Raw genomic sequence first — 56,934 nt, 5'->3', positions numbered from 1 at the left:
ATCCTGTTTGGGGAATCCATGGCGCTGTTTCGGTTGGCCAGCGTGGCGTTGATCATTTGCGGGCTTATTGGCCTCAAGATCTCCACCTAGGCCACTACCGCCATCGGGGGCAAGCCCCCTCCCACATTTGAAATGCGTTCCAATGTGGGAGGGGGCTTGCTCCCGATGGCGGCCTGACAGCCGACCAGGATGCTGGATCAGGGCGAGTACATATCCGTTGCTGCGGTAACGGCTGCTATGGGTTCCGCCCTTACGGCGTCTCACTTTTGAAAAGCGCAAAAGTAAGCAAAACGCTCTTGCCCCACCACTCGGCATCTCGCTTAGGCTCGGTGTGCCCGTAATCCGACAGTGATTTGGGGGGCCGCCGCCACGCGCCATCCATGGCGCGGGGCGGCTAAACCGGCATCCCTGCCGGTTTACCCCCCAAATCACTGTCGAATTCCGGCCAGCGTGGTTTAACGGGGCGCTTAAGATCAAGAGCAAGATCAAGAGCGGCTCGCTTCGCATCGTGGTTACTTATGCTGCTACAAAGTTGTGTAGATACCTATGCCCCGATGAGGCCGCCACATCCAGCGCAAACCTACCTGACACCCCCACGCAGAGCACCGACCGCCGCCTGTAATTGCACAGGCGTGGCTGCCTCAGTCGATATCGGCGCCCCTGCCACCAACACCACCCGCGACCAGATCCGATGGAACAACCCCTTGTTCGAATCGCGGCTGAAAAAACTCCCCCACAACCCCTGCAATGCCATCGGAATCACCGGCACCGGCGTCTCTTCCAGAATCCGCGTCACGCCGCCGCGAAACTCATTCATCTCGCCATCGCCGGTCAACTTGCCTTCCGGGAAGATGCACACCAGCTCACCGTCCTTCAAGTATTCGGCGATCCTCGTAAAGGCCTTTTCGTAGATCTGGATGTCTTCGTGACGCCCCGCAATCGGAATCGCCCCGGCGGTGCGGAAGATGAAGTTGAGCACTGGCAAGCGGTAGATCTTGTAGTACATGACAAACCGAATCGGCCGACGCACTGCGCCGCCAATCAGCAGCGCATCGACAAACGACACATGGTTGCAAACGAGCAAGGCCGCACCTTCATCCGGAATCTGCTCCAGGTTGCGGTGCTCGACGCGGTACATGGAATGGCTGAGCAGCCAGATCATGAAGCGCATGGTGAACTCGGGCACGATCCTGAAGATGTAGGTATTGACCGCGATGTTGAGCAGCGACACCACCAGGAACAACTCGGGGATCGACAGCTTGGCCACGCTCAGCAGCAGGATCGACACAATCGCCGAGACCACCATGAACAGCGCATTGAGGATGTTGTTGGCCGCGATCACGCGCGCACGCTGGTTCTCGGCGGTGCGCGACTGGATCAGCGCGTACAGCGGCACGATGTAAAAGCCACCAAACACGCCCAGGCCGAGGATATCGAACAACACCCACCAGGCTTGCCCGTAGCCAAGCACCGCAAGCCAGTCGTTGGGCTGGATATTCTGCGCGAAGCCGCCGGAATGCCACCACAGCAGCAGGCCGAACACCGTCAGGCCGAACGAGCCGAACGGTACCAGGCCGATTTCCACCTTACGCCCGGAAAGCTTTTCACAGAGCATCGAGCCAAGGGCGATCCCCACCGAGAACACGGTGAGGATCAAGGTGACCACGGTTTCGTCGCCATACAGCCATTCCTTGGCGTAGGCCGGAATCTGCGTCAGGTAGATCGCGCCGACGAACCAGAACCATGAATTGCCGACGATCGAGCGCGACACCGCCGGGGTCTGCCCCAGGCCCATGCGCAGCGTGGCCCAGGACTGGGTGAAGATGTTCCAGTCCAGGCGCAATTGCGGCGTAGAAGCCGCCGCCCGTGGAATGCTGCGGCTGGCGAGGTACCCCAGCAGCGCCACGCCGACAATCGCCACGGCCACCACCGGCGCGTAATGGGTGGACGACATCATGATGCCCGCGCCGATGGTGCCGGCGAGGATTGCCAGGAACGTGCCCATTTCCACCAGGCCGTTGCCGCCGACCAGCTCATCGTCGTGCAGCGCCTGGGGCATGATCGAATATTTCACCGGGCCGAACAGCGCCGAGTGGGTGCCCATGGCGAACAGCGCCAGCAGCATCAATTCCAGGTGATCGAACAGAAAGCCGGTGGCCCCCACCGCCATGATCACGATCTCACCAAGCTTGATCGCGCGGATCAACGCGTCCTTGTTGAATTTCTCGCCAAATTGCCCGGCCAGCGCCGAGAACAGGAAGAACGGCAGGATGAACAGCAAGGCGCACAGGTTGACCCAGATGGAACGGTCACCGTCGAGGGTGAGCTTGTAGAGAATCGCCAGGATCAGCGATTGCTTGAAGATGTTGTCGTTGAAGGCACCCAGGAGCTGGGTGATGAAAAACGGCAGGAAACGCCGCGTGCGCAGCAAGGTGAATTGTGAGGGGTGGCTCATCGTCCGTGTTCCTGCGTGGCCTGTTATTGATCAGGCCACGACTTTACCTAATCCCGCTTACTTATTCGCTAGCCCTGCAATGCAAGGTGAAACAAAAAGCTCGCCTTTATAGGCACCCTGCACCGTACGTGTGGCCACGATCAGCCACATCAGCGCCAGGGCCACCACCAGCCCACTGCCCAATACGCTGAAGAATCCCAGGTGCAGCAGGCTTGCAAGCTTGAGCGTGGCCAGCGCGTAAACCCCCAGCGGGAAGGTAAAGCCCCACCAGCCGAGGTTGAACGGGATACCGGCGCGCAGGTAACGCAGGGTGATCAACACCGCCAGCAACATCCACCACAAGCCGAAACCCCACAGGGTGATGCCCGCCACCAGGCCGAGCCCGTTGGCCATCTCGCCGACACCCGGCAGGCCATTGGCGGCAAAGATCGCGGGCGCATCGCCGCCGAGCAGCAACATGCCCAGGGCTCCGGTGCCGATGGGCCCCAGCGCCAGCCAGCTCGAGGCCGCCATGTTGGCGTGGGGCAGTTTGTGCAGGGCCATGCGCAGCATCAGGATGGTCAGGATGCTGAAGGCCACTGGCAGGGAGAACGCCCAGAGTACGTAGCTGGTCACCAGCATCACCAGTTGCCCATGGACATCCGCCAGGTGCGGTGCCAGCAGGCCACCGCTGGCGGCGGCGACCTCGGCGGCCACCACCGGGAGCAGCCACACTGCGGTCATCTGGTCGATGCTGTGCTCCTGGCGGGTGAACATCATGAATGGAATCAACACGCCGCAGGCCACCGCCATCGCCACATCCAGCCACCACAGGGCTTCGGCCAAGGGGATCACAGCGTTGCCCCAGCGTGGCAGGCCAAACAGCAGCAAACCATTGAGCAGGGTCGCCAGCCCCATGGGGATGGTGCCGAAAAACATCGAGACCGTGGAGTGCGCGAAAATCCGCCGCGCCTCGTGGAAAAACATCACCCAGCGTGCGGCATACAGCGCGCTGAACAGGATGAACAGGCCGATGGTAAACATCCACAGCCCTTCGGCGACGGCATGTACGCCGGGCAGTGCCACCGGCAGTTGCGCCAGGGCCAGCGCCAGCACGCCGGTGCCCATGGTCGCGGCAAACCAGTTCGGGGTGAACTGGCGGATCACTTCCCGCGGGCGGGCCAGGTGACTGAAGGGTTTATAGCTGATGGGGGTCAAGCAGGTCATGATGGCAATCCTCTTCCTCGCATGAGGTTGAGGCCATCATAGAAGCGGAGCGAATATCTATATAACGGGTAATATCTCTATATATTATCTGTTATGCAGATATGGCGGGCGCTGCCAGAGCATTCCGGCCAAAGCCCCCAAGGCCAGCAGGATCAGGAGCGCGCCGTACGCATCAGTAGTGGCGATCAAACCAAACTCCCGGCTCAAGTTACCGGCCAGCAGCGCCGGCAAGCAGAACGCCAGGTAACTCAATACGTAGAACGCCGACATCAACCCCGCGCGCTCATGGGGCAATGCCAACCCCACGATACTGCGCACACTGCCCATGAACCCGCCGCCAAAACCCAGGCCGGCCACCACACTGGCGACAAAGAACAACCACAGGCTGGTGCTTTGCACAGCCGTCAGCAACAGTGCCACGCCCGCCGCCAGCAACATCGCAGACAGGCGCATAACCTTATCTGCCGGGTGCTCGCGCAGGCTGTAGATCATCACCGCGCCACTCAAGGTAATCACGGCCACAAGCCCGCCACCGATCAGGTGCGAAGTCGAACCCGTTGCTGCTCGCACCAGCGACGGCGCCAGGGATGAATAGAACCCACCCAGCGCCCATACCGCCACATTCAACGGCATCGCCAAGCCCAGGGCCCGGCGCGCCTGCTTCGGCACATGCAGGGTCGGCGCCAGGGATTTCAAGGCTCCCGGTATGCGGCTGACGGTTTCCGACAAGCGCCAGACATACAGCGCCTGAAGCACCATCAATCCGAGCAGGGTGAAGTAGATCAACTGGGTCGGCCAGGGCGCATATTCCACCAGCAAACCGCTGCCCAAACCGCCACTGGCCATCCCCAGCATCGGCGCGAGGCTATTGAGCATCGGCCCGCGCAGGCGATCGGTGTCGAGCAGCGTCGCACTCAATACTGCCGTCGCCGTCCCCGTGGCAAAGCCTTGCAGCCCCCGCGCGGCAATCAGGCAGGCGGTACTGTCGGCGTTGATAAACAACAGCATCGCCACGATATTCAGGAGCAGCGCGACGAAAATCACCGGCTTGCGCCCGATGTAATCCGACAGCGAACCCACCGTCAGCAGCGCCGCCAGCAGACACACGGCATACACGCCGAAGATCAGCGTCAGCATCGCTGCCGAGAAATGCAGATTGTCCTGATACACCTGGTACAACGGCGTCGGCGCGCTGGAGGCGGCGAGAAAGGTCAGTACCGTGATCACCAGAAATGTCAGGCTGGACCGTTGAGACAGGTTGCTGGGCATAGGCACGCTCCGCTAAAGCTAATATTTTGCTTTTGTGGAGTGTGCTACCCGTGGGCGCTTAAAGCAAATTCTTTGTGTTAAGGTTTTAATCATGGCGATCAAAGAAGGCCTTCGCCCGGGGGGCCGTAGTGCCCGGGTACAAGAATCCGTGCATTCGGCCGTCCGCGAACTGCTGGAAACCAACGAGCGCGCCAGCGTCACCGTGCCGATGATTGCGACACGCGCGGGCGTCACGCCCTCTACCATCTACCGGCGCTGGGGTGACCTCTCTGCGCTGCTGGCCGACGTGGCCCTGGCGCGCATGCGCCCGGACAGCGAGCCGGCCATTACCGGCAGCCTGCGCGGCGACCTGCAAGCCTGGGCTGAGCAGTATCTGGATGAAATGAGTTCGGAGCCTGGGCGCCACATGATGCGCGACGTGCAATGCAGCGTGACGCCGGGGTATTGCGTGAGCATTCTGAGCGGGCAGTTGCAGGTGATTGTTGACCGTTATCCCGCCCAGCCAGCCCCCAGCGTGGATCGTTTGATCAATCTGCTCGCGGCACCCACGGTGTTTCGAATTCTGTTTTCGACCCAGCCGCTGGCGGTTGAAGAGCTGCATACGCTGATCGACTTGGCTTTGAAAAACTAAGGCCTCATGCAAAACCAAATGTGGGAGGGGGCTTGCCCCCGATAGCGTTGGGTCAGTCAGTACAAGGCTGGCTGACAGACCGCTATCGGGAGCAAGCCCCCTCCCACATTTTCTTACTGCGTATCGTCAGTGGTTACGTACGCATCCCACGCCCGCTTACCAGCAACCGCGCACAACCGATATACAAGACGATGGTGGCGACAACCATGAACGTGATCGCCACGCTGATCTTGATATCCGACACGCCCAGGATGCCGTAGCGGAAAGCGTTGACCATGTGCAGCACCGGGTTGGCCAGGGACACGGTCTGCCAGAACGGCGGCAGCAGCGTGATGGAGTAGAACACCCCGCCCAGGTAGGTCAGCGGCGTCAGCACGAACGTCGGAATGATCGAGATATCATCGAAATTGCGCGCGAACACTGCGTTGATAAACCCCAGCAGCGAGAAAATCGTCGCCGTGAGTACCACGACCAGAATGGTGACCCCCAGGTGATGCACTTGCAGGTGGGTGAAGAACAACGACAGCAGGGTCACGATCACCCCCACCATCAAGCCGCGCAGCACGCCGCCCAAGGTGTAGCCGATCAGGATGGTGTGCGGCGACACCGGTGACACCATCAGCTCTTCGATGGAGCGCTGAAACTTGCTGCCAAAGAAACTCGACACCACGTTGCCGTAGGAGTTGGTGATCACAGACATCATGATCAGGCCCGGCACGATGTACTCCATATAGGTGAAGCCACCCATGTCACCGATCTGCCGGCCGATCAGGTTACCGAAGATCACGAAGTACAGGACCATGGTGATCGCCGGCGGCAGCAGAGTCTGCGGCCAGATCCGGGTAAAGCGCTTCACTTCGCGGTAGACGATGGTCTGCAGCGCGACGAGGTTGGGTTGCAGTTCGGAACTCATACCGCCACCTTCGCCAGATTTTTCTCCACCAGGGACACGAACAACTCCTCAAGGCGATTGGTTTTGTTACGCAGGCTCAACACTTCGATGTTCTGGGCCGCCAGTTGGCTGAACAGCGCCGTAATGCCCATGGCTTTGTCCACCTGCACTTCCAGCGTGTGGCTGTCCACCAGGCGGCTCGGGTAGCCCAACAATTGCGGCGCCGCCGACAGGTTGTTTTTCAGGTCGAGCAGGAAGGTTTCCACATGGAGCTGGCCCAGCAGGTTACGCATGCTGGTGTTCTCGACAATGGTGCCGTGGTCGATGATGCCGATGTTGCGGCACAGCTGCTCGGCCTCTTCCAGATAGTGGGTCGTGAGGATGATGGTGATGCCCTTCTCGTTCAGCTCGGTGAGAAAGGTCCACATTGAACGACGCAACTCGATGTCCACGCCAGCGGTGGGTTCGTCGAGGATCAGCAGGCGCGGTTCATGCACCAGTGCACGGGCGATCATCAGGCGCCGCTTCATGCCGCCGGACAACGAGCGCGAAGGCACATCGCGCTTGTCCCACAGGCCCAGTTGGGTCAGGTACTGCTCGGCGCGTTCCTTGGCGATTTTCGGCGGGATGCCGTAGTAACCGGCCTGGGTCACGACAATGTCGAAGGTCTTTTCGAACTGGTTGAAGTTGAATTCCTGAGGCACCACGCCGATGGAACGCTTGAGCGCCGCCGGGGATTTGTCCAGGTCATGGCCGAAGATATTCACCGTACCGCTGGATTTGTTGACCAGGGTGGAGAGGATACCGATGGTGGTGGATTTGCCGGCACCGTTGGGGCCGAGCAAGGCGAAGAAATCACCTTCGGCGACGTCCAGATCGATACCACTCAGGGCCTGGAAACCGTTGCCGTAGGTTTTGGTTAGCTGCCGGATGGACAGAGCGGAACTCATATCGGATTACGCACCAAGGAAAAGAATAGAAACAATAGATGAGGGCACAGCGCAGGTAGTTCAACCTGCGATGTGTTCCAGCATGGTGCGTGCCCGCGCCGCACAAGTACAGTCACCCTTGTTAATAGTGTGTATCAGGTCAACGCGGTCATCACTGCCTTGCGGTAGGCCGGACGTAGCTTCAGGCGCTGGTACCACGCCTCCAGGTTGGGCATTGCCGGGCGTTCGATGGGCATCTCGAACCAGGCATAAATAAAGCAGCCCAGGGGAATATCACCGATGCCGAAGGCTTTGCCGGAAAGGTAGGGTTGCTCGGCAAGAGCCTGGTCGACCGTTTTGAGTGCATCGATGCAGGCTTGGCGCCCGGCATTGATGCTGTCCCAGTTCTGTTTTTCCGGCGGTGTGCGCACGATGCCCCAGAACACGGCCTTGAAGGGATCGGCGAGCGTGGACGTGGTCCAGTCCATCCACTTTTCGGCGCTGGCCCGGATTTGCAGGTCACTTGGGTAAAAGTCCGACGCGTGCTTGGCGCACAAGTAACGCACGATGGTGTTGGATTCCCACAATACGAAGTCGCCGTCTTCGATCATCGGCACCCGGCCATTGGGGTTCAAGGCCCGGTATTGCGGCGTGTCGACCACACCAAAAGCGCCGCCCGCGTCAATCGCCTCATAGTCCAGGCCGAGTTCCTCGGCGCACCACAGTGCCTTCCTGACGTTTGATGAGTTTTTACGACCCCAGATCTTCAGCATGACCGCGCCTTATCGTTGGTGAACATGGCTTGATGAGCGTCGCAGCATACGCCGGTTCACACGCGGCTTGAATCACTCTGCCCGTCGCCCGGCAAGCCTGGGTGTTCAAGGTGCAGGGGTTGCCGCGCACCGCCTCATGCACGGCGCCGTCGCGATTGACTGCCTGGTCATATAAATCCGCGCGGGTTCCGCGATGTTTCCCGGCGAACTCCACCCCTGCAGGGTGGTCACTATCGATGAAGCGGCTGGGACTCAGGTATCCCCAGTACAACTTGTAACACCCTGATCACCCCGCTTGGCCGGACGCCGTCTAAGCTCCCTGGTGGTTTCGCCCCTGGTTTCACGGAGGATTGAATATGCTGTTGTTGTGGATACTGGTTCTGGTGGTCGGCATTGCCTACCTGGCACACCGCCGCACCGCGCCCCTGCCCGCTTTGGGTGTGGTCGCCGTTTACCTGTTGGCGATGGGCGCCTGGAGCCACGCACCGGGTTGGCTGCTGCTGATTTTCTGGGTGCTGATCGCCATTGTGGCCGTGCCCCTGCTGCTGCCTGACCTGCGCCGCCAATACTTTACCAAGCCGTTGTTCAGCTGGTTCCAGAAAGTCCTGCCGCCGATGTCCGAAACCGAGCGCGATGCCATCGACGCGGGCACCGTGTGGTGGGACGGCGAACTGTTCAGCGGGCGCCCTGACTGGGACAAATTGCTGGCCTACCCCAAGGTGCAATTGACCGAGGAAGAACAGGCCTTCATCGACGGCCCCACCGAAGAACTCTGCGCCATGGTCAGTGATTGGGAAATCGGCCAGGCCATGGACCTGCCCCCCGCTGCCTGGGAGCACATCAAGACCCATGGTTTCTTCGCCCTGATCATCCCCAAGGAATATGGCGGCAAGGGCTTCTCAGCCTATGCCCACTCCCAGGTCGCGATGAAACTGGCCACCCGCAGCGGCGACCTGGCTTCCACCGTCATGGTGCCCAATTCCTTGGGCCCTGCGGAATTGCTGTTGCACTACGGCACCGACGAGCAACGCAACCACTATCTGCCGCGCCTGGCGCGTGGCGACGATATTCCGTGTTTCGCCCTGACCGGCCCGCTGGCCGGCTCCGATGCCGGCGCCATGCCCGACACCGGCGTCATCTGCAAAGGCGAGTGGCAAGGCAAGGAAACTCTCGGCCTGCGCCTGAACTGGGAAAAGCGCTACATCACCCTCGGCCCGGTCGCGACCTTGCTCGGCCTGGCGTTCAAGGCCCATGACCCGGACCATCTGCTGGGCGAGGAGGAAGACCTGGGCATCAGCCTCGCGTTGATTCCCACCGAGACCCCCGGCGTTGAAATCGGCCGCCGCCACCTGCCCCTGGGCGCCGCGTTCATGAACGGGCCCAACTCGGGCAAGGACGTCTTCATTCCGCTCGAATTCCTCATCGGCGGCCAGGAGATGCTCGGCAAGGGCTGGATGATGCTGATGAACTGCCTGTCCGTAGGCCGTTCGATTTCCCTGCCTGCGGTAGGCACCGGCGCCGCCAAGTTCACCAGCCTGGTGACCGGCCAATACGCGCAGGTACGTGAACAGTTCAACGTGCCGCTGTCGGCCTTCGAAGGTATCCAGGAAGCCCTGGCGCGCATCGGTGGCAACGCCTGGCTGATGGACAGCGCCCGCATGCTCACCGCCAATGCCGTGGACATGGGCGAGAAGCCCTCGGTGCTGTCGGCGATCCTCAAGTACCACCTCACCGAACGCGGCCGCGAGTGCATCAGCCACGCCATGGACGTGCATGGCGGCAAGGGCATCATCATGGGCCCGAACAACTACCTGGGCCGTAGCTGGCAAGGGGCGCCGATCTTCATCACCGTGGAAGGCGCGAATATCCTTTCGCGTAACCTGATGATCTTCGGCCAGGGTGCGATTCGCTGCCATCCGTTCGTGCTCAAGGAAATGGCCCTGGCCGGTCGTGAAGACCATGACCAGGCATTGAAGGAGTTCGATGGGCTGTTGATGCAACACATCGGATTCGCCGTGAGCAACGCCGCCAGTACCTTGGTATTGAACCTGGGCATCGGTCACTTCGAAAAAGCCCCAGGCAACCGTTTGAGCCAGGGTTATTTCCGCGCACTCAACCGTCAGGCCGCGGCGTTTGCCCTGCTTGCAGACCTGAGCATGATGCTGCTGGGCGGCGAATTGAAACGCCGTGAACGGCTGTCGGCGCGCCTGGGTGATGTGCTGAGCCACATGTACCTGGCGTCGGCGGCGCTCAAGCGTTACCACGACCTGGACTCGCCGGATCACCTGGAATCGCTGTTCGCCTGGGCCATGGAAGAAAGCCTTGGCCAGTCTGAGCGAGCACTGGATGAATTGCTGAGCAACTTCCCGAATAAGATCCTCGGTTGCCTGTTGCGGGTGATCGTGTTCCCGTTCGGACGTCGGCATACCGGGCCGTCCGATGCCCTGGATGCCGAGGTTGCCGCCGTGATCGGCCGTGCCAAGGGTGACCCGACCCTGGAAGAGCTGCTGGCTGGCTGCTATCGCCCACAATCGGCGCAAGACCCGGTGGGCGCACTGCAACATGCCTATGACCTGCTCGGTGCCAGCCATCCGCTGCAGAAAAAACTGCACGCCGCGCTCAAGAGCGGGCAAGTCAAACCGACTGCCGGCGAGCATGCCATCGACGCCGCGCTGCACGCTGGCGTGCTGCAACCCGCCGAAGCGCAAACCCTGCGTGACGCCGAAGCGGCTCGCCGCAAGGTGATCGATGTGGATGATTTCAGCAAGGAAGAGCTGCTGCAGGCTGAGGGTAAAGTCCGCTGATACCAGCGGTCATATAAAAACGGGCGCGAGAGGCCTATACTCTCGCGCCCGTTTTTGCTTTAGAGGACTTATCTCGTGTCCAACGTCGTTGCCGATCATCTCGTCTTGCTCGACCACCTGCGTAGCATCCTGGTTGCCGTCGGCGAAGCCGAACAGGTACCCGAGGAAAGCCATTTGTTGTTTCTGGAACGTTTCGACGAACTGCGCGCCCTGCTGCCGATCGATCCGATCGAAAGCCAATATCTTGGCCAGGACATGATGAGCCAGGTCATCCTGCGTTATCCACAAATCGCCCACCTGGTACCGCGCGACCTGCTGTGGTTCTTTGGCGGCGATTGCCTGCACTTCATGCCCGACGAAGAACTGGACCTGTACCAGGCCCTGGAAGAACGTCGCCATGAGGCCGAGCTGAACGACGAACCGTTCGACTGGAACCAGGAAAAGCAACTGCTGGCCATGCCGGACGACCAGAGCAAGCACTGATCCTCAGAGCACCGAAATCCAAATGTGAGAGGGGCTTGCCCCCGATAGCAGTGTGTCAGTCAGCTTACCTGTCACTGATCCACCGCCATCGGGGGCAAGTCGAATCGTCGCACCGCCCCTCCCACATTTTTAACGGCGGCGCAGTGTCGGCTCCTTCGCCATGCACTCCACCAGATAATCAATGAACACCCGCAACTTCGGCGGCAAGTATCGCGTCGGTGAGTGCAGCAACCACGCTTCACCATGATACGACGCAATAAAATCCCACCCCGGCAATACCTGCACCAACTGCCCCGCCTCCAAGGCATGTCGCGCCGTGAAATACGGCAAGCTGCCAATCCCCACATGCTGCAACACCGCATCCAGCCGCACGCCCGTGTGGTTCGCCGCATATCGCCCGCGTACACCGACCGTCACCGCCTTGCCGGCCTGGCGGAACTTCCAGCGTGAGTCCCCGGGGGCTTCACCCAGGTAGATGCAGCTGTGCTCCAGCAGATCATGGGGATGACTCGGCGTGCCATGCTGGGCCAGATACTGCGGCGTTGCACACAGCAAATGTTCAATCGGCAATAGCTGCCGCCCGATCAGACCGGGTGGCGGGCTGTCGGTGATGCGGATGCTCAAGTCGACATTGTCGTCGATCAAATCCACATGCCGATCCTCAAGGATCAGTTGCACATCCACCTTGGGATAGCGCCGCAGAAATTCCGGCATATGCGGATGCACCACAAACCGCCCCACCGCCTTGGGCACGCTGACTCGCACCAGGCCTTCGGCTTCATGGGTAAATTGCCCGCTGATTTCCATCACCGAGCGCGCCGCGTTGACCATCTCCTGGCACCGCTTGAACACCTCTTCGCCGCCCTCGCTAAGGCGCAGCTTGCGCGTGGTGCGCTGCAACAACCGGGTTGCCAAGGCCTGTTCCAGGCGCGAAATGCTACGGCTCACCGCCGAAGGTGAAACGCTCAACTGCCGCGCCGCCTCGGAGAAGCTGCCGGTTTCCACCACTTTGACGAAAATCGCCATTTCACCCAGCAGCGGCAAAGGAAGATTGATGCTCATGACGCACAGGTCCATTGATGTTTGCATGGATTATCACCTATCAGCGCAGTATTTATACTGCCCGCAGAACCTGAATGCGGATGTAGACGACCATGACCCAGCGCCTGTTTTTCACCCACGATCACCTGACTGCCGAATTGGAAGTGCTCAGTTGCACCCCGCACGCTGAGCAATTCGCCGTTGTTGTGCAGTCGACGATTTTCCATCCTCAGGGCGGCGGCCAACCATTCGACACCGGGTGGCTCGGCGACAGCCAGGTGCTGCGCGTCATGCAGGAAGCCGAGCATGTGGTGCACTACGTCAATCAACCTGTGGAACCCGGCCCGATCGCTGCGAGGGTCGATGCACAACGCCGCGCGCTGCACAGCCGCCTTCATTCAGCGGGGCATTTGATTGGCAATGCCGGCGAACGCCTGGGCTGGATGCCGATCAAGGCTCACCATTGGCCGGGGGAAGGCAAGATCACCTTTATCCGTGGCGAAACCGCACAAACCATGGACGCCGAGGCGCTCCAACAGCAAGTCAATCAGTGGATCGCCGCTGACTACTCACGGCAGATGTGGTTGGATGAAGGCACACGCGAAGTCGGCTTCGGCGAACTGCCGGCCTACGCCTGTGGCGGCACCCATGTCCAGGCGTTGGGGGAAGTGGGCCAAGTGACGATCCTGGCCGTTTCGGAGAAGAAAGGCGCATTGTCGGTGCGCTACGAAATCAACTGACATGTCGAGCTCAAAATGTGGAGGAGGCATGCCCCCGATGGCCATAAGTATCTACACAACTCTGTAGCAGCCTACGTTAACCACGAAGCGAAGCGAGCCGCTTCAACCTGCCAAAAGCCGGTGCACGAGCTCAGGCTGTGGAAAGCAAAGCGTCAATAGGATATTATCTGGAAACCGTCGAATCTAGGAAAGGCAGGACATGGCTATTTCAGGTCTGGATGGGCTGCGTGATTTCCGCTCACCAGAACAGCATCCTCAATGCCAACATAACCACGACTATATTGAAAACTGACTCCATCCACTGGTCGCCCTTCTTTATCGCAAACTTCGCGCCGGCATTTGCACCCAATAACGTGCCAATAACCAGACAACATCCGTACTGCCAGTTAATGATGCCGCTGACGCCGAAAATGATTAGTGAACCCACGGAGAGTACTAACCCGCCGACTTTGCGGGTCCCCACCGATTCGCTGATGGTTTTCCTAAAAAAGATAATGAATAAATACGTCGAAAGTTTAGCTTGTCCACCGAATAACCCGCCGATCATGCCTACTGGGATAAAGAGGATATAACCAAACAGACGCCTGATTGCTGAGGGAGGTGTTTCGCCGCTACGAGGTTTTTTTATAAGGGACAACGCGACGAGCAGCAATGTCAGCCCGCCAATTACTTTGTGCAACAGCGCAGGATCTATTTGAAGAAGAACGCTCGCTCCTCCCAGAGCTCCAACCAACCCCAGTGCCGCAGCTGGAAAGGCCAGTGCATAATCGACCTTTCCCTGATTATGAAAGTGCCGCAGTCCTGCAACCATAGTGCCTACCGAGGCCAAGCGCGCTGTGGCGATCGACGACTGAGGCGGAATCCCCAGCCAGATCATCACCGGAACGGTTAAAAACGCACTCCCACCGGTATTGGTCCCGACGAATCCCGTTATTATTCCGAGGAAAACCAGACCGACGCCTGTCAACCACTCATGACTCATCATGTTGAGGTGCTCGCATAAGATTCAAGGCGCGGTTTACTCGCTCAAGTAAGCAGGGTCTATCCAGTGATAGCAATTTCTGCTTCGGGAATTGGCGGTCACATGAAGCTTTGCGGTATGTACGAAGCTGTACTCGCCAATGATCGAGCGCCGTCGATCAAAGGCGTCGCCCAGCTCTTTCGAAACGATGTTGCTGAGCTTAAGAATATTTGAGGCTTTGCCGCTGCAAGCTATCGAGTTGAAGTGCAAATTAGTAGGCACAGTTGGGATCCACTTCCAATTCAAAATTATCTCCTAAAACCTGCCTGACAGATTTAAGACAGGCATAATCATCTTTCAATATTCCGGACCCCTTGAGTGTCAGTCGCTCATAGCCAAGCCCCTGTAACTTCGGCTTACCTTGTAGCTAAGTGCATACGCTCCTCCTAATAAGTTACAAATCGGAACGCCATATACTTTTCCCGCAAGATCGAGAAGCGCATGAGCTATCGCACACTTGGCAAACTGATGTCCCTTAATTAACAGATCCAGATCACTCATTATCACTTCAAACAGACATGGATTTTTACCAATTATTGCAGGGCACAAATAGGCTTCCAATACTGCAAGCACTGTTTCGGGAGTATCCCCTTGGGCAGGATACCCTCTCGATATAATCCCCGATTCTCCCCACCCAATGAGTCCTGTGTCTGTCGTAAGCTTTAACACTACATGCCGGCCTTTGGCGGTTATATTGGTTGCGATTTGATAAGGATTTTTATATGGCACTTCCGTCAAGAACACTTCAGCTTTAGCAATGAGCATAGAGTAACTTCCTGTTGGCGACCATTGATGCTGGAACTTAAGTGAAATGTACTTGGTTGATCGGAGCAATATCAAGCATCGCGGCTCGGGTATCGCCGGCCACCAACATGAATAAAATTTCATGTTTTCGCGCATTGATTTTTTTCAAACCACTGATTGGTTTTTTTTCCCCTATTGAATTCAAAGCAATTTTATTTATGACACTTTTTCACACCAGGCGGTTTGCTATCCGTCCTTCCCGCTCTTTATAATCACTACCGCCTCCGCACCCGCTAAATTATAGATATTCAATCTAAAAATCCGAGATAGGTTGGCGCTGATTAAAGGCTGCCCCCCCCACTCCACTTTAATTTTACTGGATCAATCTTCGGCAGCAGCAAAAGTTTGGACGGAGTTCGGTGGTCGCTATCTGGATGCAAAGAGCGAGAGCAATTGTCTGGTCAACCGGCTTTTTTACTCTTGCGGATGCATGTGACTGAGCCTGAAGGATGGGTAAAAATCGTATGCTGCGTTTTTTGAGCCGCAATAACAGTCTGCTATCCGGTCTACCTGCTGGCCAGCCCGCAACGCTACAACCCGCCCGGCGTGGGTAGGCACCAGCGGGACGGCCCCTACGCTAGAGCCTTGAACGTGACAGATGAGTACCCCGCGCCTCATCCTGGCCAGCATTGACCTGGGGCATCTGGGTAATGGTAGTGTGTGAAAATGTTTCTGCCTTATCGGTCAGAAACACCCTACTCACTCCCTGCAAAGGAATGCCTCTAACCATGCACTTTCCACTGAAAAAACTCGCGGCCGCCACCCTGTTCGCCGCCAGCCTTGCAGCCGCCACCCCAGCTGCGCTTGCCAACATCACGCCTGAACAGAACACCGCGATTCTGAAGAGTTTCAGCGACACATCGGTCAGCGATTTCCGCAGTTTCCTCGGTGCCCTGGCCAAAGGCGACCTGGGCAAGACCGGTGACATCGCCCCGGCCATCAGCGCATTTCTCGATAACAAAACCCTGAGTGCCGACCAGCAGAACGAGATCAACCGCCTGCTGGGCATTTACACCCGCGTGAAGTACGGCAAAGCCGCGCTCGAAACCCTGCGCGAGCTGGTGGAAATCCCGACGTTCAACGTCGACGGGCTACCGCAGTATAAAAACCCGGAATTTCTCAAGATCGCCGACAAAATCCAGGCCTTGGCCAAGTCTTTCAACCTGAACTTCCGTAACGTCGATAACCGCGTGTATGAAATTTCCCTGGAAGGCAGCAGTCAAGAAGTGGTCGGCGTGCATGCCCACGCCGATGTGGTACCGGTGACGCCGGAAAACTGGGTGCTGCCGGATGGCACCAAGCTCGACCCGTTCAAGGTCACGCTGATCGGCGACCGCATGTATGGCCGTGGCACCGAGGATGACAAGAACGCCATCGTCGTGGCGATGTATGCCATGAAGGTAATCAAGGAGGAAAAACTGCCGCTGGCACGCACGTTCAAGCTGCTGGTGGACACCACTGAAGAAACCTCCGGTGACGCCATTCCTTACTACTTTGAACGCAACCCCGTGCCGCAATACAACCTGGCGCTGGATGGCGGTTACCCGGTGGTGATTGCCGAGAAAGGCTCGGGCACCGTCATGGCCACCTTCCCGGTGCGCAAGGGTGAAGGCACGGGCGCGGAGATCATCGCAATGACCGGCGGCAAGGCCACTAACCAGATTCCATCGGTATCGGTCGCCACATTGGTCAGCGATAACCCCGCTGAATTAGCGGCCAACTTGCAACAGGCCGGGGATGACTATGCCAAGCGCAATGGCGGCAATTTCCAGGTGACCGCCAAGGTCGACGGCAAGAACGTCAAACTCACCGTCACCGGCGTGTCGGCCCACTCTTCCGAGCCCGAATCCGGGGTCAACCCGGTGGCACGTATGCTGGAGTTGATCCACAGCCTCGATGGAAAGATTGCCCTCAAGCACAACCACATCACCGATGCTGCGAAGTATGCGGCGGACAACTGGGGCCTGGATTACCTGGGCGGCAAATTGGGCGTGGGCTTTGCCGATGACTTCATGGGGCCGCTGACCACCTCGCCGACCTTTGTCGGCCTGGATGACAACGCCTTCAAGCTGGCGGTGAACCTGCGTGCGCCGCAGGGTAAAGCCCCGGAGGCACTCAAGGCACAGCTCGAGCAGAAACTGAACGCCTGGAACGCGCACGCCAAGGTCAACGTGAACTTCACCTATTCGCTGGATAAACCGATGTACCGCAACCCCGAGGGGGAATGGGTAAAAGCGTTGCTGGCAGTGGCCACTGAAAACCTGGGCATGCAACACAAGTTCGGCACATCCGCCGGCGCCACCTCCGTGCACGACCTGCCCAACGGCGTGCAATTCGGCCTGGCCCGCCCGAAAGAGAAATACACCGGGCACACTGACGGTGAGTTCAAGACCGTCGAGCAGTTCCTGCTGGACCTGCAGATCGTTACGGAAATGATGGGGCGTGTCGGTCAGTTGCCTAAACTCTGATTCTCCACTGTGGGAGGGGGCTTGCCCAAGGCTAGCACCATCAGCATATCTTCAAAGACCCTACCGACCGCTGAGTGGATGGCACAGCTGGATCTCCAGCACCCAGGCCATTTCACTCAGTGCAATCTCCAGGTCGGCCAGTTGCTTGCTCTCGGGACCACGGACTAGTGGTGCGCAGCGGCCAGCAGTTCTCGCCGCTGGGCCAGCCGGAAAATGCGTTGCGGTTGGCTCAGCCGGCCAACAGCCTTCAGCGTCAATGACTTCAAAGGGGTGAGCGCTGTTTTTCGCAGACAAAAAAAAGCCACTCGTTTGAGTGGCTTTTTCTTTGAATTGGAGCGGGAAACGAGACTCGAACTCGCGACCCCGACCTTGGCAAGGTCGTGCTCTACCAACTGAGCTATTCCCGCAAATGGCGTCCCCTAGGGGACTCGAACCCCTGTTACCGCCGTGAAAGGGCGGTGTCCTAGGCCACTAGACGAAGGGGACACGCTACTGAAACACATGGTGTGTATTTCAGTGCCCAGAGGCCTCGTCCGAAGACGTGGTCCTGGTTTCACTCAATGCCGCCCGAGGGCCACACTGCTTGTAAATTGGAGCGGGAAACGAGACTCGAACTCGCGACCCCGACCTTGGCAAGGTCGTGCTCTACCAACTGAGCTATTCCCGCATATGGCGTCCCCTAGGGGACTCGAACCCCTGTTACCGCCGTGAAAGGGCGGTGTCCTAGGCCACTAGACGAAGGGGACACACGTACAACATTCACTCCCTACCGCGTTTCGCTGTGTGCTTTACGCTGTAAGTGGCGCGCATTCTATGGATGGATTGAAAGGTCGTCAACCCCCAAGGATAAATTTATTTAAATCAATGACTTCGCCCCGTTGAGCGGCCTGCGCGGGCATTCTGCTGCGCCCAAGCCCTGGCGCCTATATTCTGACGCGCCACAAGGCGCTATAGTTGCCACAGGCAAATGATGGCAATGTGCATCCATGCAGGATCACTTTACCTATATAGAAGAAACTACCTGGGCAACTGGTCGAACAGTCCTATCCGCCGGTTAGCGCAGTCACTACACTCCACAGCAAACCCTATAAAGAGGTCACACCGGTGACACCACTCATGATCACCCTGCTGGTAATAGCCGGGATCGTAATACTGATCGCCATTGGCTACATGAACCATGTGGTGGAAAACAATAAGCTGGAAAAGAAGCGTACCGAGATCGAGCTCAATGATCGGCTGCGTCGCTGTGGTGAAATCACCGAGACCTTTCCCGGCCAGTTGATGACGCCGGCGCTCAAGCTGTTGCTGACCCGCCTGGAACTCAACGTCAACCAACGCCTGCTGAACCTCAACAAGTCCAGCGCCGCGCTCAAGGCGCGGATCGCCGAGCTGAATGCAATGATCGCCCAGGGCGAATCGATTCCGGTGGTCAACCCGCCCGCGCCGATCCAGACCGAAGCCAAGGCCAAGGATGTGCGCTTCCTGCTCGAAGCACTGCATGGCCAGGTCACCCGTGCAGCCCAGGACGGCTTTCTGCCGACCAACGAGGCCAAGCACTGGATCAAGGAAATCCGCCATATCCTGGTGCTGCTGCACATCGAGTTCTTCAACAACCTGGGCCAGCATGCCCTGCAGCAAGGTCAGCCGGGCCAGGCGCGCCTGGCGTTCGAACGTGGCGTGCAGTACCTGCGCAAACAACCCGAGCCCGTGCTGTACAGCGCACAGCTGCAATTGCTGGAATCACAGTTGGCCCGCGCCAACTCCACGGTGTTGACCAACAGCGCGCCGGCCGAAGACGAAGTCAACGAACTGACCGAAGGCCTGAAAGTCGTCGACGCCGATGCCGAGTGGAAAAAGAAAGCCATTTACGATTGAGTGCCGCTGGCCCCGTCACGGGCCGGCCTTCCGAGTGCGGGGGCGAGCTTGCTCGCTCCTGCCTGCGCCGCACATGACGGTGCCATCAGTTTGCATCTATCCCCCCGCCCCCGACTAGCGTAAAAAAGTGCCCCTCACTCCGTGAAGTTAGAGGCCTGCTATGCCTGTCGCCGTGATTGATGGACAACCGCTGCACTATATCGACCAGGGCACCGGCCCGGTCGTCCTGTTGGGTTCGAGCTACCTGTGGGACCGCGACATGTGGGCACCGCAGATCGAAGCGCTGTCGCAGCAATACCGTGTGATCGTCCCTGAACTGTGGGGCCATGGCGAGTCGGGCACGCTGCCTGCGCAAACCCTGTCCCTTGATGACCTGGCACGTCACAACCTGGCTTTGCTCGACCAACTGGACATCTCACAGGTCAACCTGGTGGGCCTGTCGGTCGGCGGCATGTGGGGCGCCCGCCTCGCCCTGCTGGCACCGGAACGCATCAACAGCCTGGTGCTGATGGACACCTACCTGGGCGCCGAGCCGGAGGCCACGCGCCAGTATTACTTCTCGCTGTTCAAGATGATCGAAGACGCCGGCGCCATCCCGCCGCCGCTGTTGGATGTGATCGCGCCGATTTTCTTCAGGCCGGAAATCGACCGCGAATCAGCGCTGTATCAGGACTTTCGTCAGTCGCTGCAGGATTTCCCCCGGGAACGCCTGCTGGACAGCGTGGTGCCCCTGGGCCGCTTGATTTTCAGCCGCGCAGACATTCTCGATCAGCTTCATCGCCTGGATTGCGATACCACCCTGGTCATGTGCGGCGAGCAGGACAAGCCGCGGCCACCTGCGGAATCCCGGGAAATGGCCGAGCTGATCGGCTGTGCCCTGACGTTGATTCCCGAAGCCGGGCATATCTCCAGCCGGGAGAATCCGGACTTCGTCAATGAGGCGCTGCTTACGTTCCTCGCCAACAACGCCTGATCGCCTTCCCCTCTGATCGCGGCGCCCCGGCCGCGATCAGAGGCGAAAGTGCCCCACCATGCCCTTGAGTTCCGCGCCCAGCTGCGCCAGCTGGATGCTCGAGGCGGCATTGCCTTGCATGCTCAACGCCGATTGATCGGCACTTGCCCGGATGCTGGTGACGCTGCGGTTGATCTCTTCGGCCACCGAGCTTTGCTCTTCAGCCGCTGCGGCAATCTGCTGGTTCATCTGCTGGATCAATGACACCGCCGCTGCAATGCTGCCCAGGGCGCTTTCGGTTTCCAACGCATCGCTGACCGCCAGCTTCACCAGTTCGCCGCTTTGTTGAATCTGCTGCACCGACGACTGCGCCGCGCTGCGCAAGGTGCTGACCAGGCGTTCGATTTCTTCGGTCGATTGCTGAGTGCGCTTGGCCAGCGCCCGCACCTCATCGGCGACCACCGCAAAGCCGCGCCCTTGCTCCCCTGCGCGGGCCGCTTCGATCGCGGCGTTCAGGGCGAGCAAGTTGGTTTGCTCGGCGACGCTCTTGATCACGCCCAGGACCGTGCCGATGTTCTGGATCTCCGCGCTGAGGCTTTCGATACTGGCGCTGGCACTGTTGCTGGACGTGGACAGCAATTCGATGCGCTGCAAGCTCTGGCGCACCACCCGTTGGCCGCTGTCGACCTTGTCATCCGCCGTCTGTGCGGCTTGCGCGGCCTCTTCGGCGTTGCGCGCCACGTCGTGCACCGTGGCGGTCATCTGGTTCATCGCCGTGGCCACCTGTTCGGTTTCTTCCTTCTGGCTGCTGACTTCGACGTTGGTCTGCTCGGTAACGCTGGACAGCGTCTGCGCCGAGCTGGCCAGTTGCTCGATACCGGCCTGCAACCCGCTGACCATATGGCTCAGGCCGTTACCCATCTGCTGCATCGCCTGCATCAGTTGGCCGATTTCGTCGCGGCGGCTGACCTCCATGCGCCCACTCAGGTCACCAGAGGCAATCTGCTGTGCCACTGCGATCACACTGCGCAGCGGCGCCACGATCAAGCGGGTAATCACCCAGGCCGCGATCAGCCCCACCAGCAGCGCCAGGGCGGATGAACCGATGATCAGCAGCGTGCTTTTGCCCAACTGCGCCTGCATCGACTGGTCTTCGGCGTCATAGGCCAGGTTGACTCGGCTGACCACCTGATCGGCGCGATCATGCAATTGTTTGTAAACCAGTTTTTCCTGGGCCAACAGCCCGGTGTACTCGCCGAGCTTCTCGCTGAATGCGGCGATATGCCCGGACACTTCATTGAGCACGGTCTGGTAGCCGGGGTCCTTGACCGAGGTTTTCAGTTGTTCGGCCTGAGCCAGCGCCTGGTCGGCCTGTTCGATCTTGCCCTGCTCGGCCTCCTCCGCATCGGCCTTGCGGCTCTGATCCAGGCGTAGCCGCGCTTCGTTCATCGCCTGCAGCATCAACCGCGACACTTGGCTCACCTGCCCTGCCTGCTCGATAAACTCGGCACCCGCCTTGCCCTGGCTTTCCTTCAGGCCATAGGCGCCATCGTCCGCCAGGCCGGCCTGCAACACATCGAGGTTATTGGCCACGCTGGACACCGACCAACTGGCCATTTCCAGGGCCAGGTCCTTGGCCTGGGTCAGTTCGACGAACTCGTCGAACGCCTTGCGGTAGGCCGCCAGGGCTTGCTCGACATCGGTCATGACCGGCACGTTGGCAGCGGACTGGGCCTTGAGACTGGCCGCCAGCGCGGCCAGCGCGTCGACACTTTCATGCAGGGCGTCAACAGCCTTGGGGTCGGCGTGCAAGGCGTAATCCTGTTCGATCAGGCGCACCTTCTGCAGTCCACTGTTGAGCGAAGACATGTGCTTGAGGCCTTCGAAGCGCTGGCCAACGGTTTGCAGCGACCATACGCCAATGGCCGCTATCACTGCCGTCAGCAGCAGCACCAGGGTAAAACCCAAGCCCAGTTTTTTCGCCATACCGAGGTTGGCGAAACGTCGTTGCGCGCCCGAAATCATTGCACTTGAGTCCTCTTGCAATGGCAGATGCCATAAACCCGCTTACCAGCAGCGAGAGTCGCAATCACGGGGCACTGAACACAAGTCGTGGGCGCCACAATAATGGCAAAAAGCTACACACCCGTCGTTTTCAGAATGGTCGAGGTCGATCTGGCGGGCCCCAGGGCACGAAACAGCGCCAGTGCTCGCGGATCAGCTGCGTAGGCCACGTTGATGCGCAGCCACTCGCAGCACTCACCCGCCGGGTTGAACAGCATTCCCGGCGCCAGCAGCACACCGAGCTTGCGGGCACATGCCTGCACGCGCGAAGGGTTTTGCGCGCCAGGCCGCGCCCACAGAAACATGCCGCCGGCGGGTACTGCAAACACTTGCCATTCTTCATCCTCCAGCACCTGCAAGGTGGCGGCCATTTGCGTATTCAGGCGCTTGCGCAGGCGCTGCACCCACTTGCGGTAGGCGCCGTTGACCAGCAAGGTGGCCACTATCGCTTCGGCAAAGCGTGAGGTGCCGATGCCCGTCAGGGTCTTGAGTTGCGCCAGTTGCGCGATGATCGCCGCACTGGCGCTCAGGTAGCCCACGCGCAAGGCGCTGCTCAGCGTCTTGGAAAAACTGGAGACGTAGATGACACGGTCATCATGGGGCAACGCCGACAACCGTGTGCAACTGGCATGCTGCAGATCGCCATAGACGTCTTCCTCGATGATCAGGAAATCCCGGCTGCATGCCAGCGCCAGCAGACGCTCGGCTACCGCGCGGCACAGGCTGGTGCCGGTAGGGTTGTGATAGAGGCTGTTGATGAACAGGCATTTGGGCCGATGGCATTGCAGGTGCGCCTCCAGCACCTCGATATCCGGGCCGCTGCGCGTGCGGGGCACTTCCAGCAACGTTACCCCATGAAACGCCAGTTGCCGGTAGAGGTTGCCATACCCGGGGGTCTCGACCACCACCGTATCGCCGGCCCTGAGCAACGTGCGTATGAGCAGGTCCAAGGCATGGCTGGCGCCGTGGGTGGTGAGAATGCAGTCGAGACTGCTGGGCACCTGAATCTGGGTCAGGCGCTTGAGCAGTTGTTCACGCAGGGCCGGCAGGCCCAGAGGCGTGCTGTAATTGAACAGGCCTGCGGTGTCGGTGCGGCTGACTTCGCGGATCGCGTAGCTGATGTCATCGCTCTCGCGCCAGGCGTCCGGCAGCCAGCCACAGCTGAGCTTGAGCTCGCCTAAAGGGCTGTCGGTAAACCTGCCCCAGCCCTGTTCGGCGCCTTCGTACCACTGGTTTTCCTGAATGCTCGCGGGCTGCGCCACGACGAACCCCGAGCCTTTTTTCGAGGCCAGCATGCCTTGGGCCTCCATCCGTTCGAATGCCTCGATCACGCTGGACTGGCTGAGCAGGTTGTCGAGGGCCAATTGCCGCACAGACGGTAAGCGTGTGCCGGGGCTCACCCCATGCTTGCGAATCCATCCCGCGACTGCGCTGATGATTTGCTGCACCACCGGTACCGGGGCTTGTCGATCAATCCCTAAATCCATGAGCCACTCACTTCAACTGTTTGTTATTCAACCCAAACAGTTAAGCACAGAAGCCCAATAAAACCCGTTCCCAACTTTTATTAAAGTATTGATTTTATTGGGTTTTTTACCTGGTGATACACATTCGATCGCGGCTTTTTGCCAGCTATGGAAACACCCCACAACCCCCCAGTCCTTTTCGAACAGGTGGCAGTGTGAAGTCTTAAATCGCCGTGGCACCGCCGTCCACCGCCAGGGCCTGGCCGGTGGTGAAGGCCGCGCCATCACTGCACAAGTACAACACCGCGGCGGCGATTTCCTCGACCTTGCCAATGCGCCCGACCGGGTGCATCGCTGCGGCAAATTCGGCCTTGCGCGGGTCAGCTTCATAGGCGCGGCGGAACATGTCGGTATCGATCACCGCCGGGCAGACGGCATTGACGCGGATTTTCTTTTTCGCGTACTCGATGGCTGCCGACTTCGTCAGGCCGATCACCGCATGCTTGGACGCCGCATAGATGCTCATTTTCGGCGCCGCGCCCAGCCCCGCCACCGACGCCGTGTTGACGATGGCGCCACCGCCCTGGGCCAGCAACAGCGGCAGTTGATACTTCATGCACAACCACACGCCCTTGACGTTGACCCCCATGATGGCATCGAACTCATCCAGGCTGCCGTCAGCCAGCTTGCCCTTCTCGATCTCGATCCCGGCGTTGTTGAAGGCATAGTCCAGGCGGCCATAGGCGGCGACGGTCTGCGCCATCAATTGCTGCACATCCGCCTCCAGGGTGACGTTGCAGCGCACAAACAAGGCTTCGCCACCCGATTGCTGAATTAACGCAACCGTGCCCTCGCCGCCCGCCACATCGAGGTCGGCCACCACCACTTTCAAGCCTTCGGCGGCGAACGCCAACGCGGTCGCGCGGCCAATACCGGCGGCGGCGCCGGTCACCAGGGCAACCTGGCCGGAAAACGTCATGCTCATGGGAATGTCCTTTGGGGGGTTGATAGCCGTCGAGCGAGTCTAGTCAATCCGGGGCGCGACGCGTCAGCACTATCAGAAGGCCGGTTGGCGCTGCATGCGTCTGGGTGATAAGGCCACCGGGCTGACTATCAACCTCGTCTATCGGCAAGCATTCGCGTGGCTCGAACAACCTTGCTCACAGGCGGTTCCTTGTCTATCACTCATACTCCCCTTCTAAAGAGTTGCCGCCATGACTGCCCAGACCAACCGCCAGTTCCTGCTTGCCAAACGCCCGGTCGGCGCCGCCACGCGGGACACCTTCACCTTCCAGGAAGTCCCGGTAGGCACGCCGCAGGACGGGCAAGTGCTGGTGCACAACGAGTACCTGTCCCTCGACCCCGCCATGCGCGGCTGGATGAATGAGGGCAAATCCTACATTCCACCTGTCGGCCTCGGCGAAGTGATGCGTGCATTGGGCGTAGGCAAGGTGATCGCCTCCAAGCACCCGAACTTTGCGGTGGGCGACTACGTCAACGGCGCCTTGGGCGTGCAGGATTACTTCCTGGGCGAGCCGCGCGGTTTCTATAAGGTCGACCCGAAACTCGCGCCCCTGCCGCGCTACCTGTCTGCCCTGGGCATGACCGGCATGACCGCTTACTTCGCGCTGCTGGACACAGGTGCCCCCAAACCAGGCGAGACCGTGGTGATCTCCGGCGCGGCCGGTGCGGTCGGCAGCATTGCCGGGCAGATCGCCAAACTCAAGGGCTGCCGCGTGGTTGGCATCGCCGGGGGCGCCGACAAGTGCAGGTTCCTGGTCGACGAACTGGGCTTCGATGCCGCCATCGACTACAAACACGAAGACGTACCCGCCGCCCTCAAGCGTGAGTGCCCCAAAGGCGTGGATGTGTACTTCGATAACGTTGGCGGCGACATTCTCGACGCGGTGCTCAGCCGCCTGGCGCTGAAGGCGCGGGTGGTGATTTGTGGGGCTATCAGCCAGTACAACAACAAGGAAGCCGTGAAAGGCCCGGCCAACTATCTGTCATTGCTGGTCAACCGCGCACGGATGGAAGGCTTTGTGGTGATGGATCACGCGGCGAACTTTGCCGCTGCCGGGCAGGAAATGGCCGGTTGGATGGCGCAGGGCATGCTCAAGAGCAAGGAAGATATCGTTGAAGGCCTGGAGACGTTTCCCGAGACGTTGATGAAGCTGTTCAACGGCGAGAACTTCGGCAAGCTGGTGCTGAAGGTCAGCTGATACAGGATAGACAAATGTGGGAGCAAGCCCCCTCCCACAGGGGATCTTCATTGTTCAGGAAATGGCGTGGGCGCAATGGCTATGCACAGTGATAACTGACGAAACCGAATCAAAATGTGGGAGGGGGCTTGCTCCCGATGGCGGTGGATCAGCCAGTACATCTGTTGACTGTCACACCGCTATCGGGAGCAAGCCCCCTCCTACATTTGGTATCAGGCGATTTCGGCAACGACGGCTGCCAACGCCTTGGCCGGATCGGCCGCCTGGCTGATCGGACGGCCAATCACCAGGTAGTCGGAACCGGCATCGAGCGCCTGGCGCGGCGTCAGAATACGGCGCTGGTCATCCTGGGCGCTGCCCGCCGGGCGGATCCCCGGGGTCACCAGTTGCAGCGTCGGGTGAGCGCTCTTGAGCGCCTGGGCCTCGAGGGCCGAGCAGACCAGGCCGTCGAGGCCGGCTTTTTGCGCCAGGGCGGCCAGGCGCAACACCTGCTCCTGCGGCTCGATGTCCAGGCCGATGCCGGCCAGGTCCTCGCGCTCCATGCTGGTCAGCACAGTCACGCCGATCAGTAGCGGTTTCGGCCCGCTGCGCTGTTCCAGCACTTCCCGGCAGGCGCTCATCATGCGCAGGCCGCCGGAGCAATGCACATTGACCATCCACACGCCCATCTCGGCCGCTGCCTTGACCGCCATGGCGGTGGTATTGGGGATATCGTGGAATTTAAGGTCAAGAAACACTTCGAAGCCCTTGTCACGCAGGGTGCCGACGATTTCCGCCGCGCAACTGGTGAACAGTTCCTTGCCGACCTTGACCCGGCAAAGCGTAGGGTCCAACTGGTCAGCCAGCTTCAGTGCGGCGTCACGGGTGGGGTAATCCAGGGCGACGATGATAGGAGTCTGGCAGACGGACATTGGAATGGGCTCTCAGGCAAGTCGAAATCGGCGCGGATTGTAGCGCAAGCGGCGCCGTTGCGGGATCCGATGATCGGTAAATACTGATTTGGGCGTTGATGGGCGCCGGTTTGCGACAATTATTTCAAAGCCGATACATTCACGACATGCGCCCAACACGCCCCACCGTTAGCCTCGCCGCATGACCGACCGTCCAGCACTTCCAGCCATGGGGCTGGGCGCCTATGCTGGCCGTAACAATCAGGTAGATGATCGCACTATGCAGACTCCTTCCGTCCCGGTAAACGACGAGCGCCCAGGCGCGGTGATCGCCGACGACAAGCGCTGGAACACCCGTGCGCTGATCGTCGATGACGATGTGCCGATTCGTGAATTGCTGATCGATTACCTGGCGCGCTTCAATATTTTCGCCACGGGCGTGACCGACGGCGCGGCGATGCGCCTGGCCATGCAAGCCGAGACCTTCGATGTGGTGGTGCTCGATCTGATGCTGCCGGGCGAAGACGGCCTCACCTTGTGCCGCTGGCTGCGGGCTGAATCGGACATTCCGATCCTGATGCTCACCGCCCGCTGCGAGCCCACCGACCGTATCATCGGCCTGGAACTGGGCGCCGACGACTATATGTCCAAACCCTTCGAACCGCGCGAACTGGTGGCGCGTATCCAGACCATCCTGCGCCGGGTGCGCGATGACCGTACCGAGCAGCGCGCCAACATCCGCTTCGACAACTGGCGCCTCAACAGTGTGTTGCGCCAATTGGTGGCCGACAATGGCCTGGTAGTGCCGCTGTCCAACGCCGAGTTCCGCCTGCTGTGGGTGTTCATCGAACGCCCGCGCCGCGTGTTGAGCCGCGAGCAATTGCTGGATGCCGCACGCGGTCGCTCCATCGAAGCCTTCGATCGCAGCATCGACCTGTTGGTGTCGCGCCTGCGCCAGAAACTGGGCGACGACCCCAAGGCCCCCCACTTGATCAAGACCGTGCGCGGCGAAGGCTATCTGTTCGACGCGCGGGATATCGGTTGATGCGCGCCACCTTCAATACGTTGTTCGGGCGGCTGTTCGGCGTGTTGCTGGTGGCCATCGTGCTGGCGCATGCGCTGGCGTTCTTCTGGTTCCATCATTACGGCCCTCCGCCGCCACCGCCGCCGGAAACCTTCGTCGAGCAGCCGGATGGCTCGATGAAACCGTTGGCCAGGCATCAGCGCCCCTGGTTCGGCGGCCCGGTGGTGCCGCTGACGTTTCAATTCATTTCGCTGATCATCGCCGCCTGGTACGGCGCCAAGCTGTTGAGCCGGCCGATCCAGCGCCTGAGCGCGGCGGCCGAGCGTTTGAGCCTCGACCTCGACAGCCCGCCGCTGGACGAATCCGGGCCTCGCGAGGCACGCCAGGCCGCGTCAACCTTCAACCTGATGCAAAGGCGCATCCGCGAACAAGTCAGCCAGCGCGCACGCATGCTCGGGGCAGTCTCCCATGACCTGCGCACGCCGCTCTCCCGGCTGAAACTGCGCCTGGAACAGATCGAAGACACCAAGCTGCAAGGCCAGATGCGCCAGGACCTCAACGACATGATCGGCATGCTCGACGCCACCTTGAGCTACCTGCACGAACAGCGCACCAGCGAGACCCGCCACTGGCTCGACGTGCAGGCGCTGGTGGAATCGCTCAGCGAAAACGCCCAGGACCAGGGCAGCGATGTGCAGGTGTGCGGCACCTGCGCGCCCTTGCAGGTGCAGCCGATGGCGTTGCGTTCGTGCCTCAACAACCTGATCGACAATGCCCTGCGCTATGCCGGCTCGGCGCGCGTGGAACTGGCCGACAGCCGCGGCGCCCTGATGATCCGCGTGATCGATCACGGCCCTGGCATCGCGGCCGATAAGCGCGAAGCGGTGTTCGAACCGTTCTTTCGCCTGGAGGGCTCGCGCAACCGTAATTCCGGCGGCGTCGGCCTGGGCATGACGATCGCCAAGGAAGCGGTCGAGCGCCTCGGCGGCCACCTGAGCCTGGACGATACGCCAGGCGGCGGTTTGACCGCCGTAGTGTGGCTGCCGAGGGCTTAGAGCGGCTTGTCTTCGCGCCGCGCCTGGGCCTGGGTGGCGCTCCAGTCGGTCAACAAGCTGTAGGCCACCGCGAGCAAGGTCGGGCCGATAAACAGGCCGATAAAGCCGAACGCGATCAAGCCGCCGAATACGCCCAGCAGCACGATCACCAACGGCAGGTTGCCGCCACGGCTGATCAGGTAAGGCTTGAGCACGTTGTCGACGCCGCTGATGATGAAGGTGCCCCACACGCCAAGGAACACCGCGTAGGTGTAGTCACCCTTCCACGCCAACCAGGCCGTGGCCGGAATCCACACCAGCGGCGGGCCCATGGGAATCAGGCTGAGCAGGAAGGTGACGCCGCCCAACAGCAACGCGCCAGGCACCCCGGCGATCAGGAAGCCGATCAGCGCCAGCACGGCCTGGGCGGCGGCCGTGCCGATCACGCCATTGACCACCCGTTGCACCGTACCGGCCACCAGTTCGATGTAATAGCTGGCGCGGTCGCCGATCAGGCGCTCCAGCAGACGGTGCACGAACATCGCCAGGCGCGGCCCGTCGCGGTAGAAAAAGAACACGAAGACCAGGCTCAAGGTCAGCTCGAGAATGCCGCCGCCGATTTGCGCGCTGCGCGCCAGCAACCAATTGCCGACCTGGCCCAGGTAAGGCTTGAGGCTCTGCATCAACGCCGCGCCCTGTTGGTCGATGCTGTCCCACGTCGCCACCAGCCGCTCGCCGATAAGCGGGATCGAGCCCAGCCAGGTGGGCGCATTGGGCAAGCCGTCGACCTGGATATCCTTGATCAACACGACGGCATCGCGCACATGGTCCGCCAGGTTGAACCCCAGCCACACCAGCGGCAGCGCGACCAGCAACATCCAGCCCAATGTCAGGATACCGGCCGCCAGTGATTCGCGACCGCCCAGCCCACGGGTCAGCAGTACCATCAGCGGCCAACTGGCAAACGCCAGCACCGCGCCCCAGAACAGCGCCGACCAGAACGGCGCCATGACCCAGAAGCTGGCACCGAACAGCACCAGCAGCAGGATTTGCACCAGCAGGCGATCGTTATTGAGCATCGGGTATCTCGAAAAGAGTCATGTAGGAAGACAGCTTAGGCGAACGGCGCGGGTCCGTTCGCCCTGTGGCGCTTAGCGTATCAGATGCAGATGCAGGCCTTCAGCCTTGCCTGTGCCGGTTTCCAGGCGCGCGGCGCGTACACCACTGTCGATCAGGCCCTGGCGCCAGGCTTCGGCGCCGGGCCCGGTCAGGCTGACGCGCAGGTTGGTATCGAGGTTCAGCGCACGGGAAATCAAGGTCAACCAGGTGGCGTCGGGCTCGGCGCCGAGCGCGGGAAAGTCCAGCTCGCCGGTGCTTTTCAGCTCACGCAACAGGGTTGCCGACGTGGGCAGAAGAGTGCCCAGCGGCGTGCTGGCATCCAGTTGCTCGACATGCAGATAGGCGCGTCGATTGCCACGGGTAATGCCGTACAGCGCCACCAGCGAGTTGTCCTGGGGGGCCGCCAGGCGCAACAGCAGGTATTCCTGCTGGCCATCGGCCCCGACCAGCTTGGCGTTGCCGAACACTTCATTGGCCCACAGGCTGCTTTCGCCACAATCGCGGGCCTGGCACCAGAACAACAGCTGCGCGCCCTGAGCCTGCAAGGCTTCGCGAGTGGCGGTAAAGGCGGCGCTGGAGCTGTGCTCGGCGGGCAGCTCGTAGGTGATCGCAGTGGTTGGACCGCGTGCGGTGGCCTGGGCTTCGGAGCGCAATTGACCGCTGATCTTGCGGATCGCACCCATGGGGTAGATGCGTTCCTTTTCTTCAGCAGGGCGATAGTCGACGATCTGCGCGTCCACCTGGCGGGCAATGGCCGGTAAGTCCTGGCTTCCCGGTACATCGGCGGCGAACACCAGCGGGCTGAAACAGCACAGCCCAAAGGCACGGATACAGCCTTTACCCAGGCTCATCGGATCAATAAGCCGTGGCCATGGAGGGTCGCAGCGGTTTCAAGATGGTTCATGGTTGACTCCCTTTCAATCCGCCCAGCCTCGGCAGTTGACCGCGCCAAGTCAAGGCGCGGAGAAGAACCGATTGAAACAGTCTGCAACAAGAACCGCACCGGGCTCGTCATTCAGGTGCAAATGATGGCCACCCGGCAGCGTCGTCACGGTAAAGGGCAGCTGTGAAAGCAATTCGGAATGTTTCGCCAACAGCCCGTCAGCCGCGACCACCAATTGCGTGGGGCAACTCACGCGTCGTACGAACGCCATGGCTTGTTCATCGGTCAGGCGCATCGGTGATGCCAGGGTCAGGCGGCTGTCGCTGCGCCAGGTATAGCCACCCGGCACCGGCATCAAACCGCGCTGGGCCAGCAGTTCGGCGGCTTCGCGGCTGACCGCGACGAGGCCATGCATGCGCGCCTCGACCGCCCGATCCAGGCTCGCATAGACCGGCTTGCGCTTGCCCTGCAGGCTCAATTGCGCCTGCAATGCCATGCCCAGCCGCTCGGCCGCATTCTCGCCGCGGGCGGTCGGCGGGATCACCCCGTCGATCAGCCCCAGGTGCGTTACGCGCTCCGGTAAGGCTCCGGCCAGCACCAGGGAAACGATGGCGCCGAGGGAATGGCCAAGTAATGCAAAACGTTGCCAGCCCAGTTGCTCGGCCACTTGCAACACATCGTGGACGTAATCCCACACGGCGTAACCGGCCCCGGCCGGACGATGTGCCGAGTGCCCGTGCCCGGCCATATCCAGCGCGACGATGCGCAAACCCTGCAGCTTCGGCGCCAGGCGCGCAAAGCTGTTGGCGTTGTCCAGCCAACCATGCAGGGCGATGACCGGCAAGCCATCTTCAGGCCCGAACAGATGCGCGGCCAGCTCGATATGCGGCAGGCTCAGGCGTACTTCTTCCACGGGCGCGCTCATGCGCAGCTGCGCTCACGGGCCTGCCAGCGGGCAAACAGGTGCTTGATCAAGGTGGCGGTGTCCTGGGGTCGTTCAAGGGGGAACATATGGCCGCCGGGCATGGTGAGCATCTCGCCCATGGGCAGGCGACCTACGCCGCTGACATGATGGCGCATCACCACACGGCTCTGCCGGCCGCGCACCACCGCCAGCGGCACTTTCAACTGGCGCACCTGGCCGGGGCTGGTGTGAGGCACGCCCCGGTAGATGCTGATTTCCGTCGCGGGGTCGAAACGCAGACGCAGACGGTCGCCCACAGGCAGCAGACCATGTTGCAGGTACGCCTCGAAGCACTCGGGGTCGAAACCGCGAAACAGGGTCTTGCCGGCGAAGTAAGCGCGCGCGGCGTCCAGGTCGGTGAATTCTTCGCGACGGCCCAGGGTGCGTCCGGCCGGAGTCAGGCGATCAATCAAACCAAAGCGTTTGGCGGCGCGAATCACCCAGCGATCCGCGCGGGTCAACACCGGCGAGTCCAGCATCACCACGCCACGGTACAACTGCGGGCAGCGCATGGCGGCGTGCAAATGCAAGACCCCGCCCAGGGAATGGCCGACGCCCCACACCGGCTCCGGTTGCTGCTGCAGATGGTGGATCAGTTCATCGACCAGGTTCTGCCAGTTATCGTCCACCGGGAACCTGGGGTCGTGGCCGTGCTGCGGCAGATGCGCCACCGTATATTCGGGGGCCAGGGCCGCGAACAACTTGCCGTAGGTGGCCGACGGGAAGCCATTGGCGTGGGCGAAAAACACATGCTGCGACATAGCGGCGCGCTCTCCAGGAACAGAGGTTGATTGTCACCATGCCTGGCGTTCACGGCAATGACCGTAACCGCCAGGAATGATGACACTCACGCCATGTCTATCGCGCCGGAGGCTGTTCGCCCAGGGGCACCACGGCCACGGTCAGGCGCGATACGCAACTGGCCTTGCCCTCGTCGTTGGTCAAGCGGATGTCCCACACTTGGGTCGTGCGGCCGATATGAATGGCCCTGGCCACCGCCGTTACGCGCCCGCTGCGCACACCGCGCAGGTGATTGGCGTTGACCTCCAGGCCCACGCAATAGAATTTGCTCGCATCGACGCACAGGTAGGCCGCCACCGAGCCCAGGCTTTCGGCCAGTACCACGGAGGCGCCGCCATGCAACAGGCCGTAGGGCTGATGGGTGCGGTGATCGACCACCATGCTGGCGGTGATGGATTCGTCGTCGAAGCTTTCAAAGCGAATATCCAGCAATTCACCGATAGTGTTTTTCTGGCTCGCGTTGAGCTGTTCGATATTCGGTTGCGTGCGCCACAGGCTCATGGGACTGTCCTTATTGGTTTTATTACGATCCTAATCCTGACACACAACGGCATTCCAGATAAGCGCTATAGCTTATGGATTTTCAACGCTGACCAAGCTCATCAACCCTGCCAATGGGAAGTCACCCTCCAACAGCGCGAGGCTGGCGGTATGCATCGGCTGCGGCTGATGCGGGTGCCCGTGCTGCAAAAAGCCGATCAGGTTGCCCACCAGGGGCTGATGGCTGACCAGCAGCACGTTGTCATCGGTATCGAGTTTTTCCAGCACCTGCGCCGGGCTGTCCTCTGGCGTAAGCCACGGCACCGTACGGATCTGCGGCTCGAACCCCAACACCTCGCGCACCAGTTGCGCCGTCTGCTGCGCCCTCGCATAAGGGCTGGCGATGATGGCACTGAGCGGCTGGCCGATCAGGTGCGCTGCACTGCGCAACACTTCAGCCCGGCCGTGCTCGGTCAGGTTGCGCTCGGCGTCAGTGCGTGCATGAGCTTGGGCTTGCCCGTGGCGCAGGATCCACAATTTCATAGCTTGGGCTCTTCATCACGCACCGGGTGCGGTGCTGGCGGCACGCTATGCGCGGCTTCACCTTCCGGTGCACGCGGGGTTGGCCAATCAGCGAACGGCCAGGGTTTTTGCTCGGTGTGGAAGCTGCCGAAGCGACCGATCTGCGCAAGGAACTGGCTGAGGCTGTCGCCAACGTTCATCAGGCTCAGGTTCGGCGCGCCATAGATCAACCGGTAAATCAGTTGCACCACCACCAAGGCGCCGAGCACGAACTGCGCCACCTGCCACACCAGGGCAAATACCAGCATCCACAGGATGCGCAGCACAATGGACTCATACTTGGGGGCTGCTTTCGAATCGTTCATGCCGCGTTCCTCAGTTGAAACCGCTGGTGGAAATAAAGTCGACATCGGTTTTCGGCTCGGCGCGCATCAGCAGCTCGATGACCTGGTCCAAGGTGCGCCCTTCAAACAGGATCGCGTGCAGCCCGGCAACCAGCGGCATGTACACCCCGACTTCCTGAGCCTTGGCCTTGAGCACCTTGAGGGTGTTGACCCCTTCGGCCACTTCGCCCAGGCGAGTCACGGCCTCTTCCAGGCTCAACCCCTGGCCCAGCGCGAACCCGACCTGATAGTTACGGCTTTTCGGCGACGAGCAGGTGACGATCAGGTCGCCGACGCCCGCCAGGCCCAGGAACGTCATCGGGTTGGCGCCCTGATTCACGGCGAAACGGGTCATCTCCGCCAGAGCACGGGTAATCAGCATGCTCTTGGTGTTTTCGCCCATCCCCAAGGCCACGGCCATGCCGGCGATGATGGCGTAGACGTTCTTCAGCGCACCGCCCAGCTCGACGCCGAACCGGTCGGCACTCGCGTAGACGCGGAAGGTGCGACCGTGCAGCACCGCCTGGACGCGCTCGCACAGTTGCTCGTCTTCACTGGCGACCACCGTGGCAGTCAGCGCATGCTCGGCCACTTCCCGCGCCAGGTTCGGCCCGGACAGCACGCCAATGCGCGCCTGGGGGGCGATCTCCTGGAGGATTTCGCTCATCAGCTTGAATGTCTGCGCCTCAATACCCTTGGTCAGGCTGACCAGCAGCTTGCCCGCCAGGCGTTCGGCGTGGGGCGCCAGCACCGAGCGCAACGCGCTGGAAGGCAGCGCGACAAAGCACAGGTCGCAGGCGGCGAGGGTTGCCAACAGATCGGTAACGGGTTCGACCGCCGGATGAATCTTGATGCCTTTAAGGTAACGCGGGTTTTCCCGATGCACGCGAATGGCCTCGGCCTGCTCGGGATCACGCATCCACTGGCGCACGGCGTGGCCGTTCTCGGCCAGCAGGTTAGCCACGGCGGTACCAAAACTTCCGCCTCCCAGGACCGCGATAGGGCGCTGTTCAGTCATATGCAATCCGTTAATCCATACCAGTGGCGATGGCGGCATTATACGGGGCGACCTGCTTGCGGCCAGCCCCCGTGTGAATTCGTGCGCTTGTCGGAAAATGCCACACTTGAATGAAGTTATTGCAGGTCTCACGACTGGCAAAAGGCCTCACCTCAGTTAACATGGGCGGCTATCCGCAATTATCAAGGCCGCGCCGTGTACCTGGGCCCTCCTCCCCGCTCATCCCTGCTGTTGATGCTGCCGTTGACCCTGGCGTGCAGCGCCAGTGCGTCGGCCGACGATCTGTTCCTCGACAGCCAACCGCTGCCGCAGGTATTGACCGCCACCCGTCTCAAGCAATCGGCCGCGGCCGTACCCGGCAGCATGACCGTGATCGACAGCGAGTTGATCAAGGCCAGCGGTGCGCGTGACATTGCCGAGCTGTTGCGCCTGGTGCCCGGGATGATGGTCGGCTACACCACCGGCAATCAGGCGGCGGTGAATTACCACGGCACCAGCGCCAGCGATGCACGGCGCATGCAGGTCTTGATCGACGGACGCTCGGTGTACCGCGCAGGCCTGGCCACGGTGGACTGGAGCGATATTCCAGTGGCCATGGAAGACATCGAGCGCATTGAGGTGTTTCGTGGCCCCAATACCGTCAGCTACGGCGCCAATGCGCTGATGGCGGTGGTCAATATCCTCACCCGTTCACCGGCCAACAGCCAGGGCACGCGGGTGAAGGTCATCCGCGGTGAACGCGGGATCAACGATGTCTATGCCAGCCAGGGCGTGGGCTGGGAAACCGGCGACTTGCGCCTGTCGCTGTCCGGGCAACAGGACGATGGTTTTGACAGCGATGCCGCCGGTGCCGACCGCCGAGACAGCCGCCGCCTCAGCCGTTTCAGCCTGGCCGTAAGCCAGACGTTGAATGCGCAACAGAGCATCGACTGGCAGCTGGATGCCAAGGAAGGCACCAATCAGCGTCCCTATACCTACACTCCGGTGTTCGCGGGGATTACCGAGGGCGGCACCAATTCCGACGTCACCGCCAAGGACTACGCGGGTTCAATGCGCTGGAATTTTGACTTCAACCCCGACCACAGCCTGTATATCCAGGGGTCGGCCCAGCAATGGAACCGTCGGCAGATCTGGAAAGCCTGTGACGCCAAGGTTTCGTTCAGCCCCGAATTGACCCAGCTGTGGCAGCTCAACCCCAACTACGCCGAAAAGCTGGCGCGGCACATGGATCAGTTCAGCCAGGGTAGCGCCCCGCCCGGCAGCGCCGCCGAGCAGGCGTTGGGCAACCAGGTACTGGACCAATGGCGCAACGGCGCCAGCCAAAGCGTGTGCGGCGATATCGACCAGAGCACCCAGGAAAGCCGCTACGACGTCGAGCTGCAAGACACCCTCAGCCTCTCCGACAGCCTGCGCCTGGTCAGCGGAATGAATTACCGCTACGACCGCGCCGACTCCGACACCTACTTCAACGGAACGCTGGACGACACCACCTGGCGCCTGTTCGGCCACCTGGAATGGCGCGCCAGCGAACACTGGCTGCTGCAAGGCGGCGCGATGTACGAAGACACCCACTTGAGCGGTAACTCGCTGACACCCCGCGTGGCGGTCAACTACCTGATCAACCCGCGCCACGGTCTGCGGGCGGTGTACTCCGAGGCGATCCGTTCACCGGACATGTTCGAGAACAACGTCAACTGGAGCTACCGCGTCACCAACCTCAGTTCGCCGGTGTATGGGCAGAATTCCGGGCAATATTTTGTGGTAACACGCGGCCCGGGCAATCTCGATAAAGAGTTGATGCGTTCGCGCGAACTGGGCTACAACGGCTTCTTTGCCGACCTCGGGTTGAATGTCGACGTGAAGCTGTTCTATGACGAAATCACCGACATGATCAGCTCGCCGTTGCGCAACAACCAATACATCGCCAGCAACGCCAACAGCTCGCGCTTTACCGGTGCCGAATCCCAATTCGACTGGCGCGTGAGCAGCGCCGACCGCCTGCGCCTGACCTACGCTTACGTCGACGCGAGCACCAGCAACCCGCTGGACAAAGCGCAGACCGCACGCAACAGCGGCTCGGCCGGCTGGTTGCGCGAATGGGGCCACGGCTGGTCCAGCGCCTTGTTTTACTATGGTGACGACGCACTCAACGAGTATCGCTTCGAACGGGTCGACCTGCGGGTGGCCAAGCGCATTGCCCTGGGCAAAACCAACGTGGAGCTGGCCGGCATGCTGCAACAACGCCTCGATAACCAGCCGACCACCTGGCCCGACAACCATTACGACCATCGCCATGTGCTCTACTTCAGCGCGCAGTTAGAGTTCTGACATGGGCGACTCGTCACGGATGACCCTCCCTGTCGTTTCAAGGCTGTGGCGCAAAGGCTTGCTGCTGGCGTGCCTGCTGTTCACGAGGCCCGTGTGGAGCGCGGAAATCCTGCTGACCGCCGCCGAGGACGGTGCCGGCGTCCAAGCCTTTACACAGGCCCTCGCCCAACAGCGCCCCGAAGACCATGTCTCCTTCACCCTGCTGCAAAACCTGCCGGCGCCGAGCCAGTTGCCCGCCACTACCCGCCTGATCCTGCTCGACCTGCCCGGCCTCGACTGGCGCTTGCAGGACAGCCAGGGCCCGCCGACCCTGGTGCTGCGCATCAGCCGTCTGCAAGCCCAGCAACGCCTGGGCGGCGCTCACCCGGCAAAAATCAGCCTGTTGTGGAGCGATCCGCCGCTGACGCGCCAGTTGCGCCTGATCGCCAGCATCGTGCCCCAGGCCCGGCGCATCGGTGTGCTTTACGGTGCCGACAGCGAATTCCTGCTGCCCGAGCTACACCGGTACGCGGCGCCGCTGGGCCTGGAAATCGTGCCGCAACGCTGGGACAACACCAATGACAGCCGCCCCCTGCAAGCCCTGTTCAAGAACAGTGACGTGCTGCTGGGCCTGGACGATCCGCAACTGTACAACCCTAAAACCGCCAAGAACCTGTTATTGAGCAGCTATGCCCAGCAATTGCCGTTGGTGGGGCCCAATGCCGGGTTTGTCCGCGCTGGGAGCCTGGCCAGCACTTACAGCGACCAGCCTGACTGGCTCGCGGTACTCGACCGGCTGCTGGACCACCCGCCTGCCAACTGGCCGCGCACGCTCTACCCGGAACATTTCAAAGTGGTGGGCAACCCGCAAGTCGCGCGCTCACTGGGCATCGAACAGGTCGACGAAGCTGCCGTCGCCGCCCGCTTGGCCGAAGGAGACAGACGCCCATGACCTTGCGCCGTCGCTGGGACATCAATACCCGCACCCAGCTCATCACCCTGGGGCCCGCGCTGTTGCTGACCTTGCTGTTGATCAGCTTCTTTACCTTCGTGCGTATCCAGGACTTGCGCCAGGAACTGGACCACACCGGCCAGTTGATCGCCAACCAACTGGCGCCGGCCACCGAGTACGGCGTTATTTCCGGCAACAACGAGGTGCTCGACACCCTGCTGCGCGCGACGCTGGCCACCCCCCACGTGCGCTTCCTGGAGATTCAGGACAGCGCCGAGAACATTCTGGTGTACGTCGAGCAGCCGTCGGAGAAACACGACCGCTCACTGTCGGTGAAGGTGTTCCAGGCACCGATCCGCTTGCAACATATCCAGTTGGGCAATGACTTTTTCCAGGACAACCTCAACGAACCCACAGCGCCGCGCGCGGATTACCTGGGCCGAGTGATCGTCGGGATGTCCAACGATGCGTTCAGCCAGCGCCAGCAGGAAATCCTGTTCAAGGCCGGCATCCTGGCGCTGTTCGCGCTGTTGTTCACCTGCCTGCTGGCGCGACGCCTGGCCGCCAGCCTGTCGCAGCCGATCAGCGCCATGGGGAATGCGGTGAAGGCCATCCAGCAGGGCGACTACAAGACACCGCTGCCGATTGTCGATGACTCCGAACTGGGCGATCTGGCGCGGCACATCAACAACCTGGCCGCCGGCCTCAACCAGGCCAGCCGTGAACAACAGCAGGCCATGGCCCAGCTTATCCAGACCCGCGAAGAAGCCGAGCGCGCGAACAATGCCAAGTCGGACTTCCTGGCGATGATGAGCCATGAGCTGCGCACGCCCATGAATGGCGTGCTGGGCATGCTGCAACTGCTGGAAACCACCGAAATGACCGAAGAGCAGGCCGAGTACGCGGCGCTGGCCTCCGAGTCCACCGAGCACCTGCTCAAGGTGATCAACGACATCCTCGACTTTTCGCGTATCGAACGGGCCGCGCTGGAGCTGGAACATATTTCCTTCAACCTGGCCGAGCTGATCAGCAGTTGCGCCCAGGCGTTCCAGCACAGTGCGCAGCAACGCGGGCTGGCCCTTGAGCTGCCGATTCCATCGGGCATGGAAGCCCTGCGGGTGCGCGGTGATCCGACGCGTATCCGGCAGATTCTGGTGAACCTGATCGGCAATGCCTTGAAGTTCACCGAGCACGGCACGGTACACGTGCAGCCCCACTGGCAAACCCTGGACCATGAACTGGTGTGGTTCACCTGCACCGTGCGCGACAGTGGTATCGGCATTTCCGCCGAGCGCCTGGAATTAATGTTCGACGCGTTCCAGCAAGCCGACAGTTCCATTTCAAGACGTTACGGCGGCACCGGCCTCGGCCTGCCGATTGCCCGTACGCTGGCCGAACGCATGGGTGGCACCCTGCGCGCCCAGAGCGAAGAAGGCCGGGGTTCGGTGTTCACCCTGGAAATTCCGCTGGCTATCGATCAACAGAGCCTGCCCGCCATCGCCCCGGACGCCGTGGGTAAAACCAGTGCGGGCGACGGGCGGCATATACTGCTGGTGGAAGACAACCCGGTTAACCGTACCGTGGTCGAAGCCATGCTGCGCAGCCTGGGCTTCGAAGTCAGCCTGGCCACCGATGGCGCCGAGGCGATCCGCAGTGCCGAAAGCCTGATTTTCACGGCCATCCTGATGGATTGCCGCCTGCCATTGATCGACGGCTACGAGGCCACCCGGCGCATCCGCCAGCTGCCGGGCTGCGCCGATCTGCCGATTATCGCCCTGACCGCCAACGCCTTGCAGGGCGACCGCGAAGCCTGCCTCGCTGCTGGAATGAACGATTACCTGGCCAAACCGTTCAAACGCACGGATTTGCAGCAAATCCTTCAGCGCTGGGTGAACTAGCTGTCGCGTTCAAGCCAAGTCCGACTGGCGTGGAAGACGAAAGTGCGGCAGTCTTAGGCACCCGAACGGGCCGATAAACAGGTCCGGTTTAACATTTCAGTGAACAAGTGTACATTGAGTACCTTGATGCTGTGACTTTCACTACAACGCAATAGTCTATGTGTAGGCTACCGCTATGAGGCATGAACGCTTCATTCGGTTCGGGAAGATTTGCCCTACCCTGCCGCATGGGATTATTGAGGAGCTCGCATGACCAAACAAAACGCCTTTACTCGGGAAGACCTGCTGCGCTGCAGTCGCGGTGAGCTGTTCGGCCCAGGTAACGCGCAACTGCCCGCCCCGAACATGCTGATGGTTGATCGCATCACCCATATCAGCGAAGAGGGTGGCAAGTACGGCAAAGGTGAATTGGTCGCCGAGCTGGATATCACCCCTGACCTGTGGTTCTTCGCCTGCCACTTCGAAGGAGACCCGGTGATGCCGGGCTGCCTGGGCCTCGATGCCATGTGGCAACTGGTCGGCTTCTACCTGGGCTGGCAAGGCCTGCCGGGTCGCGGTCGCGCCCTGGGTTCGGGCGAAGTGAAGTTCTTTGGCCAGGTCCTGCCGACCGCCAAGAAAGTCACCTACAACATTCAAATCAAGCGCGTCCTCAAGGGCAAGCTGAACCTGGCCATTGCCGACGGTTCGGTGACTGTCGACGGTCGCGAGATCTATACTGCCGAAGGCCTTCGGGTCGGCGTATTCACTTCCACTGACAACTTTTAAGGGTTATCCGCATGCGCCGCGTCGTTATCACTGGTCTGGGCATCGTTTCTTGCCTGGGCAATGACAAAGAGACCGTCACCGCTAACCTGCGTGCAAGTCGCCCTGGCATCCGCTTCAACCCGGAATATGCCGAAATGGGTCTGCGTAGCCAGGTTTCCGGCTCCATTGACCTGCCCCTCGAAGAACTGATCGATCGCAAGATCTATCGCTTCGTCGGCCACGCTGCCGCCTACGCCTACCTGGCCATGAAAGACGCAATCGCCGACTCCGGCCTGAGCGAAGACCAGGTGTCGAACGTACGTACCGGCCTGATCGCCGGCTCCGGCGGCGCATCCACCCTGAACCAGATGGAAGCGCTGGACATCCTGCGCGAAAAAGGCGTGAAACGCGTTGGCCCGTACCGTGTCACGCGGACCATGGGCAGCACCGTTTCGGCTTGCCTGGCCACGCCGTTCCAGATCAAGGGTGTCAACTACTCGATCTCCTCGGCCTGCGCCACCAGCGCCCACTGCATCGGCACTGCCGTTGAGCAGATTCAACTGGGCAAGCAGGACATCGTATTCGCCGGCGGCGGTGAAGAAGAACATTGGAGCCAGTCGTTCCTGTTCGACGCCATGGGCGCGCTGTCCACCCAGTACAACGAAACCCCGGAAAAAGCCTCCCGCGCCTACGACGCCAAGCGTGACGGTTTCGTCATCGCCGGCGGTGGCGGCATGGTCGTGGTCGAGGAACTGGAACACGCCCTGGCCCGTGGCGCCAAGATCTACGCGGAAATCGTCGGCTACGGTGCGACGTCCGACGGCTACGACATGGTTGCGCCAAGCGGTGAAGGCGCTATCCGTTGCATGCAGATGGCGATGTCCACCGTGGACACCCCGATCGACTACCTGAACACCCACGGCACTTCGACTCCGGTCGGCGACGCCAAGGAAATGGAAGGCGTGCGTGCGGTATTCGGTGACAAGGCGCCGAAGATCAGCTCCACCAAGAGCCTGTCGGGTCACTCCCTGGGCGCCGCTGGCGTTCACGAAGCGATCTACTGTCTGCTGATGATGGAAGGCAACTTCATGGCCGGTTCGGCCAACATCGACGAGATCGACCCGGTCGTCGCCGATATGCCGATCCTGACCAAGACCGTTGAAGATGTAAAAATCGACACCGTGATGAGCAACAGCTTCGGCTTTGGTGGCACTAACGCCACCCTGGTGCTGAAACGCTGGCAGGGCAAGTAAGGCCTGTAGCTTGATCCAATGAAAAGCCCCGACTGGTTCGGGGCTTTTTTATGGGCCATTGAATGAGACCGGGTCACCTGCATCGGGGGCAAGCCCCCTCCCACATTTGGCCGAGTTGGCCCAAAGAACGCGGTCGCGTGTGGGAGGGGCTTGCCCTCGATAGGCATAGGTATCTACACAACTTTGGCGTAGCCCTGAACCTGTGGCGAGGGAGCTTGCTCCCGTGGCGACCTGGCGGCCTATAGCTATCTGACTGATGCCGCGCGATCCAAATGTGGGAGGGGCGGTGCGACGATTCGACTTGCCCCCGATGGCGGCCTGACAGCCGACCAGGATGTTGGATCAAGACGAGTACATATCCGTTGCTGCGGTAACGGCGGCTTAGGGTTCCGCCCTTACGGCGTCTCACTTTTGAAAAGCGCAAAAGTAAGCAAAACGCTCTTGCCCCACCACTCGGCACCTCGCCCCGGCTCGGTGTGCCCGCAATCCGACATTGATTTGGGGGGGCCGCCGCCACGCGCCATCCATGGCGCGGGGCGGCTAAACCGGCATCCCTGCCGGTTTACCCCCCAAATCACTATCGGATTCCGGCCAGCGTGGTTTAACGGGGCGCCTAAGATCAAGAGCCAGATCAAGAGCGGCTCGCTTCGCATCGTGGTTACTGTTGGTTGCTACAAAATTGTGTAGATACCCATGCCCCGATAGGGCCACCTCAGCCCCAGCCCTACACAAAAACCGCGCCACCGCTGTACGTTAACGGCGCCTTACGTCATTACACAAAACCAAAACCCGCTATCAATGCGCTCCCTCATCGCGAGGCGACTTGGGCAGGATGGCCAAAAAGTTATCCCGCGCGACCTTGTGGGCAACGTCTTCAGGCAATGCATCAAGGAAGGGATCAAAGCGACGCATTTCCTTACCCAGCTTGTTGAAGCGTCCTACCACGTCAGAGCCCAGCATAAAGCGATCGGGGAAACGCTCTACCAGCTTGACCCACTCCGGCCGGGGCTTTCCGGCATCATCCAGCAAATACGGGGTGAGCATGCTCCACGATAGGTCGATATACAGGTTGGGGTAGGTTTCCAGCAGGCGATTCAAGGTGGGCAGCAAGAACTCCATTTGCACCTGATGGCGATGGATTTCCTTGCTGGTGCCGGCGTGGGCCCAGATAAAACGCGTGTGCGGATGGTTGCGCAGCGGCTGCTCGATTTCGGCCAGGTACAACGGGTTGCGCTCGCGCTTGGAGGTGATGTTGGAGTGCACCACCACCGGCAGGTCGTTCTCCGCCGCCAAGTGATAAATGCGCGTCATGGCTTCGTTGTTGGCGCGTGGTGTGTCACCCGAGGTCAGCGCGGTGAGGTCGTCGTGGCGGGTAAACACTTCGCCTATGCCCTGCCACAGCCCTGGGTTGAGGTCGAGCATGCGCTGGATGTGGGCAGCGGAGTTCTTGTCGTTTGGATTGAAACCGGCCAGGAACGGATGAAAGTGCTGACGCTGTTCGGGGGTCAGCTTATTGACCGCAGCGGCGACGATCACATCGGTGGCGCTGTACCAATAGGCATCGGCATCGTCGCCTACGTAATAGCGCGGGCGCTTGGGTTCGTCCTCATGCCATTTCTTGGCCACGGGAATGCCGGAAATCATCACATGTTCGATGCGATTCTCCGCCATGGCCTTGAGCAGCTTGTCCATGCCTGCGGTTTCCTGGAAAAAGTCCACGTAATGCAGGTGCGCATCGCTGTAGGCATACTCGCGAGCCTGCGCCGCAAGGCTGCTGGCGGCGAGCATCAGGACAAAACTCACACGGGTCCAGAGCACGGTGATACCTCGATAGGGGCTGATACGGGTAGACCTTGCGCCATGCATTGGGGTTCAGCACGGACAAAAAACCTGGAACGCCCCAGCGTCGGCATGTTCTATTACTGCATGACCGTCATCCACAGCCTTGTGAGGTTCGCCATGCCTGTTACCGTCAATACGTTGAACGCTGAGAATTTCCGTCACAGCGTCGCTATCAACAATCACGAGCTGTTTACCGACCTGCCCAAGAGCCTGGGAGGTGACGATTCAGCGCCCTCTCCCCATGATTACTTCGATGCTGCGCTGGCATCGTGCAAGGCCTTGACCGTCAGGCTCTATGCGCAGAAGAAAGACATTCCGCTCACCGGCGTGACGGTAGAAGTTACCCACGACGCCGCCGAAGAGCAAAAAGGTAAGTACAGGCTCAACGTCAAGCTGACCCTCAAGGGCGTACTCACCGACGCTCAGCGCGATGAGTTGCACCGTGTCGCCGACAAGTGCCCGGTGCACAAACTGATGACCACCGCCGAAGTCAGCATCGAGACCACACTTTCGGAAGGCGCCTTCAGCCAATAACGCCAACTCTGTCCGAGCGGGTTATGCTCAGCGTCATCCAACCCGCTCAGACAGGGATGCCCCCCATGACCACGCTCACCGTGATCCGCCCTCGCCCCGAAGATGTCGAGGGCCAGCCTATCCTGCGCCCACTGCCCTCGCGTGAATGCCGCAGCGTCGGGCCTTTCGTGTTTTTCGACCATATGCTGCCGACCCGTTACGCGCCGGGTAGTGGGATGAATATCCGCCAGCATCCCCATATCGGGCTGTCGACCCTCACCTATCTGTTCGAAGGCACCTTGCTGCACAAAGACAGCCTGGGCTCGGACCAGGTGGTGCAAGCCGGCGAGGTCAGTTGGATGACTGCCGGCAGCGCGATTGCCCACGTCGAGCGCACGCCCGAGGCGGTCAAGGCCAGTGGTTTTACGCTGCATGGGCTGCAAGTGTGGCTGGCATCGCCCAAGCACCACGAAACCGGGCCTGGCCACTACAGCCATCATCCGGCGGCCAGTTTGCCGGTCAGCGATAACCTGGGCGTGCAGGTGCGCCTGATCGCCGGCAGCGGGTTCTGTCTCAAGTCGCCCGTACCGGTGCTGTCGCCCACGCTGTATGCCGAGGTGCGGATGCAGACGGCCACTACCCTGCTGATCCCGGATGAGCACGAGGAGCGCGCGGTGTATGTACTGGAGGGTGACGCGCAGCTCGACGGCGAGCCGCTGGCGGTGCATAGCCTGGTGGTCTTACCGGCTGGGCAGGAGATGACCCTGTCTGCCGAGAGTGACTGCCACCTGGTGATACTTGGCGGCGCGCCGCTGGATGGGCCACGGCGGATCAACTGGAACTTTGTGGCGAGCGACCCGGCGGTGATCGAACAGGCGCGGCAGCGATGAGCGGCTGGGGATTGGCCGATGGTGCCGGGGGAGTCTGAAAGGATTGAGTTGCCTGTTAGATAGTCATCGGGGGCAAGTCGAATCGTCGCACCGCCCCTCCCACACTTGGACTGCGAATACATTCAAAATGTGGGAGGGGGCTTGCCCCCGATGGCGGCCTGACAGCCGACCAGGATGTTGGATCTGAGCGAGTACATATCCGTTGCTGCGGTAACGGCGGCTTAGGGTTCCGCCCTTACGGCGTCTCACTTTTGAAAAGCGCAAAAGTAAGCAAAACGCTCTTGCCCCACCACTCGGCACCTCGCCTAGGCTCGGTGTGCCCGTAATCCGACATTGATTTGGGGGGCCGCCGCCACGCGCCATCCATGGCGCGGGGCGGCTAAACCGGCATCCCTGCCGGTTTACCCCCCAAATCAATATCGAACTCCGGCCAGCGTGGTTTAACGGGGCGCCTAGATCAAAAGCAAGATCAAGAGCGACTCGCTTCGCATCGTGGTTACCGTAGGCTGCTACAAAGTTGTGTAGATATCTATGCCCCGATGAGGCCCTGACAGGCCCTGAAAATCAGCCCTTGAACACCTCATCCAGCAAGTTATGCATCGACCGGAACGCCCGCGCTGCGGTCTTGGCGTCATACATCATCTTGCCGGGCACATTGGCTTCGGGGTCGGTAAAGGAATGCACCGCGCCACCGTAACTGAGCAATTGCCAATCCACACCCGCTGCGTTCATTTCATCTTCGAACGCCGGCAGTTGTTCTTTCGGTACCAGCGGGTCCGAGGCGCCGTGCAGCACCAGTACTGAACCCTTGATGTTCTTCGCATCTGCGGGGTTCGGTGTGTCGAGGGTGCCATGGAACGATACCGCTGCTTTCAACGGCGCACCGGTACGGGCCAGCTCCAGGGAGCAGCAGCCACCGAAGCAGAAGCCGAAGGTCGCCAGTTTCGACGTATCCACAGCCGCTTCAGTCTGGCTTTGCAGGTGTTCGAAGGCGGCTTGCATACGCTTGTTCAGCAAGGCACGGTCGTTCTTCAGCGGCATCATCGCCGCACCCGCCTCATCACCGTTCGAAGGACGCACGGTTTGCCCATAGAGGTCGGCGATCAATACCACATAGCCTTGGTCGGCCACGCTCTTGGCGATCTCTTCGGCCCCTGCGCTCACGCCCATCCAGTTCGGCGCCATCAACAGCCCCGGCAACGGGCCTTTGTGGCTGGCATCGAACGCCAAGCGGCTTTCATAAGTCTGGCCATCAATCTGATAGACCACGGAACGTAGTGTGACTTGGCTCATGATTCACTCCAGTTGAGGTGCGCTAAAACGAAAAAACCCGCCGAAGCGGGTTTTTCTACGACGGTGTTAAACCGACAGTTCAACCAACAGCTTGTTCAGTCGACGCACATAAGCGGCCGGGTCTTTCAAGCTGTCGCCAGCGGCCAGGGCCGCCTGGTCAAAGAGGATGTGCGACAGGTCGCCAAAACGCTCTTCGCTCTGCTCACCGTCGAGCTTCTCGATCAGCGGGTGCGCCGGGTTGAATTCGAAGATCGGCTTGGAATCCGGAACCTTCTGACCGCTGGCTTCGAGGATCTGACGCATCTGCATGCCCAGGTCCTGCTCGCCGATGGCCAGGATCGCCGGCGAATCGGTCAGACGATGGGAAACCCGCACTTCGCTGACGGCTTCACCCAGGGACGCCTTGATCCGCTCAACCAGGCCTTCTTTGGACTTGGCGACTTCTTCAGCGGCTTTCTTGTCTTCCTCGGAATCCAGGTTGCCCAGGTCCAGGTCGCCACGCGCTACGTCCACAAACGACTTGCCGTCGAATTCGGTGAGGTAGCTCATCAGCCACTCATCGATACGGTCGGTCAGCAGCAACACTTCGATGCCTTTCTTGCGGAAGACTTCCAGGTGCGGGCTGTTTTTAACCTGAGCGTAGGTATCACCGGTGAGGTAGTAGATCTTGTCCTGACCTTCCTTGGCGCGTGCCAGGTAGTCGGCCAGCGACACAACCTGTTCACCGTCTTCACCTTGAGTCGAGGCAAAACGCAGCAGACCGGCGATTTTTTCCTTGTTGGCGAAATCTTCTGCCGGACCTTCTTTCATGACCTGGCCGAAGTTTTTCCAGAAGCCCTTGTATTTCTCAGGCTCGTTCTTCGCCAGTTTTTCCAGCATGTCGAGTACGCGCTTGGTCAACGCCGACTTCATGGAGTCGATGATCGGGTCTTTTTGCAGGATCTCACGCGACACGTTCAGCGACAGATCGTTGGAGTCGACCACACCCTTGATGAAGCGCAGGTACAGCGGCAGGAACGATTCCGCCTGGTCCATCACGAACACACGCTGGACGTAAAGCTTCAGGCCCTTCGGCGCTTCGCGCTGGTACAGGTCGAACGGCGCACGGGCCGGCACGTAGAGCAGCGAACTGTATTCCAGCTTGCCTTCGACCTTGTTGTGGCTCCAGCTCAGCGGGTTCTCGTAATCGTGGCCGATGTGCTTGTAGAACTCCTGGTATTCCTCGTCCTTGATCTCGGTACGCGGACGGGTCCACAGGGCGCTGGCGCGGTTGACGGTTTCCCATTCGACGGCCGGTGTTTCTTCGCCTTCGGCAGCCGTCTGTTCTTTCGGCAACTCGATCGGCAGGGCGATGTGGTCGGAATATTTCTTGATGATGTTGCGCAGGCGCCAGCCATCGGCGAATTCGTCTTCGCCATCTTTCAGGTGCAGCACGATGCGGGTGCCACGGTCAGGCTTGTCGAGGGTGGCGATTTCAAACTCGCCCTCACCTTTGGAAGCCCAGTGCACACCTTCGCTGGCGTCAAGACCGGCGCGGCGGCTGAACACTTCTACCTTGTCGGCAACGATGAAAGCCGAATAGAAACCCACGCCGAATTGGCCGATCAGGTGAGAATCTTTTTTCTGGTCGCCCGACAGGTTCTTCATGAAGTCTGCGGTGCCGGATTTGGCGATGGTCCCCAGGTGGGTGATCGCATCATCACGGCTCATGCCGATACCGTTGTCTTCGAGGGTGACGGTTTTGGCGTCTTTGTCGTAGCTCACACGGATTTTCAGTTCGGCGCCACCTTCCAGCAACTCAGGCTTGGACAGGGCTTCGAAGCGTAATTTGTCGACAGCGTCAGAGGCGTTCGAGATCAATTCGCGAAGGAAAATTTCCTTGTTGGAATACAGCGAATGGATCATGAGGTGCAGCAGCTGCTTCACCTCGGTCTGGAAGCCCAGGGTTTCCTTTTGAGTTTCCACACTCATGGTCATCAAACTCCAATTGGATGGCAATGGCCGCGCCCGAAAGGGTTGGCGGCGGGTTGTCATCAAAGTTGGGGGCTCCAACCTGGATTTCAAGGGCGCGGCGGTTCCTCGATCTTGAAATGTGCGCGAGCGGTGGCAATTGGTTCCGCTGGCGTGGTTTGCCAGGCGGTGATCGCCACGTTGGCGACACGCCGGCCCTGGCGCCACACCTGACAGGTGGCGTAGGTGTCGCGAAATTGGCCGGCGCGCAGGTAATCCAGGGAGAAGTCGATGATTTTCGGCAGGCCCGGGGCGCCGGTAAATACGAGCAAGTGCAACGCCGCTGACAGTTCCATGAAGCCTGCGATCACCCCGCCATGCAGCGCCGGCAATATAGGGTTACCAATGTTGTCCTTGTTGGCAGGCAGGCGAAACAGCAATTCGTCCCCTGAGCGCGTGCATTCGACGCCGATCAGCTTTGCGTAGGGAACCAGATCGAGCAGTGCCCCGTAATCGCCGTGCTCCAGTGCTTGCTCCAGGCGGGTCTTGAATCGATGACTCATGCTGGCATCCCCTTGAGGTGCTTGCCCATGCGCATGAAGGTACCTACTACATGGGCAATGGGCTGCTGCGGATCGTCCTGATAGGCCACGCCGCGGGTGAAGATCACATCAGTGGTTACCCGGTAGCATTGGGCGAAGCCATACACCGGTTTATGCGGTTCGGCGGGATGCATATAGTCGATGCGCAAATCCAGGGTCGGGCATACCTCGAACTCGGGTAGCACGCACAGGGTGGCCATGCCGCAGGCGGTGTCCATCAACGAAGTCAGCGCGCCACCGTGGATGACGCCGCTGCGGGGATCACCGACGATATGCGCGCCATAGGGCAACACCAGCGTCATGCCCTCCTCCGTCGCAGCATGGACCGTAATCCCCAGTACCTGGCAATGGCGAAGCGCCGAAGCAAAGCGAGTGGCGCGGTCTAACAAGGGGGTTTCGGTCATTGTTTTTAAATTCTTATTAGTGTGGGTGGGCCGGATAGGTAATAATTTGGAAAGTTCCTGGCGAAAAGCTTTATATATCTGTGGAACAAAAGGAACTAATGCTGGCCCCTTGAGTTCGAAAGGCCAGTAGATATCTTCAATAAGGAGAAACACCATGCGCAACACATTAGCTATTTCCATGATGCTGGCCGCTGCCCTCGGCCTGGCTGCCTGCGACAAGAAATCCGAAGACAAAGCCCAAGACGCCGCTGCACATTCTGAGCAAGCTCAGCAAGACATGGCGAAAGCACAGGATAAAGTGAACGACGCTGCGAAAGAAAACGCCGATGCTGCCAAAGCTCAGGCCGAATCGAACGCTGCCGCCGCGAAAGAAGCTGCACCTGCCGCACCTGCAGAGCCTGCCAAGCAGTAATCGCACGGTGTAAAGCTGTAGTGCTGCAAAAGATAGCCCGCTTATAAAGCGGGCTTTTCTTTGCCTGCTGTTTTATCCGGCGTTCAAGACACGTTGTCTTTTGCCGGATCCGGGGCGTGCATCTCCGTCGGGGTATACACCATCACCTGTAGAACGTCGGAATGGAACTCACGACGGTAAAGCACTAACACCACCCCGCTGCTCATCAACATGAACAACCACGGGCTGACAAACCAGGCCAGCATGGTCATGCCGAAGTAATAAGCGCGCAGGCCAAAGTTGAACTGGTTGGCCGCCATCGAAATCACCCGCGCCGCCCGCAAGGCAAATGCATTGCGCTCCTGCTCCGACACATGCCGCTCACCGATCATCGGCGCCGAGCCCACCAGCACTGCGGCAAAGTTGTACTGACGCATGCACCAGCTGAAGGTAAAGAAGGCGTAGACGAACACCAGCGCCAGGCACAGCAACTTGATCTCCGACATACCCTGGGAGGCCTGCTGCACCATCGGGATATCCGCCAGCAGCGATACCGCCCGCTCGGAGGCGCCCAGCACGGTGAGGATGCCGGCGAGGATGATCAAGGTGCTGGAGGCGAAGAACGAGGCGTTCCGCTCCAGGTTACCGATCACGCTGGCGTCGGCGATGCGGTTATCGCGCAGCAACATGCGGCGCATCCAGTCTTCGCGATACAGATGCAACACGCTGGCCAGGCAGGCCGTGTCGCGGGCCTTCCAGGTGGCGTAACGGGTATAACCGCCCCAACACAGGATGAACCATAGGGCAGCAAGCAGGTGGACTTGATTGGTTTCGACAAACGACATGTGGGCCCTTGTTCACAGTTTCCATTTGAGAAATGAGTCACCTGTTCGACGCTAGCTCAAGCAAAAAGACACTGCATGACGCCCATAAAAAATGCCCCGTATCGATTGATACGGGGCATTTCAGCAATGCGTTGAAACCGGTACTACGCGATGGCTTCGCTGCGTTTGCCCAGCATGCGATCCACCACCACCGCCACCACCAGGATCATCACCGATGGCACCAACCACGCCAGGCCCTGCTCGCTCAGCGGCAGGTGCATCAGTTGAGACGGCATCCAATCCGCCAGGCCCGCGCCCTTGAGCGCATCGATGCAGCCAAAGATAAACGACACCAGCATGACCGGGCCAACGATACGGCCCTGCTCCTGCCAGAAATCCTTGCAGAAGCTCAGGGCCACCAACACGATGCACGGCGGGTAGATCGCGGTGAGCACCGGGATGGAGAACGCGATCAGCTTGGTCAGGCCCAGGTTGGACACGAACAGCGAGAACAGCGCGAGGATCACCACCAGGGTCTTGTAGGACAGCGGCAGCACACGGCTGAAGTACTCGGCGCAGGCGCAGGTCAGGCCGACGGCGGTGACCAGGCACGCCAGGGAAATCAGCACCGCCAGGAAACCGCTGCCCAGTGAGCCGAAGGTATGTTGCACATAGGCGTGCAGCACCGCAGCGCCGTTACTGGCACCTGCGGCCACGGCATGGCTGCCCGAACCCAGGCGGAACAGGCTGATGTACACCAGCGCCAGGCCCACGCCGGCAATCAGCCCGGCAATGATCGCGTAACGCGTGATCAGCTTGGGCGATTCCACGCCACGGGAGCGAATCGCGTTGACGATGACAATGCCAAATACCAGCGCACCCAGGGTATCCATGGTCAGGTAGCCATTGATAAAGCCCTGGGAGAACGGTGCAGCGACGTATTCCGGCGTGGCGACACCGACTTCACCGGCCGGCAAGGCAAACGCGGCGATGCCGAGGATGGCCAGCGCGATGATCTTCAACGGCGCGAGGAAACGCCCCACGGTGTCCAGCAGGCGCCCTGGGTACAGCGACACGAAAAACACCACCAGGAAATACACCGAGCTGTACAGGAACAGCGCCAGCGGGCTTTCGCCGGTCAGCGGCGCCAGGCCCACTTCGAACGAAACGGTGGCGGTACGCGGCGTGGCGAACAGTGGCCCGACCGCCAGGTACGCCGCCGCCGCGAGCAGGCCGCCGGCGATCTTGCCGATCGGGCTGCTCAACGCATCCATACCGCCGCCGACCTTGGCCAGTGCGATCACGGTGACGACCGGCAGGCCAACTGCGGTAATCAGGAACCCCAAGGCGGCCATCCAGACGTGTGGCCCGGACTGCAAGCCCACGATAGGCGGGAAGATGATGTTGCCGGCGCCCACGAACAGGGCAAAGGTCATAAAGCCCAACGCCAGGATATCCTGGCTTTTCAACACTTTCATTTGAGGAAATACCACACTACTGAATCGGAATTTAGAGAGGGCTTCCCTATGGATGAGGGAAAGGCTGCCGGTCCTGATCGGGACCGACCGGTCCAGCGCGGGGCTTCCTTTTGGGAGGCGCACGCATAAAGAGGCGGCTAGGGTACAGAATTAGCCTGACAAACGCACTGTTGCAGGGCGATCTGTCCGATAAGCGACATTTCAATGTCGTGTTTTCATACGTAATTTGGCAATACAGACAAAAAAATGTGGGAGGGGGCTTGCTCCCGATGGCAGTGTGCCAGTCAATATATCAGTGACTGATTCACCGTCATCGGGAGCAAGCCCCCTCCCACATGGGACCGAGTACATGTCAATAAATGGGCGGCCCAAATGCACAAAGGCCACCCGAAGGTGGCCTTTGCTGGTAAAGCGTCAGCTAAGCGCGAGGCTTACTTGACAGCCCAACCGGTCAGCTCGGACAAAGCCTTGCCGATGTCTGCCAGCGAACGCACGGTTTTCACGCCTGCGTCTTCCAGGGCAGCAAACTTCTCGTCTGCAGTGCCCTTGCCGCCAGAGATGATTGCGCCAGCATGGCCCATGCGCTTGCCCGCGGGGGCAGTCACACCAGCGATGTAGGAAACAACCGGCTTGGTCACGTGTGCCTTGATGTAGGCAGCGGCTTCTTCTTCAGCCGAACCGCCGATCTCACCGATCATGACGATCGCTTCGGTCTTCGGGTCTTCCTGGAACAGCTTCAGGATGTCGATGAAGTTGGAGCCTGGGATCGGGTCACCGCCGATGCCGACGCAAGTCGACTGACCGAAACCGGCGTCAGTGGTCTGCTTCACAGCTTCGTAGGTCAGGGTGCCGGAACGGGAAACGATACCGACTTTGCCTGGCAAGTGAATGTGACCTGGCATGATGCCGATCTTGCATTCGCCTGGAGTGATCACGCCTGGGCAGTTAGGGCCGATCAGGACAACGCCCAGTTCGTCGCACTTAACTTTAGCGTCCAGCATGTCCAGGGTAGGAATGCCTTCGGTGATGCACACGATCAGCTTGATGCCGCCGAATGCCGCTTCCAGGATCGAGTCTTTGCAGAAAGGTGCCGGAACGTAGATCACGCTGGCGGTAGCGCCAGTGGTTTCTACAGCTTCTTTCACGGTGTTGAACACTGGCAGGCCCAGGTGCTCGGTGCCGCCTTTGCCCGGAGTTACGCCGCCAACCATCTTGGTGCCGTATTCGATGGCTTGCTGGGTGTGGAAACTACCTTGCGAACCGGTAATACCCTGGCAGATAACTTTGGTGTCTTTATTGATCAGGACGCTCATTATTTGCCCTCCGCAGCTTTGACAACTTGTTGAGCAGCGTCGGTCAGGCTGGTAGCCGCGATGATGTTCAAACCGCTTTCTGCCAGTACTTTAGCGCCCAGTTCAGCGTTGTTACCTTCAAGGCGAACAACAACCGGGATTTTAACGCCAACTTCTTTCACTGCACCGATGATGCCTTCGGCAATCATGTCGCAACGAACGATGCCGCCGAAGATGTTGACCAGTACTGCAGCGACGTTGGAGTCGGACAGGATGATCTTGAACGCTTCGGTAACGCGTTCCTTGGTAGCGCCACCACCTACGTCGAGGAAGTTGGCTGGTTTGCCGCCATGCAGGTTGACGATGTCCATGGTACCCATGGCCAGGCCGGCACCGTTGACCATGCAGCCGATGTTACCTTCCAGGGCTACGTAGTTCAGTTCGAACTTGGCAGCGTGCGCTTCGCGCGGATCGTCCTGGGACGGATCGTGGAAAGTCTTCAGCTTAGGCTGACGGTACATGGCGTTGGCGTCGATGTTGATCTTGGCGTCGAGGCAATGCAGATCGCCGTCAGCCTTGATCACCAGCGGGTTCACTTCCAGCAGGGCCAGATCGTGATCCTGGAACAGTTTGGCCAGACCGACGAAGATCTTGGCGAACTGGGCAACTTGCTTGCCTTCCAGGCCCAGCTGGAAAGCCAGCTCGCGACCCTGGAATGGCTGAGCGCCAACCAGTGGATCAATAGTGGCTTTCAGAATTTTTTCTGGGGTTTCGTGAGCGATCTTCTCGATGTCCACGCCACCTTCGGTGGAAGCCATGAACACGATGCGACGGCTCGAACGGTCAACGACAGCGCCCAGGTACAGCTCTTTAGCGATATCAGTGCACGATTCAACCAGGATCTTGGTGACTGGCTGGCCATTGGCATCAGTCTGGTAAGTCACCAGACGCTTGCCCAGCCACTGCTGTGCGAAGGCCTTGGCGTCTTCTTTGCTGCGAACCAGCTTAACGCCGCCCGCTTTACCGCGACCACCGGCGTGGACCTGGGCTTTGACAACCCACTCGCTGCCGCCGATTTTGTCGCAAGCTTCTGCTGCTGCTTCCGGGGTGTCTACTGCGTAGCCCTTGGAAACTGGCAGGCCGTATTCAGCGAACAGCTGCTTACCCTGATACTCGTGAAGATTCATGCTTTTTACCGTCTTCGTTAGGTACTGCGCATTCGGCGCTGCGCTCATTATGAGTGCCGCGCCACCTGTGACTGCTGCTTGCGCAACTTGCAGGGCTTATGGCCCGTAAAGCTGCGCAAGGCTGCGTCCAGCGGATATTCCGCGGTGAGTCTTGCGCGCAAGGCTCACGACGGGCAACTCCGCCGTGGTTTCTTATTATCTCGCTTAGCGCTTCTTGCGGTTGGCGATGTGGATGGCGCCGCCATTCACAGCCAACGCTGCTTCGTGCAACGCTTCGGACAGGGTCGGATGGGAGAAGACCATCATGCCCAGGTCTTCGGCGCTGGTGCCGAATTCCATACCGATAGCGCCTTGCTGAACCAGTTCTGCAGCGCTTGGGCCAATCACGTGGACGCCCAATACGCGGTCAGTCTTGGCATCAGCGATGACTTTGACAAAACCACCGGTGTCGTTGGCTGCCATGGCACGGCCAGAAGCGGCAAACGGGAAGGTGCCGACGTTAACTTCAACGCCTTCAGCTTTCAACTGCTGTTCGTTCTTGCCGACCCATGCAATTTCCGGGTGGGTGTAGATAACCGATGGAATCAGGTCGTAGTTCATCTGGGTCTTGTGACCCTTGATGCGCTCGACAACCATGATGCCTTCTTCGGAAGCCTTGTGGGCCAGCATCATGCCACGAACCACGTCGCCGATCGCGTAAACGCCCGGTACGGTGGTTGCGCAGTGATCGTCAACGTGGATGAAACCACGCTCATCGATGCTTACGCCGCTGTCGGAAGCCAGCAGGTCGGTGGTCACTGGACGGCGACCAACGGCTACGATCAGCTTGTCGAAGGTGATGGTCTGCTCGCCTTCCTTGTCGGTGTAGGTCACGACCACTTCTTCGCCGTTGACTTTAGAACCGGTAACACGGGCGCCCAGCTTGATGTCCAGACCTTGCTTGGTCAGGGTCTTGTAGGCTTCCTTGGACACGGCGGTGTCGGCAGCCAGCAGGAACGTGTCCAGGGCTTCGAGCACGGTCACTTCGGAACCCAGGCGCGACCATACCGAACCCAGCTCCAGGCCGATGACGCCGGCGCCGATCACGCCCAGACGCTTAGGTACGGCCTGGAATTCCAGGGCGCCGGTCGAATCAACGATCACGTTCTGATCAACTGGAGCCGGTGGAATGTCGATTGGACGCGAACCCGGTGCCAGGATCACGTTCTCGGCTTCGATGACTTCAACCGAGCCGTCCGGCTTGGTGATTTCAACTTTCTTGCCGGCCAGCAGTTTGCCGTGACCTTGCAGGGAAGTAACGCCGTTGGCCTTGAACAAGGTGGCAACGCCGGAAGTCAGGCCTTTGACGATGTTGGCTTTACGGCCGACCATCGCTGGCACGTCCATGGTCACGCCAGCATGGTTGATACCGTGAATCGCGAAGCCATCCTGGGCTTCGTGGAATTTCCAGGAGCTGTCCAGCAGCGCCTTGGACGGAATGCAACCCACGTTCAGGCAGGTACCACCCAGCGCCAGTTTGCCTTCCTTGTCGGTGTACTTTTCGATGCAAGCAGTCGAGAGGCCCAGTTGTGCGGCCTTGATGGCGGCAACATAGCCGCCAGGGCCTGCACCAATCACTACAACGTCAAATTTCTGTGTCATAAAAAGGTTCCCTTTTTAGCTGCAAGCTACAAGCCGCACGCCGCAAGTTGAAAGCACCGCTCGCCGCTTTGGGCTTGGCGCTTGCAGCTTGCGACCTGCAGCTGCTTTTTAGATATCCAGAAGCAGGCGAGCCGGGTCTTCCAGCAGGTTCTTGATGGTCACCAGGAACGTCACGGCTTCCTTACCATCGATCAGGCGGTGATCGTAAGACAGCGCCAGGTACATCATTGGACGGATCACGACCTGGCCGTTGATGGCCA

50 protein-coding genes, 4 tRNA genes and 3 pseudogenes (2 of these 57 cut by a window edge) are annotated in these 56,934 nt (G+C 60.3%); 19 read left to right on the top strand and 38 right to left on the bottom strand.

Annotated elements, in window-relative coordinates:
* Positions 1-90, top strand: the 3' end of a protein-coding gene (gene sugE / locus C4J85_RS08695) for a quaternary ammonium compound efflux SMR transporter SugE (RefSeq protein ID WP_124406751.1). It extends 225 nt beyond the left edge of the window; only the last 90 of its 315 coding nucleotides appear in the window; the start codon falls outside the window, past its left edge; its stop codon occupies positions 88-90.
* A gap of 490 nt (positions 91-580) precedes the next feature.
* Here sugE and C4J85_RS08690 read toward each other — a convergent pair whose 3' ends face one another.
* The 3 genes from C4J85_RS08690 to C4J85_RS08680 all read right to left on the bottom strand — a co-directional run bounded on the left by C4J85_RS08690 (position 581) and on the right by C4J85_RS08680 (position 4,930).
* Complete coding sequence (locus C4J85_RS08690; protein ID WP_124409442.1) at positions 581-2,455, bottom strand: MFS transporter; 1,875 nt, start codon at positions 2,453-2,455, stop codon at positions 581-583.
* 57 nt (positions 2,456-2,512) lie between these two features.
* Complete coding sequence (locus C4J85_RS08685; RefSeq protein WP_124409441.1) at positions 2,513-3,661, bottom strand: TDT family transporter; 1,149 nt, start codon at positions 3,659-3,661, stop codon at positions 2,513-2,515.
* 84 nt (positions 3,662-3,745) lie between these two features.
* Entirely contained in the window at positions 3,746-4,930 is a 1,185-nt protein-coding gene (locus C4J85_RS08680) for an MFS transporter (protein ID WP_124409440.1), read from the bottom strand.
* A gap of 91 nt (positions 4,931-5,021) precedes the next feature.
* Here C4J85_RS08680 and C4J85_RS08675 point away from each other — a divergent pair, with 91 nt between their 5' ends.
* Positions 5,022-5,561 (top strand): TetR/AcrR family transcriptional regulator, encoded by a 540-nt coding sequence (locus C4J85_RS08675; protein WP_124409439.1) that lies wholly within the window; start codon positions 5,022-5,024, stop codon positions 5,559-5,561.
* A gap of 133 nt (positions 5,562-5,694) precedes the next feature.
* Here the strand turns inward: C4J85_RS08675 and C4J85_RS08670 are convergent, their stop codons facing one another.
* The 4 genes and pseudogenes from C4J85_RS08670 to C4J85_RS27910 form a co-directional block, all read right to left on the bottom strand.
* The gene (locus C4J85_RS08670; protein WP_124370200.1) at positions 5,695-6,474 is read right to left on the bottom strand and encodes an ABC transporter permease; all 780 of its coding nucleotides are present in this window, start codon (positions 6,472-6,474) and stop codon (positions 5,695-5,697) included.
* On the bottom strand, positions 6,471-7,403 hold the full coding sequence (locus tag C4J85_RS08665) for an ABC transporter ATP-binding protein (protein ID WP_124409438.1): 933 nt from the start codon (positions 7,401-7,403) through the stop codon (positions 6,471-6,473). The genes C4J85_RS08670 and C4J85_RS08665 overlap by 4 nt, the downstream gene beginning before the upstream one ends.
* 134 nt (positions 7,404-7,537) lie before the next feature.
* Positions 7,538-8,155, bottom strand: coding sequence for a glutathione S-transferase family protein (locus C4J85_RS08660; RefSeq protein ID WP_124403585.1), 618 nt, complete (start codon positions 8,153-8,155; stop codon positions 7,538-7,540).
* Positions 8,156-8,174: 19 nt separating this feature from the next.
* Positions 8,175-8,426 (bottom strand): annotated as a pseudogene (locus C4J85_RS27910) (cysteine protease); the annotation flags it as partial.
* Between the two features lie 85 nt (positions 8,427-8,511).
* On the opposite strand from C4J85_RS27910, the gene C4J85_RS08650 reads away from it, so the two are divergent.
* On the top strand, positions 8,512-10,959 hold the full coding sequence (locus C4J85_RS08650; RefSeq protein ID WP_124409437.1) for an acyl-CoA dehydrogenase: 2,448 nt from the start codon (positions 8,512-8,514) through the stop codon (positions 10,957-10,959).
* Between the two features lie 75 nt (positions 10,960-11,034).
* Positions 11,035-11,442, top strand: a complete 408-nt coding sequence (locus tag C4J85_RS08645) for a PA2817 family protein (protein WP_124362017.1) — start codon at positions 11,035-11,037, stop codon at positions 11,440-11,442.
* Between the two features lie 129 nt (positions 11,443-11,571).
* On the opposite strand, the gene C4J85_RS08640 is transcribed toward C4J85_RS08645, so the two are convergent.
* On the bottom strand, positions 11,572-12,504 hold the full coding sequence (locus C4J85_RS08640; protein ID WP_124411174.1) for a LysR family transcriptional regulator: 933 nt from the start codon (positions 12,502-12,504) through the stop codon (positions 11,572-11,574).
* Positions 12,505-12,596: 92 nt separating this feature from the next.
* Here C4J85_RS08640 and C4J85_RS08635 point away from each other — a divergent pair, with 92 nt between their 5' ends.
* On the top strand, positions 12,597-13,223 hold the full coding sequence (locus C4J85_RS08635; RefSeq protein ID WP_124409436.1) for an alanyl-tRNA editing protein: 627 nt from the start codon (positions 12,597-12,599) through the stop codon (positions 13,221-13,223).
* Between the two features lie 238 nt (positions 13,224-13,461).
* Here C4J85_RS08635 and C4J85_RS08625 read toward each other — a convergent pair whose 3' ends face one another.
* Together C4J85_RS08625 and C4J85_RS08620 are read right to left on the bottom strand one after the other, a co-directional pair.
* Positions 13,462-14,208, bottom strand: a complete 747-nt coding sequence (locus tag C4J85_RS08625) for a sulfite exporter TauE/SafE family protein (RefSeq protein ID WP_124409435.1) — start codon at positions 14,206-14,208, stop codon at positions 13,462-13,464.
* A 357-nt stretch (positions 14,209-14,565) separates the two neighbouring features.
* Positions 14,566-15,009 (bottom strand): hypothetical protein, encoded by a 444-nt coding sequence (locus tag C4J85_RS08620; RefSeq protein WP_164487855.1) that lies wholly within the window; start codon positions 15,007-15,009, stop codon positions 14,566-14,568.
* A 767-nt stretch (positions 15,010-15,776) separates the two neighbouring features.
* Here C4J85_RS08620 and C4J85_RS08615 point away from each other — a divergent pair.
* Positions 15,777-17,516 (top strand): dipeptidase, encoded by a 1,740-nt coding sequence (locus C4J85_RS08615; protein ID WP_124409433.1) that lies wholly within the window; start codon positions 15,777-15,779, stop codon positions 17,514-17,516.
* A gap of 331 nt (positions 17,517-17,847) precedes the next feature.
* On the opposite strand, the gene C4J85_RS08610 is transcribed toward C4J85_RS08615, so the two are convergent.
* The 4 genes from C4J85_RS08610 to C4J85_RS08595 form a co-directional block, all read right to left on the bottom strand.
* Positions 17,848-17,923 (bottom strand) — tRNA-Gly (locus C4J85_RS08610).
* A gap of 3 nt (positions 17,924-17,926) precedes the next feature.
* Positions 17,927-18,002: transfer RNA gene (locus C4J85_RS08605), tRNA-Glu, on the bottom strand.
* A 105-nt stretch (positions 18,003-18,107) separates the two neighbouring features.
* Positions 18,108-18,183, bottom strand: a tRNA-Gly gene (locus C4J85_RS08600).
* Positions 18,184-18,186: 3 nt separating this feature from the next.
* Positions 18,187-18,262 (bottom strand) — tRNA-Glu (locus C4J85_RS08595).
* A gap of 358 nt (positions 18,263-18,620) precedes the next feature.
* Between C4J85_RS08595 and C4J85_RS08590 the strand changes: the two genes are divergently transcribed.
* Together C4J85_RS08590 and C4J85_RS08585 are read left to right on the top strand one after the other, a co-directional pair.
* Positions 18,621-19,391 carry a hypothetical protein gene (locus C4J85_RS08590; protein ID WP_164487854.1) on the top strand — a complete coding sequence of 257 codons (771 nt, stop codon included), beginning with the start codon at positions 18,621-18,623 and terminating at the stop codon, positions 19,389-19,391.
* Between the two features lie 160 nt (positions 19,392-19,551).
* Complete coding sequence (locus C4J85_RS08585; RefSeq protein ID WP_124409432.1) at positions 19,552-20,364, top strand: alpha/beta fold hydrolase; 813 nt, start codon at positions 19,552-19,554, stop codon at positions 20,362-20,364.
* A 36-nt stretch (positions 20,365-20,400) separates the two neighbouring features.
* Here the strand turns inward: C4J85_RS08585 and C4J85_RS27905 are convergent, their stop codons facing one another.
* From C4J85_RS27905 to C4J85_RS08570, 4 genes and pseudogenes are all read right to left on the bottom strand, one after another.
* Entirely contained in the window at positions 20,401-21,243 is an 843-nt protein-coding gene (locus C4J85_RS27905; protein WP_372238013.1) for a methyl-accepting chemotaxis protein, read from the bottom strand.
* A gap of 18 nt (positions 21,244-21,261) precedes the next feature.
* Positions 21,262-21,486: pseudogene (locus C4J85_RS27900) on the bottom strand (HAMP domain-containing protein); the annotation flags it as partial.
* Between the two features lie 995 nt (positions 21,487-22,481).
* Positions 22,482-23,894: a PLP-dependent aminotransferase family protein gene (locus C4J85_RS08575; protein WP_124406739.1), complete on the bottom strand. Its 1,413-nt coding sequence runs from the start codon at positions 23,892-23,894 to the stop codon at positions 22,482-22,484.
* 202 nt (positions 23,895-24,096) lie between these two features.
* Complete coding sequence (locus tag C4J85_RS08570; protein WP_124406738.1) at positions 24,097-24,858, bottom strand: SDR family oxidoreductase; 762 nt, start codon at positions 24,856-24,858, stop codon at positions 24,097-24,099.
* A gap of 229 nt (positions 24,859-25,087) precedes the next feature.
* Here C4J85_RS08570 and C4J85_RS08565 point away from each other — a divergent pair, with 229 nt between their 5' ends.
* The gene (locus C4J85_RS08565; RefSeq protein WP_124409431.1) at positions 25,088-26,095 is read left to right on the top strand and encodes an NADP-dependent oxidoreductase; all 1,008 of its coding nucleotides are present in this window, start codon (positions 25,088-25,090) and stop codon (positions 26,093-26,095) included.
* Positions 26,096-26,307: 212 nt separating this feature from the next.
* Here the strand turns inward: C4J85_RS08565 and pyrF are convergent, their stop codons facing one another.
* Complete coding sequence (gene pyrF, locus C4J85_RS08560) at positions 26,308-27,006, bottom strand: orotidine-5'-phosphate decarboxylase (protein WP_124366448.1); 699 nt, start codon at positions 27,004-27,006, stop codon at positions 26,308-26,310.
* Positions 27,007-27,265: 259 nt separating this feature from the next.
* Here pyrF and C4J85_RS08555 point away from each other — a divergent pair, with 259 nt between their 5' ends.
* Both C4J85_RS08555 and C4J85_RS08550 read left to right on the top strand, forming a co-directional pair.
* A complete protein-coding gene (locus tag C4J85_RS08555) occupies positions 27,266-28,030 on the top strand; it encodes a response regulator (protein WP_124409430.1) in 765 nt (254 codons plus the stop codon).
* Positions 28,030-29,064: a HAMP domain-containing sensor histidine kinase gene (locus C4J85_RS08550; protein ID WP_124406735.1), complete on the top strand. Its 1,035-nt coding sequence runs from the start codon at positions 28,030-28,032 to the stop codon at positions 29,062-29,064. Before C4J85_RS08555 ends, C4J85_RS08550 begins: the two co-directional genes overlap by 1 nt.
* On the opposite strand, the gene C4J85_RS08545 is transcribed toward C4J85_RS08550, so the two are convergent.
* From C4J85_RS08545 to C4J85_RS08510, 8 genes are all read right to left on the bottom strand, one after another.
* The gene (locus C4J85_RS08545) at positions 29,061-30,122 is read right to left on the bottom strand and encodes an AI-2E family transporter (protein ID WP_124366445.1); all 1,062 of its coding nucleotides are present in this window, start codon (positions 30,120-30,122) and stop codon (positions 29,061-29,063) included. The two genes, C4J85_RS08550 and C4J85_RS08545, sit on opposite strands and share 4 nt — an antisense overlap.
* A gap of 72 nt (positions 30,123-30,194) precedes the next feature.
* A complete protein-coding gene (locus C4J85_RS08540) occupies positions 30,195-31,013 on the bottom strand; it encodes a DUF4892 domain-containing protein (RefSeq protein WP_124409429.1) in 819 nt (272 codons plus the stop codon).
* 102 nt (positions 31,014-31,115) lie between these two features.
* Entirely contained in the window at positions 31,116-31,970 is an 855-nt protein-coding gene (locus C4J85_RS08535; RefSeq protein ID WP_124362001.1) for an alpha/beta hydrolase, read from the bottom strand.
* Entirely contained in the window at positions 31,967-32,770 is an 804-nt protein-coding gene (locus C4J85_RS08530) for an alpha/beta fold hydrolase (RefSeq protein ID WP_124409428.1), read from the bottom strand. Before C4J85_RS08530 ends, C4J85_RS08535 begins: the two co-directional genes overlap by 4 nt.
* Positions 32,771-32,867: 97 nt before the next feature.
* Positions 32,868-33,311: a hotdog fold thioesterase gene (locus C4J85_RS08525; protein ID WP_124361999.1), complete on the bottom strand. Its 444-nt coding sequence runs from the start codon at positions 33,309-33,311 to the stop codon at positions 32,868-32,870.
* Positions 33,312-33,383: 72 nt separating this feature from the next.
* On the bottom strand, positions 33,384-33,833 hold the full coding sequence (sixA, locus tag C4J85_RS08520) for a phosphohistidine phosphatase SixA (RefSeq protein WP_124409427.1): 450 nt from the start codon (positions 33,831-33,833) through the stop codon (positions 33,384-33,386).
* Positions 33,830-34,177 carry a DUF4389 domain-containing protein gene (locus tag C4J85_RS08515; protein WP_124361997.1) on the bottom strand — a complete coding sequence of 116 codons (348 nt, stop codon included), beginning with the start codon at positions 34,175-34,177 and terminating at the stop codon, positions 33,830-33,832. The genes sixA and C4J85_RS08515 overlap by 4 nt, the downstream gene beginning before the upstream one ends.
* A 10-nt stretch (positions 34,178-34,187) precedes the next feature.
* On the bottom strand, positions 34,188-35,213 hold the full coding sequence (locus C4J85_RS08510) for an NAD(P)H-dependent glycerol-3-phosphate dehydrogenase (RefSeq protein WP_124403567.1): 1,026 nt from the start codon (positions 35,211-35,213) through the stop codon (positions 34,188-34,190).
* Positions 35,214-35,408: 195 nt separating this feature from the next.
* Between C4J85_RS08510 and C4J85_RS08505 the strand changes: the two genes are divergently transcribed.
* The 5 genes from C4J85_RS08505 to fabB all read left to right on the top strand — a co-directional run bounded on the left by C4J85_RS08505 (position 35,409) and on the right by fabB (position 42,367).
* Positions 35,409-37,541, top strand: a complete 2,133-nt coding sequence (locus C4J85_RS08505) for a TonB-dependent siderophore receptor (RefSeq protein ID WP_124409426.1) — start codon at positions 35,409-35,411, stop codon at positions 37,539-37,541.
* Between the two features lies 1 nt (position 37,542).
* Positions 37,543-38,472 (top strand): ABC transporter substrate-binding protein, encoded by a 930-nt coding sequence (locus C4J85_RS08500; RefSeq protein WP_124366439.1) that lies wholly within the window; start codon positions 37,543-37,545, stop codon positions 38,470-38,472.
* Positions 38,469-40,370, top strand: coding sequence for an ATP-binding protein (locus tag C4J85_RS08495; protein ID WP_124370179.1), 1,902 nt, complete (start codon positions 38,469-38,471; stop codon positions 40,368-40,370). Before C4J85_RS08500 ends, C4J85_RS08495 begins: the two co-directional genes overlap by 4 nt.
* 249 nt (positions 40,371-40,619) lie before the next feature.
* Complete coding sequence (fabA, locus tag C4J85_RS08490; protein ID WP_003210552.1) at positions 40,620-41,135, top strand: 3-hydroxyacyl-[acyl-carrier-protein] dehydratase FabA; 516 nt, start codon at positions 40,620-40,622, stop codon at positions 41,133-41,135.
* Between the two features lie 11 nt (positions 41,136-41,146).
* Positions 41,147-42,367, top strand: coding sequence for a beta-ketoacyl-ACP synthase I (gene fabB / locus C4J85_RS08485; protein WP_124366438.1), 1,221 nt, complete (start codon positions 41,147-41,149; stop codon positions 42,365-42,367).
* A gap of 795 nt (positions 42,368-43,162) precedes the next feature.
* On the opposite strand, the gene C4J85_RS08480 is transcribed toward fabB, so the two are convergent.
* A complete protein-coding gene (locus C4J85_RS08480; protein ID WP_124411172.1) occupies positions 43,163-44,155 on the bottom strand; it encodes an amidohydrolase family protein in 993 nt (330 codons plus the stop codon).
* Between the two features lie 171 nt (positions 44,156-44,326).
* Here C4J85_RS08480 and C4J85_RS08475 point away from each other — a divergent pair, with 171 nt between their 5' ends.
* Positions 44,327-44,743: an OsmC family protein gene (locus C4J85_RS08475; RefSeq protein WP_124361989.1), complete on the top strand. Its 417-nt coding sequence runs from the start codon at positions 44,327-44,329 to the stop codon at positions 44,741-44,743.
* Positions 44,744-44,808: 65 nt separating this feature from the next.
* Positions 44,809-45,675: pseudogene (locus tag C4J85_RS08470) on the top strand (pirin family protein).
* A 501-nt stretch (positions 45,676-46,176) separates the two neighbouring features.
* Here C4J85_RS08470 and C4J85_RS08465 read toward each other — a convergent pair.
* The 4 genes from C4J85_RS08465 to C4J85_RS08450 form a co-directional block, all read right to left on the bottom strand.
* Complete coding sequence (locus C4J85_RS08465; protein ID WP_124366435.1) at positions 46,177-46,905, bottom strand: dienelactone hydrolase family protein; 729 nt, start codon at positions 46,903-46,905, stop codon at positions 46,177-46,179.
* Positions 46,906-46,971: 66 nt separating this feature from the next.
* Entirely contained in the window at positions 46,972-48,876 is a 1,905-nt protein-coding gene (htpG, locus tag C4J85_RS08460) for a molecular chaperone HtpG (protein WP_124409424.1), read from the bottom strand.
* An 89-nt stretch (positions 48,877-48,965) separates the two neighbouring features.
* Positions 48,966-49,418: a PaaI family thioesterase gene (locus C4J85_RS08455; RefSeq protein ID WP_124366433.1), complete on the bottom strand. Its 453-nt coding sequence runs from the start codon at positions 49,416-49,418 to the stop codon at positions 48,966-48,968.
* Positions 49,415-49,861 carry a PaaI family thioesterase gene (locus C4J85_RS08450; protein ID WP_124366432.1) on the bottom strand — a complete coding sequence of 149 codons (447 nt, stop codon included), beginning with the start codon at positions 49,859-49,861 and terminating at the stop codon, positions 49,415-49,417. Before C4J85_RS08450 ends, C4J85_RS08455 begins: the two co-directional genes overlap by 4 nt.
* A gap of 154 nt (positions 49,862-50,015) precedes the next feature.
* Between C4J85_RS08450 and C4J85_RS08445 the strand changes: the two genes are divergently transcribed.
* Positions 50,016-50,273, top strand: coding sequence for a hypothetical protein (locus tag C4J85_RS08445; protein ID WP_124361983.1), 258 nt, complete (start codon positions 50,016-50,018; stop codon positions 50,271-50,273).
* 83 nt (positions 50,274-50,356) lie between these two features.
* Here C4J85_RS08445 and C4J85_RS08440 read toward each other — a convergent pair whose 3' ends face one another.
* The 6 genes from C4J85_RS08440 to odhB all read right to left on the bottom strand — a co-directional run.
* Positions 50,357-51,097 (bottom strand): DUF599 domain-containing protein, encoded by a 741-nt coding sequence (locus C4J85_RS08440; protein ID WP_124366431.1) that lies wholly within the window; start codon positions 51,095-51,097, stop codon positions 50,357-50,359.
* Positions 51,098-51,240: 143 nt separating this feature from the next.
* Entirely contained in the window at positions 51,241-52,554 is a 1,314-nt protein-coding gene (brnQ, locus tag C4J85_RS08435) for a branched-chain amino acid transport system II carrier protein (RefSeq protein WP_124361981.1), read from the bottom strand.
* A gap of 431 nt (positions 52,555-52,985) precedes the next feature.
* Positions 52,986-53,867 carry a succinate--CoA ligase subunit alpha gene (gene sucD, locus C4J85_RS08430; protein WP_048729999.1) on the bottom strand — a complete coding sequence of 294 codons (882 nt, stop codon included), beginning with the start codon at positions 53,865-53,867 and terminating at the stop codon, positions 52,986-52,988.
* Complete coding sequence (gene sucC, locus C4J85_RS08425; protein WP_003190011.1) at positions 53,867-55,033, bottom strand: ADP-forming succinate--CoA ligase subunit beta; 1,167 nt, start codon at positions 55,031-55,033, stop codon at positions 53,867-53,869. Before sucC ends, sucD begins: the two co-directional genes overlap by 1 nt.
* 204 nt (positions 55,034-55,237) lie before the next feature.
* Positions 55,238-56,674, bottom strand: coding sequence for a dihydrolipoyl dehydrogenase (lpdA, locus tag C4J85_RS08420; protein ID WP_065949127.1), 1,437 nt, complete (start codon positions 56,672-56,674; stop codon positions 55,238-55,240).
* Positions 56,675-56,782: 108 nt separating this feature from the next.
* Positions 56,783-56,934 carry the 3' portion of a 2-oxoglutarate dehydrogenase complex dihydrolipoyllysine-residue succinyltransferase gene (gene odhB, locus C4J85_RS08415; protein ID WP_124409423.1) on the bottom strand. The gene runs 1,090 nt beyond the window's last position, so the window shows 152 of its 1,242 coding nt (coding positions 1,091-1,242); its start codon lies beyond the right edge, outside the window — the gene reads right to left on this strand; its stop codon occupies positions 56,783-56,785.

The sequence above is a fragment of the Pseudomonas sp. R4-34-07 genome (assembly GCF_003852375.1).
Lineage (GTDB): Bacteria > Pseudomonadota > Gammaproteobacteria > Pseudomonadales > Pseudomonadaceae > Aquipseudomonas.
Note: the sequence above shows the minus strand (reverse complement) of the source record. Positions and strands in the feature narration are given on the sequence as shown.

Coding starts and splice junctions, on each gene's coding strand:
- C4J85_RS08690 (WP_124409442.1), bottom strand. CDS start 2,455: ATGAGCCACCCCTCACAATTCACCTTGCTGCGCACGCGGCGTTTCCTG.
- C4J85_RS08685 (WP_124409441.1), bottom strand. CDS start 3,661: ATGACCTGCTTGACCCCCATCAGCTATAAACCCTTCAGTCACCTGGCC.
- C4J85_RS08680 (WP_124409440.1), bottom strand. CDS start 4,930: ATGCCCAGCAACCTGTCTCAACGGTCCAGCCTGACATTTCTGGTGATC.
- C4J85_RS08675 (WP_124409439.1), top strand. CDS start 5,022: ATGGCGATCAAAGAAGGCCTTCGCCCGGGGGGCCGTAGTGCCCGGGTA.
- C4J85_RS08670 (WP_124370200.1), bottom strand. CDS start 6,474: ATGAGTTCCGAACTGCAACCCAACCTCGTCGCGCTGCAGACCATCGTC.
- C4J85_RS08665 (WP_124409438.1), bottom strand. CDS start 7,403: ATGAGTTCCGCTCTGTCCATCCGGCAGCTAACCAAAACCTACGGCAAC.
- C4J85_RS08660 (WP_124403585.1), bottom strand. CDS start 8,155: ATGCTGAAGATCTGGGGTCGTAAAAACTCATCAAACGTCAGGAAGGCA.
- C4J85_RS08650 (WP_124409437.1), top strand. CDS start 8,512: ATGCTGTTGTTGTGGATACTGGTTCTGGTGGTCGGCATTGCCTACCTG.
- C4J85_RS08640 (WP_124411174.1), bottom strand. CDS start 12,504: ATGAGCATCAATCTTCCTTTGCCGCTGCTGGGTGAAATGGCGATTTTC.
- C4J85_RS08635 (WP_124409436.1), top strand. CDS start 12,597: ATGACCCAGCGCCTGTTTTTCACCCACGATCACCTGACTGCCGAATTG.
- C4J85_RS08625 (WP_124409435.1), bottom strand. CDS start 14,208: ATGATGAGTCATGAGTGGTTGACAGGCGTCGGTCTGGTTTTCCTCGGA.
- C4J85_RS08620 (WP_164487855.1), bottom strand. CDS start 15,009: ATGCTCATTGCTAAAGCTGAAGTGTTCTTGACGGAAGTGCCATATAAA.
- C4J85_RS08615 (WP_124409433.1), top strand. CDS start 15,777: ATGCACTTTCCACTGAAAAAACTCGCGGCCGCCACCCTGTTCGCCGCC.
- C4J85_RS08585 (WP_124409432.1), top strand. CDS start 19,552: ATGCCTGTCGCCGTGATTGATGGACAACCGCTGCACTATATCGACCAG.
- C4J85_RS27905 (WP_372238013.1), bottom strand. CDS start 21,243: ATGGTCAGCGGGTTGCAGGCCGGTATCGAGCAACTGGCCAGCTCGGCG.
- C4J85_RS08575 (WP_124406739.1), bottom strand. CDS start 23,894: ATGGATTTAGGGATTGATCGACAAGCCCCGGTACCGGTGGTGCAGCAA.
- C4J85_RS08570 (WP_124406738.1), bottom strand. CDS start 24,858: ATGAGCATGACGTTTTCCGGCCAGGTTGCCCTGGTGACCGGCGCCGCC.
- C4J85_RS08565 (WP_124409431.1), top strand. CDS start 25,088: ATGACTGCCCAGACCAACCGCCAGTTCCTGCTTGCCAAACGCCCGGTC.
- pyrF (WP_124366448.1), bottom strand. CDS start 27,006: ATGTCCGTCTGCCAGACTCCTATCATCGTCGCCCTGGATTACCCCACC.
- C4J85_RS08555 (WP_124409430.1), top strand. CDS start 27,266: ATGCAGACTCCTTCCGTCCCGGTAAACGACGAGCGCCCAGGCGCGGTG.
- C4J85_RS08550 (WP_124406735.1), top strand. CDS start 28,030: ATGCGCGCCACCTTCAATACGTTGTTCGGGCGGCTGTTCGGCGTGTTG.
- C4J85_RS08545 (WP_124366445.1), bottom strand. CDS start 30,122: ATGCTCAATAACGATCGCCTGCTGGTGCAAATCCTGCTGCTGGTGCTG.
- C4J85_RS08540 (WP_124409429.1), bottom strand. CDS start 31,013: ATGAGCCTGGGTAAAGGCTGTATCCGTGCCTTTGGGCTGTGCTGTTTC.
- C4J85_RS08535 (WP_124362001.1), bottom strand. CDS start 31,970: ATGAGCGCGCCCGTGGAAGAAGTACGCCTGAGCCTGCCGCATATCGAG.
- C4J85_RS08530 (WP_124409428.1), bottom strand. CDS start 32,770: ATGTCGCAGCATGTGTTTTTCGCCCACGCCAATGGCTTCCCGTCGGCC.
- C4J85_RS08525 (WP_124361999.1), bottom strand. CDS start 33,311: ATGAGCCTGTGGCGCACGCAACCGAATATCGAACAGCTCAACGCGAGC.
- sixA (WP_124409427.1), bottom strand. CDS start 33,833: ATGAAATTGTGGATCCTGCGCCACGGGCAAGCCCAAGCTCATGCACGC.
- C4J85_RS08515 (WP_124361997.1), bottom strand. CDS start 34,177: ATGAACGATTCGAAAGCAGCCCCCAAGTATGAGTCCATTGTGCTGCGC.
- C4J85_RS08510 (WP_124403567.1), bottom strand. CDS start 35,213: ATGACTGAACAGCGCCCTATCGCGGTCCTGGGAGGCGGAAGTTTTGGT.
- C4J85_RS08500 (WP_124366439.1), top strand. CDS start 37,543: ATGGGCGACTCGTCACGGATGACCCTCCCTGTCGTTTCAAGGCTGTGG.
- C4J85_RS08495 (WP_124370179.1), top strand. CDS start 38,469: ATGACCTTGCGCCGTCGCTGGGACATCAATACCCGCACCCAGCTCATC.
- fabA (WP_003210552.1), top strand. CDS start 40,620: ATGACCAAACAAAACGCCTTTACTCGGGAAGACCTGCTGCGCTGCAGT.
- fabB (WP_124366438.1), top strand. CDS start 41,147: ATGCGCCGCGTCGTTATCACTGGTCTGGGCATCGTTTCTTGCCTGGGC.
- C4J85_RS08480 (WP_124411172.1), bottom strand. CDS start 44,155: ATGCTCGCCGCCAGCAGCCTTGCGGCGCAGGCTCGCGAGTATGCCTAC.
- C4J85_RS08475 (WP_124361989.1), top strand. CDS start 44,327: ATGCCTGTTACCGTCAATACGTTGAACGCTGAGAATTTCCGTCACAGC.
- C4J85_RS08465 (WP_124366435.1), bottom strand. CDS start 46,905: ATGAGCCAAGTCACACTACGTTCCGTGGTCTATCAGATTGATGGCCAG.
- htpG (WP_124409424.1), bottom strand. CDS start 48,876: ATGAGTGTGGAAACTCAAAAGGAAACCCTGGGCTTCCAGACCGAGGTG.
- C4J85_RS08455 (WP_124366433.1), bottom strand. CDS start 49,418: ATGAGTCATCGATTCAAGACCCGCCTGGAGCAAGCACTGGAGCACGGC.
- C4J85_RS08450 (WP_124366432.1), bottom strand. CDS start 49,861: ATGACCGAAACCCCCTTGTTAGACCGCGCCACTCGCTTTGCTTCGGCG.
- C4J85_RS08445 (WP_124361983.1), top strand. CDS start 50,016: ATGCGCAACACATTAGCTATTTCCATGATGCTGGCCGCTGCCCTCGGC.
- C4J85_RS08440 (WP_124366431.1), bottom strand. CDS start 51,097: ATGTCGTTTGTCGAAACCAATCAAGTCCACCTGCTTGCTGCCCTATGG.
- brnQ (WP_124361981.1), bottom strand. CDS start 52,554: ATGAAAGTGTTGAAAAGCCAGGATATCCTGGCGTTGGGCTTTATGACC.
- sucD (WP_048729999.1), bottom strand. CDS start 53,867: ATGAGCGTCCTGATCAATAAAGACACCAAAGTTATCTGCCAGGGTATT.
- sucC (WP_003190011.1), bottom strand. CDS start 55,033: ATGAATCTTCACGAGTATCAGGGTAAGCAGCTGTTCGCTGAATACGGC.
- lpdA (WP_065949127.1), bottom strand. CDS start 56,674: ATGACACAGAAATTTGACGTTGTAGTGATTGGTGCAGGCCCTGGCGGC.